This window comes from Rhodoblastus acidophilus, from assembly GCF_900187365.1.
Taxonomy (GTDB): Bacteria; Pseudomonadota; Alphaproteobacteria; order Rhizobiales; family Beijerinckiaceae; genus Rhodoblastus; species Rhodoblastus acidophilus.
Genome location: NZ_FYDG01000007.1, coordinates 1 through 56536, shown reverse-complemented (window position 1 = coordinate 56536; position 56536 = coordinate 1). Strand labels below are relative to the sequence as shown.

Sequence of the window (56536 nt, the reverse complement as noted above, 5' to 3'; positions counted from 1 at the left end):
CACGGCGACGGCGGCAAGGTGGTGGGCCTCAGCTACAAGGACCGCAAGGACGGCGCGGTGCATCGTGTGGATCTGGAAGGCATTTTCGTGCAGATCGGCCTCGTCCCCAACACCGAATGGCTGAAGGGAACGCTCGCCCTCAGCCCGCGCGGGGAGATCGAAGTGGACGCGAAGGGCGCGACCTCGCTGCCCGGCGTGTTCGCGGCGGGCGACTGCACGACCTCGCCCTACAAGCAGATCATCATCGCGATGGGCGACGGCGCCAAGGCCGCGCTTTCGGCCTTCGACCATCTCATCCGTCTCGCGCCGCAGGCCGAAGCGGCCTGATCGTCGCGCCGTTCCGCTACCGAGCCCGCAAACGCCCGTTTGCGGGCTCTTGATCTTTGGCGCGCGCGCCCCATCTGTCGGACGACGGCGCGACGATCGCCGCCTTTCCCGCACATCGAACGCCCCCAGCGAGCGCCAGTGACCAACCGACCGCACTTTCTGATGTGCCCGCCGGACTTTTTCGGCGTGTCCTATGTGATCAACCCCTGGATGGAGGGACAGACCGGCCACACCGACGCCGCAGCGGCGCGGGCGCAATGGACGGCGTTGCGAGACGCCTTGGCGCGCGCGGCCGATGTCAGCCTGATCGCGCCGCACCCCGGACTGCCCGACCTCGTTTTCACCGCCAACGCCGGCCTCGTGATCGGCGCGCGCGCGCTGCTCAGCCGGTTCCGTTGCCCGCAGCGCCGCGGCGAGGAGCCACTTTTCCGCTCCTGGTTCGAAAAGGCCGGGTTTGAGGTGGTCGCGCCGCCGCACGAAACCTGTTTCGAGGGCGCCGGCGACGCCCTGCTCGACGAATCGCGCGACGTCATATGGCTCGGCCACGGCTTCCGCTCCGACGCGGCGGTGGCGCCGCTCGTGGCGCAGGCGTTCGGCCGGGAGACGATCCCGCTGCGCCTGATCGACTCGCGCTTCTATCACCTCGACACCTGCTTCTGCCCGCTGCCCGGGGGCGTCCTGCTGTATTTCCCGGGCGCGTTCGATCAGGATTCGCGCGCGGCGATCGAAGCGCGCGCGGCGCCGGACCAGCGGATCGCGGTGGACGAATCGGATGCGGCGAAATTCTGCTGCAACGCCGTGGCCCTCGGCGACTCGCTGCTGCTCAACGACGCCAGCCCGGTTCTGCGCGAAAAATTGCGCGCGAAAGGCCTGACGCCGGTCGCGCTGCCCTTTGGCGAATTCATCAAGGCGGGAGGCGCGGCCAAATGCCTGACGCTACGGATCTGACCCGCGCAACACGAGGATTTCCGGGCTTGCCCAAGCTGCGCGGGACAACCGCGCGGTCGCTCCGCCACAACCGGGAACGCGAACAAAAAAAGAACTTGTAAATAAGAACAAAGGACGTACATTGAGCCTGCGGCGGTTGCATGAGCCGCGTCAAACATGCCAGAAGGGTCAGGCCGATGTCGCAAGCGAATCTTCGCCTCGTGGAAGGAACCTCCGTGGACAAGACCAAGGCCCTCGACGCCGCTCTCTCCCAGATTGAACGCGCCTTCGGCAAGGGTTCGATCATGCGGCTGGGCAAGAACCAGCCCGTGATGGAGATTGAAACCATTTCCACCGGTTCGCTCGGCCTCGACATCGCCCTGGGCGTCGGCGGCCTGCCGCGCGGCCGCATCGTTGAAATTTACGGACCGGAATCCTCGGGCAAGACCACGCTGGCGCTGCATACGATCGCTGAGGCGCAAAAGAGCGGCGGCGTCTGCGCCTTCGTGGACGCCGAACACGCGCTCGACCCGGTTTATGCGCGTAAACTTGGCGTGCAACTCGACGATCTCCTGATTTCCCAGCCCGACACCGGCGAGCAGGCGCTGGAGATCACCGACACGCTGGTGCGTTCCGGCGCCATTGACGTGCTGGTGATCGATTCCGTCGCCGCGCTGGTTCCCCGGGCGGAAATCGACGGCGAAATGGGCGACGTCCAGCCCGGCCTGCAGGCTCGTCTGATGAGCCAGGCGCTGCGCAAGCTCACCGCCTCGATCTCCAAGTCCCGGACCATGGTGATCTTCATCAACCAGATCCGCATGAAGATCGGCGTGATGTATGGTTCGCCGGAGACCACCACCGGCGGCAACGCGCTGAAATTCTACGCCTCGGTGCGCCTCGACATCCGCCGCATCGGCTCGATCAAGGACCGCGAGGAAGTCACCGGCAACCAGACGCGCGTCAAAGTGGTCAAGAACAAGGTGGCGCCCCCGTTCAAGCAGGTCGAGTTCGACATCATGTATGGCGAGGGCGTTTCCAAGATGGGCGAATTGGTCGACCTCGGCGTCAAGGCCGGCGTGGTCGAGAAATCCGGCGCCTGGTTCTCGTTCGACAGCCAGCGCCTCGGCCAGGGCCGTGAAAACGCCAAGGCGTTTTTGCGCGCGAACCCGGAAGCCGCCGCGCGAATCGAGCAGACGATTCGCGAAAACGCCGGCCTGATCGCCGAGAAGATTCTCGAAAACATCGAACCCTCGTCCGAGGACGAGGAATAGGCCGGCGGCCCGCCGCCTGCCGCCGCCCCCGTTGTTTTGCGGCGTGAACCTGCCGGGACGCGCAGGTTCACGCGTCCTGGGCCAACGATGCGCCGCTCTGCGGCGCAGGGAGATCTCGACTCGGCCGCGCCCCTCCATTAGATAGAGCCGCTTGCCTTGTGAACGCGATGCGCCTAAGCGGCGGCGGAGCAAGGCGACAAGGCATAAGGGCTCGAGTGCATTCCATGAGCGGCGTCAACGAAATCCGGTCCACCTTTTTGGAACATTTCGCGCGGCACGGCCACGCCAAGGTGGAGTCCGCGCCGCTGGTGCCGCGCAACGATCCCACGCTGATGTTCACCAATGCGGGGATGGTGCCGTTCAAGAACGTCTTCACCGGGGCGGAAAAGCGCGATTACGTGCGCGCCACATCGTCGCAGAAATGCGTGCGCGCCGGCGGCAAGCACAACGACCTCGACAATGTCGGCTATACCGCGCGCCATCACACCTTCTTTGAAATGCTCGGCAATTTCTCCTTTGGCGACTATTTCAAGGAGCAGGCCATCTCGCTGGCCTGGGAGCTGATCATCAAGGAGTTCGGCCTCAAGAAGGACCGCCTGCTGGTCACCGTCTATCATGACGACGACGAGGCTTACGGCCTGTGGAAGAAAATCGCGGGCTTTTCCGACGACCGGATCATCCGCATCGCCACCTCCGACAACTTCTGGTCGATGGGCGACACCGGCCCCTGCGGCCCCTGCTCCGAAATCTTCTACGACCAGGGCGAGACGCTGGCCGGCGGCCCTCCCGGCAGCCCTGACGAAGACGGCGACCGATTCCTGGAATTCTGGAATCTGGTGTTCATGCAATATGAACAGGTCGCGCCGGGCCAGCGCATCCCCCTGCCCCGCCCGTCGATCGACACCGGCATGGGCCTGGAGCGCATCGCCGCGCTGATGCAGGGCGTGCATTCCAATTTCGATATCGACCTGTTCCAGGCGCTGATTCGCGCCGTCGCGGACGCCACCGGCGTCGAGCCGAACGGCGAGATGCGCGCCAGCCACCGCATCATCGCCGACCACCTGCGCGCGTCGGCCTTCCTGGTCGCCGATGGCGTCCTGCCGTCCAATGAGGGCCGCGGCTACGTCCTGCGCCGCATCATGCGCCGGGCCATGCGCCACGCGCAATTGCTCGGCGCCCGCGATCCTCTGATGTGGCGCCTCGTCCCCGCCCTGGTGCGCGAAATGGGCGCCGCTTATCCGGAGTTGGTCCGCGCGCAATCTCTTATCGAGGAAACGCTGAAGCTGGAGGAAACCCGCTTCCGCATCACGCTGGCGCGCGGCCTGACCATTCTCGACGACGAGACGCGCGATCTCACCAGCGGTCAGAACCTCTCCGGCGAAGTCGCCTTCAAGCTTTACGACACCTATGGCTTTCCGCTCGACCTGACGCAGGAAGCGCTGCGCGCCCGCAAAATCGGCGTGGACAAGGACGGCTTCGACGCCGCCATGGCGCGCCAGAAGGCGGAAGCGCGCAAGAGCTGGTCCGGCTCGGGCGAGGCGGCGACCGAAACCATCTGGTTCTCTGTCAAGGACCGCGTCGGCGCCACCGAGTTCCTGGGCTATGAGACCGAACGCGCCGAAGGCGTGGTCGTCGCTCTGGTGCGCGACGGCGCGGAACAGCCGAAGCTGACGACGGGCGAAAAAGGCTTTGTCGTCCTCAACCAAACCCCGTTCTATGCGGAATCGGGCGGTCAGGTCGGCGACACCGGCTTGCTGCACGCCTCGGGCGTAAAATTCCGCGTCGACAATGTGCTGAAGAAAGTCGGCGATCTCTTCGTCCATGAGGGCGAAGTGGTCGAGGGCGAATTCGAACTCGGCGCCGCGCTGGAGCTGGACGTCGACGTCGCGCGGCGCGCCGCCATTCGCGCCAACCATTCCGCGACCCATCTGCTGCATGAAGCGCTGCGCCAGGTGCTGGGCGATCATGTCGCGCAAAAGGGCTCGCTGGTGGCCGCGGACCGGCTGCGATTCGACTTCGCCCATCCCAAGCCCGTGACGGATCAGGAACTGGCGGAGGTTGAGGAGATCGCCAACCGCGTGATCCTTGAGAACGGCGCCGTCGAAACCCGGCTGATGGACGTCGATCAGGCGATCGAGTCCGGCGCCCGCGCGCTGTTCGGCGAGAAATACGGCGACGAAGTGCGCGTGGTCTCAATGGGGCATGGCCAGAACCACGCCTTTTCGGTCGAACTGTGCGGCGGCACCCATGTGCGCCGCACCGGCGATATCGGCCTGGTGTCGATCGTCGGCCGCAGCGCCGTGGCCGCTGGCGTGCAGCGCATCGAAGCCAAGACGGCCAACGGCGCCCGCAAGCATCTCAACGCGGAGGCGCGCGTGTTGCACGACCTCTCCAGCCTGTTGCGCGCGCCCGTCGAGGATGCGGCTGACCGGCTCTCGACGTTGCTCGACGAGCGCAAGAAGCTTGAGCGCGAGCTGACCGATGCGCGCAAGCGGCTCGCCATGAGCGGCGGCGGCGCGGCGGAACAGCCGATCAAGGAGATCGCGGGCGTCAAATTTTTCTCGCGCGCCGTCACCGGCGTCGAGATGAAGGACCTCAAGTCGCTGGCCGACGAAGCCAAACAAGCCGTTGGCTCGGGCGTGGTCGCTATTGTCGGCGTGTCCGAGGACGGACGCGCGGGGGTGGTGGTGGCGGTGACGCCCGATCTCACTCAGAAATTCAACGCGGTGGATTTCGTGCGCCTGGCTTCGGAAAAACTCGGCGGCAAGGGCGGCGGCGGCCGCCCCGACATGGCGCAAGCTGGCGGGCCGGACGGCGCCGCCGCCGATGCGGCGCTCGACGCGGTGGCGATCGCGCTGGCGCAACGCGCGGGCGCGTAACGCGCCCCTCTCCAAGCGCGCCGCGAGCTTCCAAGGCGCGCCGCGAGCTTCCAAGGGTGGCCGCGAGCACCTCATCTTCGACGTGCGGAGAGAGGGGCGGCGCGGGCTACCTTTTTTCCCGCCGGTGTAAAAACGCCAGCCGTTCAAACATATGCACGTCCTGCTCATTCTTGAGCAGGGCGCCATGCAACGGCGGAATCAGTTTCGACTGGTCGGACTCACGCAATTGCTCGGGCGTGATGTCCTCCGACAGCAGCAGCTTCAACCAGTCCAGCAATTCCGAGGTGGACGGCTTCTTCTTCAGGCCGGGAACCTCGCGGATCTGAAAGAACAACCGCAGCGCCTCCTCCACCAGATTGTTCTTCAAATCGGGAAAATGCGCCGCGACGATCGCCTCCATCGTCTCGCGGTCCGGAAACTTGATGTAGTGGAAGAAGCAGCGCCGCAGGAACGCGTCGGGCAACTCCTTCTCGTTGTTCGAGGTGATGATGACCAGGGGACGCCGCTTCGCCCGCACGGTCGCGCCGGTTTCGTAGACGTGAAACTCCATGCGGTCGAGTTCGAGCAGCAGGTCGTTGGGAAATTCAATGTCGGCCTTGTCGATCTCGTCGATCAGCAAGACGGAGCGCGCCTCCGAATCGAACGCCTCCCAAAGCTTGCCGCGTTTGATATAGGCGCCGATGTCGGCGACTCGGGGATCGCCGAGTTGCGAATCACGCAGGCGCGACACCGCGTCATATTCGTAAAGGCCCTGCTGGGCCTTGGTGGTGGACTTGATGTGCCAAGTCAGCAACGGCGCGCCCAACGCCGCCGCCACCTCCTCCGCCAGCACCGTTTTTCCGGTGCCCGGTTCGCCCTTCACCAGCAGCGGGCGTTCGAGCGCGAGCGCGGCGTTCACGGCGACCTGCAAGTCGCGGGTGGCGATATAGCTGTCCGATCCAGTAAAGCGCATGGGGCCTTCCGCAGTAAAGATCGGACAATTGTGGCGCCGCAACATGGCGGGAGCAAGCGGACGCCTCGAATCTCCGGCCGTGATTCTTGCGAAAGGCATGAAATACAAGCAAATCTCATCCTAAAGGCGGAGACTGCGGAGCATTGCGCGCCTGAAACGACGCGTAATTGCGGTTCTGGCGCGAACTTTCTGTGACATTTCTACAACGAGCCGTCCCAGAATGGCCCGTTTTGGCCCAATAGCGGTCGGATCGAGGCGGAAACGTCTTCTTTGCGCAAGATGGCTGCACTATTGTGAAGCTCTCGGAAGCACCCGGTAACGCCAAACGGCCAACCTATAGGCGACCGGGCGAAATGATTTGATGTGTCACTGAAGCCCTCGGGAGGGGTATTCAAAATGAAAATCACCGCTAAGTTCGCCGCCGCGGCATTCGGCGCCGTCGCCTTCTCGAGCGCCGCTCTGGCTGGCTCAGTCACCCCGCCCGGCGAACGCGCCGGTCTCGACCTCGCCTCGCCGCTGCCCGAAGGCGTGTACTTCCTCAACATCGGTTCGGTCGGCTCCTGGCGCGGTTCGAACACCGACAACGCCTTCGACTATGACGTTCCGATCCTGGCCTGGTCGACCCCGTGGAGCGTTCTCGGCGGCCGCATCCAGTTGCTCGGCGCCGTTCCGGTGATCTCCGCCTCCTCGCGTGGCGGCATTTACGAGCGCGGCCTCTACAACCCCTTCGTCGCCGGCCAGATTGCCTGGAACCTCGGCAACGGCTTCTCCGTGTCCTACCTCGCCGGCGCCTACATCGGCATCACCGGCACCCACGTTTATGACAACAACGGGGTGATCGCGGTTCGCGACCCGCTGAACCAGACCACGTTCCACCAGCAACTCGCGCTCGCCTGGCACGGCGACGGCTGGAACGCCACCGCGAACCTGATGTACGGCATCGTCGGCGACAACGACACCGCCGGCTATTGGACCAAGCAGAACGCCGACTACTTCAACTATGACCTCGGTCTGACCAAGACCCTGGGCAAGTGGGAAATCGGCATCGTCGGCTACGGGTCGACCGACGTCGGTACGCCGCGCCGCGCTGCTGGCGCCTCCTATGTCCAACTGTCGCAGTTCGCGCTCGGCGGCTTGATCGGCTACAACTTCGGCCCGGTCATCACCCAGGCGACCGTCTCCTCCGACGTGACCACCTCGGGTTACGCCCAGAAGGAAACCCGTGGCGTTCTGCGCACGATCATTCCGCTCTGGAACCCGGAAGCCCCGAAGGCCGTCGTCGCCAAGTACTGAGATTCGTCTCATCCGGTCAGGCCGCGCGCCTGACCGCTTATTCCCGACCGCCGATGGCCCTCCATCGGCGGTTTTGTTTTGCCCTCCTCTTGCGCCGGCGGTTTTCCGCCGGCGCTTTGCTTTTCCGACCTTCGCGCCGCAAGCACGCCGCCTCCCCTTTTCGGCGGCTTCCGCGCTCATTCGGTCTCCAGCTTTTTCGTTCATACCTCGCGTTTTCATGAGCAACAACTCAGGGGATTCTGAAAAATGTCCCGACGTCTCTCAGTCACGCCAACCCCGACCGCCGCAGTGAGACACACAGATACCAACATGCTTATTTTGCTGGATTTTTCTGAATACGGCGATAAACATCTTTGACGTTTCTATGCTTTAGTCCAAGCATCTACGACTTAATTGCATAAGTGTTTTACGCATTTTAATTTGGTTCTGATTGTGCTTTTGGCGCCACTTCTTTGTTTGACAGCAATGAATTAACTTAATGTGCGATGTTCATATCCGTAATGAACACATTTGCATAAACAACTCTCGGCACATTTACGGAATGCGGAGGACATTACGATGAAATTCAACGCGAAATTTGCCGGCGCGCTCATCGGCGCCATTACGGTATCGGGCGCCGCCTTCGCGGGCTACGTCACGCCGCCCGGCGAACGCGCCGGCATCGACCTCGCCACGCCGCTGCCGGAAGGCGTCTATTTCGTCAATCTCGCGGCGGCCGTCGGCAACGACAGACGCTTCGGAGCCGCGGCCGACTTCAATTTCGACGTCCCGGTTCTCGTCTGGTCGACGCCCTGGACCCTCGCCGGCGGCCGTATCGAACTCGGCGTCGCCGCACCCGTCCTTGAACTGGGCTTCTACAATCGCGCGGCCGGCGGCTATCAGTCCGGCTTCTACAACCCGTTCGTGTTCGGCTCGATCAACTGGAGCCTGGGCAACGGCTTCAGCATCGGCTTCCTGCAGGGCGCCTATATCGGCATCAGCGGCGGCTCGTTCGGCGACGCCTTCAATCAGACGACGCTCGACGAAATGCTCGAACTCGCCTGGCATGGCGACGGCTGGAATGCGACCGCCAACATTCATTACAACATCGTCGGCGACAATCAGGCGTCCGGCCTGACCCCCGCCCAGCGCAAAAACTCCGACGCGCTGATCTACGACCTCGGCCTGACCAAGACCATCGACAAGTGGGAAATCGGCGCCGTGGGCTTCGGCTCCAACACGTTCGGCGTCGCCGGCGGCGTCGGAACGGTCCGGCTGGACCAGAGCCAGTTCGCGCTCGGCGGCCTCCTCGGCTACAATTTCGGCCCGATCGTCACCCAGGCGTTCGTGACCACCGACGTCTACAAATCCAATTATCCCACCTACGAAACCCGCGGCTGGCTGCGCACGGTGATTCCGCTGTGGAACCCCGAGGCGCCCAAGACGGTCGCCGCCAAATATTGAACGCGCGCGAACCGCCGGCGGCGCGCGCCGGCGGTTTCGTTTCGCCGGATTCGGGCGCATAATCCGGTCATGCTGATCTCGTTCTTCACCGCCCTGCGCGAGGCCCAGGTCCCGGTTTCCCTGCGCGAATATCTCACTTTGTGCGACGCGCTGGCGCACGATCTCGCGCAGAAGTCGGTCGAGGATTTCTACTTCCTCGCCCGCGCCGCGCTGGTGAAGGACGAGCGCAATCTCGACAAGTTCGACCGCGTGTTCTCGACCGTGTTCAAGGGGCTGGAGCCGGGCGAAGACCTCTCCGCGCACGCCGGCGTCCCCGAGGACTGGCTGCGCAAGCTGGCGGAAAAATTCCTCACCGAGGAGGAAAGACAGCAGATCGAGGCGCTCGGCTGGGACAAGCTGTTTGAAACGCTGAAACAACGTTTGCGGGAGCAGAGGGCGCGCCACCAGGGCGGCAATAAATGGATCGGCACGGCCGGGACGTCGCCGTTCGGCGCCTATGGCTACAATCCCGAGGGCATTCGCATCGGCCAGGACGGCAACCGCAATTTTCGCGCGGTCAAGGTTTGGGACAAGCGCGAATTCAAGGATCTGGATGGCGACGAGGAGCTGGGCCCGCGTAACATGAAGCTGGCGCTGCGCCGCCTGCGCAAGCTGGCGCGCACCGGCGCGGCCGAGGAACTCGACCTCGACAACACCATTTCCGCCACCGCCCGCCAGGGATTTTTAGACCTGAAACTGCGCCCGGAGCGGCGCAATGCGGCCAAGGTGCTGCTGCTGCTCGACATTGGCGGCTCGATGGACTGGCATGTCAGCCTGGTCGAGCAGCTGTTCGCCGCCGCGCGCAGCGAATTCAAGCACATGGAGCACTTTTATTTCCACAATTGCCTTTACGAGGGCGTGTGGAAGTCCAACCAGCGCCGCCATGCCGAGCGGACCTCCACCTGGGACCTGCTCCACACGTTTCCGCACGACTACAAGCTGATCTTCGTCGGCGACGCCGCCATGAGCCCCTATGAGATCGTGATGGAGGGCGGCTCGGTCGAGCATATCAACGAGGAGGCGGGAAAAGTCTGGCTGGAGCGGGCGTTGCAATGCTGGCCGCACGCCGTCTGGCTCAACCCGACGCCGGAATCGCATTGGCCGTATACGCAGTCGATCGGCATGATCCAGCGCATCATGGAAAATCGCATGCACCCGTTGACGCTGGAGGGGCTGGAGGCGGCCATGCGCGAGTTGACGCGGTAGCCCCAAGCGAAGGCGCCGGCGCCTTCTCGCCGCAAGTCGGGCGAGGGAACGGAACTCGCCCTTCCCAATCCGGTCCCGCGCCGCCATATTCACCCCCATGGCCAAGAAACCCTCCTCCCCCCGCAGCCGCGCCTCAAAACCGGACGTCAAGCCGCTCGACCAACATCTCGCGGCCTTGCTCAATCCGGCGCTGGTGTCGCCAGGGCTGGCCGAGGCGGCTTCCCCCTTCGCCGGCGAGCGCCTGAGCGACGAGGAGGCGGCGCGCTACGGCCTCGGCCAGGAGCCGGCGCTGGTGCGCGAAAAGCCGAAAAAGCGCGCCCCCGCCCGCGAAAATTTCGCCACCGCCTCCGGCGCGACGGCGGAACGCCTCGCCGACCTGCTGGAGAAAGGCGATCCCAACCTGCGGGAGGCCAGGCCCTGGGTTCCCCACCGTCCCGCGCGGCCGGAAAAATCCGAGGGCGGCGTCCGGTTCGAACTCGTGTCGGACTACACGCCGCAGGGCGACCAGCCGCGCGCCATTGAGGAGCTGACGGCGGCCCTTACGCAAGGCGAGCGCGACCAGGTGCTGCTCGGCGTCACCGGCTCCGGCAAAACCTTCACCATGGCGCAGGTGATCGCCCGCTCGCAGCGGCCGGCGCTGATCCTCGCGCCCAACAAAACCCTGGCGGCGCAGCTTTACGGCGAGTTCAAAAACTTTTTCCCCAATAACGCCGTCGAATATTTCGTCTCCTATTACGATTATTACCAGCCTGAAGCCTATGTGCCGCGCACCGACACCTATATCGAGAAAGAATCCACCATCAACGAGCAGATCGACCGGATGCGCCACGCCGCCACCCGCTCCCTGCTCGAACGCGACGACGTCATCATTGTCGCGTCCGTGTCCTGCATCTACGGTATCGGCTCGGTCGAAACCTATACGGCGATGACGTTTTCGGTCGCGGTCGGCGAAAAGCTCGACCAGCGGCAATTGTTGCAGGATCTCGTGGCGCTGCAATACAAGCGCACCCCCGATTTTTCGCGCGGCACGTTCCGCGTGCGCGGCGATACGGTGGAAGTGTTTCCGGCCCACTATGAGGACCGCGCCTGGCGCATCTCCTTCTTCGGCGACGAGGTCGAATCCCTCGCCGAATTCGACCCGCTCACCGGCAAGAAACTGCACGAGCTGGAGCAGGTGAAATTCTACGCCAATTCGCACTATGTCACGCCCAGGCCCACCCTGCTACAGGCGGTCGATTCCATAAAAACCGAACTGCGCCAGCGGCTTGACGAGCTGCACGCCTCCGGCCGCTTCCTCGAGGCGCAGCGGCTGGAGCAGCGCACGCTGTTCGATATTGAAATGCTCAACGCCACCGGCTCCTGCGCCGGCATCGAAAACTATTCGCGCTATCTCACGGGCCGCAAACCCGGCGAGCCGCCGCCGACCCTGTTCGAATATCTGCCCGACAACGCCATCGTCTTCGCCGACGAAAGCCATGTCACCGTGCCCCAGATCGGCGCCATGTACAAAGGCGACTTCCGGCGCAAGGCCACGCTGGCGGAATATGGCTTCCGCCTGCCCTCCTGCATGGACAACCGCCCGCTGCGCTTCGAGGAATGGGACGCGATGCGGCCGCAATCGGTGCATGTCTCCGCCACCCCCGGCGACTGGGAGCTGGAGCGCGCCCAGGGCGTGTTCGTCGAGCAGGTGATCCGCCCCACCGGACTGGTCGATCCGCCGGTCGAGGTGCGCAGCGCCCGCACCCAGGTCGACGACGTTTTGGGCGAAATCCGCGACATGGCCGCCCGGGGCTATCGCACCCTCGTCACCGTGCTGACCAAGCGCATGGCGGAGGATCTCACCGAATATCTGCACGAGCATGGCGTGCGCGTCCGTTACATGCACAGCGACATCGACACGATCGAGCGCATCGAGATCATCCGCGACCTCCGCCTCGGCGCCTTCGACGTGCTGGTCGGCATCAACCTTTTGCGCGAAGGTTTGGACATTCCCGAATGCGCGCTGGTGGCGATCTTCGACGCCGACAAGGAAGGGTTTTTGCGCAGCGAGCGTTCCCTTGTCCAAACGATTGGCCGCGCGGCGCGAAATGTGGACGGCAAGGTCATCCTCTACGCCGACAACGTCACCGGCTCGATGGAGCGGGCGATGGGCGAAACCAGGCGCCGCCGCGAAAAGCAGCTCGCCTGGAACGCAGAACACGGCATCACCCCCGCCACGATCAAGCGCGGCATCGCCGACATTCTCGGCTCGGTGGCCGAGCAGGACCACGTCACCGTCGACAAAGGCGTCGCGGCGCCGGCGGCCATCGGCCATAATTTCCAGGCGACGCTGGCCGATCTGGAGAAGCAGATGCGCGCGGCGGCCGCCGATCTCGATTTCGAGACCGCGGCGCGGCTGCGCGACGAGATCAAGCGGCTGCGCGCCGTCGAAATGACCGTGGCCGACGATCCCTTGGCGCGCCAGAGCGATGTCGCGGCCGACGGCGGCGGATTTGGCGCGGGCGCATACGGGCCGGCCGCCAACCTGCCGCCCTCCCGCATCCACAAGCCGACCGACGCCGACATGGGGCCGCACAATTTCGGCGGCGGCGAGGCCAAGCCCCGGCAAGCCGCCGGATGGAAGCCCAAGACCAGAAAACGCTAACGCCGAAACCGAAATCCCCACAGCGCCCGCGCTAAAGCAACGCACCCCTGTTCCGTCGCGCGCGCGGCGCGCTATATAAAGGGGAGTACAATTCGAGGACTTCATGCCCTGGAACAATCAAGGCGGGGACCAGCCCCGCAACAACGACGACAAAGCCAACAGCAGTCCCTGGGGCTCGCCCCCGAAGAACGACAATCCCTGGAACAAGGATTCCAGGAACACCGATCCCAACAATCCCTGGGGGTCCGGGCCAAATCCGGATCTGGAGAGGATCGTGCGCAAGGCGCAGGACCGGCTGCAGAATTTCAAACCCGGCGACCTCACGCCCAGGGTCGGCGCCATGCTGGCGGGCCTGCTCGGCCTGCTATGGCTGGCCAGCGGCTTCTACACCGTCGATCCCAACCAGGTCGGCCTCAATCTCGTGTTCGGCCGCTATGTCGGCAAGACCGCGCCGGGCCTCAACTATAACTGGCCGACGCCCATTGGCGACGTGGTCAAGCTCAACGTCACCGACCGCAATTCCATCGACGTGGGCGCGCGCGGCGTTCCCAGCATTTCCAGCGTCGGCGAGGCGCCGGAGGAAAGCCTGATGCTGACCGGCGACGAGAACATCGCCGATGTGAAATTCCGCGTGATCTGGCAGATCGACCCGACCCGCCCCGAGGATTTCGCCTTCAACATCAAAAACCAGGCCGAGACCATCAAGGCCGTGGCGGAAAGCGCCATGCGCGAAATCGTCGGCCGCACCCAAATCCAGCCGCTGCTCACCGCCGAGCGCAAGGTGATCGAGCCGGCCGCGCAGGCCGCGATGCAGGCCATTCTCGATTCCTATCATTCCGGCGTCACCATCTTGCAGGTGCAATTGCTGTCGGTCGATCCGCCGCCCACCGTCATTTCCGCCTTCCGCGACGTGACCGCCGCGCAGCAGGACCGTTCGCGCTTCGTCAACGAGGCGCAGGCGGAAGCCAACCGCATCGTGCCGCAGGCCCGCGGCGAGGCGTCGCAAATCCAGCGCGCCGCCGAAGCCTATCGCGAGCAGACGGTCGCCGAAGCGCGCGGCCAGACCGCGCGCTATCTGAAAATTTTCAGCGAATACAAGAAGGCGCCTGATGTGACCCGCGAGCGCCTCTATCTCGAAACCATGGAGCGCGTGCTCGCCGCCGGCGACAAGATTGTGCTGGACCGCGCCGGCGCCCTGCCGGTGCTGCCGCTGAATCCGCTTCAGGGCGCCCCCACCAATGCGAAACCGGCGGGAGGCCAGTGATGCGGCGTATTGCTCTTTTTATCGGCGCGCTCGCGCTTGCGCTCGTCTATGCCGCCTTCTTCGAGGTGCGCCAGACCCAGCAGGCCTTGATCCTGCGGTTCGGCGAACCGGCGGGCCTCGTCACCGCGCCGGGCCTGCATGTCAAATGGCCCTGGATCGAATCGGTCGTTTACATCGACAATCGCATCCTCGATCTGGAATCGCCGCAGCAGGAGGTGCTCGCCTCCGACAACCAGCGGCTGGAGGTGGAAGCCTTCGTGCGCTACCGCATCGCTGACGCCCTGCGGTTCTACCAGACCGTCGGCACGGTCGCGGGCGCTGGCAACCAGCTGGCCTCCGTGCTGAATTCCACCGTGCGCCGTGTGCTCGGCGACGCCGACCAGACCCGCATCGTGCGCGACCAGCGCCTTGAACTCACCGCGAAGATCCGCGAACAGGTCGATACGGAGGCGAAAAAATTCGGCCTGACTGTGGTGGACGCCCGCATCCGCCGGGTCGATCTGCCGCGCCAGATTTCCGAAAAGGTGTTTGACCGGATGCGCACCGAGCGCGCCCGCGAGGCGGCGGAATATCGCGCCTTCGGCCAGCAGGAGGCGGCGCAGATCAACGCCAGCGCCCAGCGCGACGCCACCGTGATCGTCGCCGAGGCCCGCCAGAAAGCCGAAACCCTGCGCGGCGACGGCGACGCCGAGCGCGCGAAGATTTTCGCCGACGCTTTCGGGCAGGACGCGGATTTCTTCGCTTTCTACCGCTCGATGCAGTCCTATGAGACCGCGCTGAAGGCGGGCGGGGCGCGCTTCGTGCTGTCGCCGCAGGCGGATTTCTTCCGCTTCTTCAATTCCGCCTCGGGCAAGACCCAAAACAAGTGAGACCCGACATGAAACTGCTCGCCGCCGCGCTCGCCGGCCTGCTCGCCCTCGCCGCGCCGGCTTTCGCGCGCGGCGCCCCGGAGACATTCGCCGATCTCGCCGATCAGGTCACGCCGGCGGTGGTGAACATTTCCGCCACCCAGGTCGAGGAGAAGAAGGCCGAGAAGCTGCCCCCCGGCGGGCAGCTCGACGACATGTTCGAGGAATTCCTCAAGCGCCACCGCCAGCCGAACGGCGGCGGGCCGCGGCGCTCGACCTCGCTCGGCTCGGGCTTCGTGATCGATTCCGCCGGCATCGTCGTCACCAACAATCACGTCATCGCCGACGCCAACGAGATCGAGGTGATCTTCACCGACGGCTCCAAGCTGAAGGCGGAGCTGGTCGGCAAGGACGCCAAGGTGGATGTCGCGGTGCTGCGCGTCAAACCGGCCAAGCCGCTGGCTTCGGTCAAGTTCGGCGACAGCGACAAGGCGCGGGTCGGCGATTGGGTGATGGCGGTGGGCAATCCGTTCGCGCTGGGCGGCACGGTGACGGCGGGCATCATTTCCGCCAAGAACCGCGACATCGACAGCGGCCCCTACGACAGCTTCATCCAGACCGACGCCGCCATCAACAAGGGCAATTCCGGCGGCCCGCTGTTCAACATGGCCGGCGAGGTCGTCGGCATCAACACCGCCATCCTGTCGCCCACCGGCGGCTCGATCGGCATCGGCTTCGCCACGCCCGCCGCCACCGCGCAGCCGGTGATCGAGCAATTGCTGAAATTCGGCGAGACCCGGCGCGGCTGGCTCGGCGTGCGCATCCAGAAGGTGGACGACGGCATCGCCGAAAGCCTCGGGCTGGGAAAACCGCGCGGCGCGCTGATTTCCGGCCTCGACGAAAGAGGCCCCTCGGCCAAGGCCGGCTTCAAGGCCGGCGACGTGATCGTGTCGTTCGACGGCAAGCCGGTGCCGGACGCCCACGAATTGCCGAAAATCGTGGCGCAGACCCCCGTCGGCAAGGATGTGGACATTGTGGTGGTGCGCGAGGGCAAGGAGCTGACGCGAAAAGTCACGCTCGGCCGTCTCGACGAAAGCGCCATCAAACAGGCCAAGGCCGACGATCCCAAGCCGGCCGCGCCGCCCGCCGGCGCCGCCGTCAAGGCGCTCGGCCTGGAGCTTGCGCCGCTCGACGAGTCGATGCGCGCCAAATTCCAGGTCAAGGACGCGGTCAAGGCCGGCGCGCTGATCGTCCGGGTGACGCCCGACAGCCCCGCCGCCGAGCAGAAGCTGGCGCCGGGCGAGATCGTGATCGAGATCAACCGGACTCCGGTGGCGCGGCCCGAGGACGTCGATGCGCAGGTGAAGGCGCTGCGCGCCGAAAAGAAGAAGACCGCGCTGGTGCTGATCGCCAATGGCCAGGGACAGGCGCGGTTCGTGGCGCTGCCGGTGGACTGACGGCCGCCATTTACCGCTGGAGGCCCGGCGCCGCGCTCTCGCGCGGCGTCTATTTGGCGGCTTCCAGCGTTTTCAGATCCGCCGCGGCGCGAAAATATTCGATGAAATTCTTCGGGCAACTCTCCACGGCGCGCTTCAGCCCGAGCGCGGCGTCTTTCGCCGAGCCTTTCATGAACTGGAAATGCGCGACGTAAAACCGCGCTTCGCATTGCTGATCGTCGGTCTTGGCGGCGCCGAAAGCCTCGGCGGCCTCGGCGCGGCCCAGATAAAGCTGCGTCACCGCGAAGGGCCAGTCCTTGTTGGACTTTTCGGCGTAGGCGCTCAATTCGGCGGCGGCGTCGGCGGAGCCGTCGGCCGCGATGAAGCGCCACAGGGCGGCGTAAGTCTGGTGGGGATCGCGCTTGAGCGCCTCGCCAAAAAAGGCCCGCGCGCGCGACGCGTCGCCCTGGCCGATGGCGGCGACGCCGCGGTTCATCCAGGGCTGCGGGTCCTTGGGATTGAGTTCGGCGGCCTTGGCGAAATCCTGCTCGGCCTTGACGTCGTCGCCGACGCCCAGTTCGGCGCTGCCCCGATCCATCCAGGATTCCGCCACGCCGCCGGCGATCGCCACCTCCTGATCGAAATCCTGCAACGCGCCGGCCGCGTCGCCCTCGATCAGGCGCACCAGGCCGCGGCCGCCGAACAGGGCGGCGCTTTTCGCGCCCAGCGCCACCGCCTTGTCGTAATCCTCAAGCGCCTTGGCGCGTTCGTCGCGGGTGCGATGAATTTCGGCGCGCAGCTGATAGGCGCTGGCCAGATCGGGATCCTGATCGATCGCCTCGGAGCAATCGGCCAGCGCGCGATCGATCTGCTTGAGGCGCACGCGAACGGAGCAGCGGTTGGCGTAGGCCCAGGAAATATCCTTGCCGCGCCACTGATGCGAATCGATCAGCTTCGAGCAGGCGGCGTCGCGCTGCTCGGGGCTGGCCTTGCCGTCGACGTTGGCGCAGGCCAGCGCCTCCGGCGATTGCCGGGGCGGCGCGGAAGTCGCGGCGGACTCGGCGGCGGACTCGGCGGCGGGCGCGGCCGAAGCCGGAGCGGCGGCGTTCGCCGGCGCGGCCGGCATGACGTGGGTCGCCCCCTGGCTGAAATCCGGGACGGGCGCGGCGTCCTCGGCGCGCGCCGCTCCAGCGACCAGCAGCGCCCCCGCAACAAAACACACCGCCTGCCTCATTCGCCCACTCCCCGCTCGCCATCCAGCGTTAGCCCATCGCACCCGCGCGCAAAAGCCCAAACTTCGCGGCGATTTTGCGGCGAAAGGCCGCGCCGCGCGCCCGGCCCGCCAAGCCGAATCTTTAGCCGCGGCTTTCGCCAAAGGCCAAGGCGGCGCGCCGGGAAAATTTTCGCGCAGAACCGCGACGCCAACCCGCCGATTCGCCTGCATTTCGCCCCCGGCGACGCAGGGTCGGCCGGCGGCGCGACGCTCTGTCAGGTGACGCGCGCATGTTTCATGCTATCTTCTAAACCATGCGCCTTTACCTGCTCCGTCACGCCGACGCCGTCCAATCCGGCAAGTATCGCGATCACGAACGGCCGCTCACGCCCGCGGGGCGCGAGGCCGCCGGGCGCATCGGCGACGCCCTGGCCGCCCGGGGCGAGCGCATCGATCTGGCCCTGTGCTCGGACGCGTTGCGCGCCCGCGAAACGCTCGACCTCGCGCTCGCGGCCTGCGGCGCCAATCCCGAACTGCGCCTCGCGCCCCGTCTCTACCGGGCCGAGGGCGACGACGTGCTGGATTTGCTGCGCGCCCTGCCGGACGAAGCCGAAACCGTGCTGGCGGTCGGCCACAACCCCGCGTTCGCCGAATTCGCCGTGCTGTTCGCCGGGCGCGGGCCCAGCGCCGACATGGACCGGCTCAAACGCTATTTTCCGCCGGCGGCGCTCGCCGCCTTCGATGTGAAGACGCCATGGAGCGAAATGTCATGGAGCGGCGGCGAATTGCTCGCCTTTCTGGCCTGACCCTGTATAAGTCGCGGCGGGCGCCCATCTGAGCCTCAGCGGATTTCCGAAAAGCGCTGTCGGTTTTCGGATAAAAATCCTGCTAAAACAAAGGAAGCCGCCCCAGCAGACGAGTCGGCGCTTGCGTGGTGAGATCGCCCGGAGACCCTTTTGTCCATTCTCGATACCCTTCTCGCCGAAGCCCGCAACGGCGCCGCAAATCTGTCCGATCTCGTGCGCGGACGCGGCCTGCGGCTCGGCGTCACCGGCCTGTCGCGCGCCGGCAAAACCGTCTTCATCACCGCACTCGCCCGCCATCTCACCCTGCTTGGACGCAACGACAAGAACGCCCTGCCCGCCTTTCGCGTCGCCGAGGAAGGCCGAATCATCGCGGGACGGCTGGAGCCGCAGCCCGACGACAACGTGCCGCGCTTCGCCTATGAGGATCATCTCGCCGCACTGTCCGGCCCGGGGCGCCACTGGCCGCAATCGACCCGGCAGATCTCGCAATTGCGGCTGCGCCTCGATTTCGAGCGCCGCGAGGGACTCATGCCCGGCGGCTCGTCCATGACCATCGACATTGTCGATTATCCCGGCGAATGGCTGCTCGACCTGCCGCTGCTGCAAAAATCCTATCTCGAATGGTCGCGCGAGACGTTCGAGGCCAGCGCCGGCGCGGCGCGCGCCTCGCTCGCGGCCGACTGGCGCGGCTTTGCCGCCACGCTGGAGCCGGGCGCGCCGGAGGACGAGGGCGCGGCGCGGCGGGCGGCGGAAAAATTCACCGCCTATCTGCGGGCCTCGCGCACCGATTCCTACGCCCTGTCGACCCTGCCGCCCGGCCGCTTCCTGATGCCCGGCGATCTCGAAGGCTCGCCGGCGCTGACGTTTGCGCCGCTGCCCCTGCCCGAGGCCTATTATATCGAGCCGGGCTCGCTGGCGGCGATGATGGAGCGGCGCTACGAGGCCTACAAGACCTATGTCGTCAAGCCGTTCTTCCAGAACCATTTCGCCCGGCTCGACCGGCAGATCGTGCTGGTCGACGCGCTGGCCGCGCTCAATTCCGGCGCCGAGGCGGTGCGCGACCTGCAGCGCGGGCTGAACGACGTGCTCGCCGCCTTCCGCTCGGGCAACAACAATTGGTTCAACACGCTGTTCCGGCCGCGCATCGACAAGATTCTGATCGCCGCGACCAAGGCCGACCATCTGCACCACCTCAGCCACGACCGGCTCGAAGCCATTCTGCGCCAGCTTTCGGCGCGCTCGATCGCCCGCGCCGAGGGTTTTGGCGCCGAGGTGGACGTGATCGCGCTGGCCGCCGTGCGCGCCACCCGCGAGGCCCAGATCAAATACGGCCGCGACACGCTGGACGCGATTGTCGGAACGCCGCTCAAGGGCGAGGCGTTGGACGGACACAGGTTCGACGGCGAGACCGAAGCCGCCATTTTCCCGGGCCAGTTGCCGGAAGACCCGCGTCAGGCGTTTCGCGGCGACACGCTGGCCATTCCCGAGCATCAGGCCGACGTCCGGTTCCTGCGGTTCCGGCCGCCGCAAACGCCCAACGGCGCGCCGCCGGCGCAGATCCGCCTCGACCGCGCCTGTCAGTTTCTTTTCGGAGATTGGATGTCATGAGCGAGGCCTACAACCCCCGCCCCGAAAAACCCCGGCCGCGCGCCTTTCTGCTGAACCAGCTCAACGACGAATTCGTCGCCCAGCCCGATTATTACGAGGCCGAGGCGCAAGAGAAGGCCCAGGCGCAGGCCGCCAGAGCCGAGGCGCAAGAGCCGCCGTCCGAGCGCGCCACCGAGGAGGCCCAGCGCGAAGGCTTCCTGCAGCGCAAGAAAGGCTGGAGCTGGGGCGGCGTTCTGCTGTCGGCGCTGGGGGCGCTGTTCTCGATCGGCGTCGGCTTGTGGCTCGAAGAACTGGTGGCGAACCTGTTCGCCAAGAGCATGGCGCTCGGCTGGATTTCGGCGGCGCTGGTCGGGCTGGTCCTGCTGGCGCTGACCGTGCTGGTGAGCCGCGAGATCGCCGTCCTGTTCCGCCAGCAGGCCATCGCCCGGCTGCATCGCGCGCTGGCCATCGCGCATGAGACCGACGACGGCTCCCTGGCCAAGGCCAAGATCGCCGAACTGGCGGCGCTCTACGCCGACAAGCCCGAGGCGGCGACGGCGCTGAAGCGCCTGAAGGAGCTGAAGAAGGAGATCATCGACGGCGCGGCGCGGGTGGAGATCGCCGAAAAGGCGATGATGCCCGGCCTCGACGCCGAGGCCCGCCGCGAGATCGCCAAGGCCGCGCGCAATGTGTCGATGGTGACGACGCTGGCGCCGCGCGCCATCATCGACGTGGTCTTCGTCGCCGCCCAGGCCTTGCGCCTGATCCGGCGCATTTCCGAGATTTACGGCGGCCGTCCCGGCATGCTCGGCGCGTTCCGGCTGGCGCGCGCCGTCACCACCCATCTGGCGCTGACCGGCACCATCGCCATCGGCGATTCGCTGCTGCAGCAGATCGTCGGCCACGGCGTCGCCTCGCGCATTTCCTCAAAACTCGGCGAGGGCGTGCTCAACGGCCTGCTGACCGCGCGCATCGGCCTGTCGGCGATGGCGGTGTGCCGGCCGATGCCGTTCATCGTGGAGAAACAGCCGGGCGTCGGCGATGTCGCGCCGTTCCTGTTCCGGCGCGACAAGGACAAGAAGACCGGCTGATTGGTCCTATCCCTGCGCGCGCGCGGCGGAAAACCGTTCCAGCCGCGCCCCCGCCGCCGCCGCGACCTCCGGGAAATGCGGCGACAGCAAGAACGCCAGTTCGGTCTCGCGCGAGGCGGTGACGGGATCGAGCCGCGCCAGTTCGTCATCGACATGGCCGGGATGGCACATCAGGAGCTGCGACGGCCCGGGCGCCAGCAGGTAGGTGGCGAAATCCGCCGCATAATCCCCCGTGGCGTCGAAGTCGGAAAAGCCGGAAAAGCCGTCGTTCAGCACAAAACCGGCCGCTTTGGCCTTGCGGCGGAATCCGTGCGCCAGCCCGGCCACGGTCAGCGCCTTGCCCCAATGTTTGCCGCGCGAAAAAATGCGTTTGGGACGGTCGGCGGAATCGCGCAGCCAGCATTTGCCCGCCAGCCCACGCGCGGACAATTCGGCCAGCAGGACTTCGGCGATTCCCGGCAGAACCTGCACATGCTGGTGGCCATCGACGAAATCGGGCGGCGCGCCGCGCGCCTGCTCGAAGGCGTCGAGCTGGCGCCGCAATTCGTCGCGGATTTCCTCAAGCGGCAAGGCGCCGCGCCAGGCGGCGGGCACGATGGAATTCATCGCCGGAAACGCGCCGGCGGGCGCGAAACGCGGCATCGCCCCCAGCGGGCCGGCGAGCGTCAGGTTGAAATGCAGGCCGAGATCGGCGTCGGGCGCGAGATCGGCGAAGGCGCGCGCCGCCTCGGGCCAATGCGGCTGCGTGGTCATGGCGCAGGTCGCGGTGAGCCGCCCGGCGCGCAGGGCCTGGAGAATCCCGGCGGTGACGGCGGGCGAGAGCGCGAAATCGTCGGCGCAGAGGGCAAAGGCGAAGGTCATCTGTTTGTCTTCGGGCATGTCGAAAATCCGCCCCTTTCTTGCGCATTTTCGTTTGCGACACTAGACCTTCTGGAACTTAAGCACGCTGGGACGGAGATATGACGATTCAAGCGGACGAGACGCCCGAGCTTTCGGTCATCATTCCCGTCTTCAATGAGGGCGACAATCTGCGGCCGCTGGCGGCGCGGCTGATTCCCGCGCTCGCCTGCGTCGAAAGCTTCGAGATCGTCTTCGTCGACGACGGCTCGCGCGACAATACGATGGAGGTGGCGCGCGAACTCAACGCCTCCGACCCGCGCATCACGGCGGTGTCGTTCTCGCGCAATTTCGGCAAGGAAATAGCCATAGCCGCCGGCGTGGACGCCGCGCGCGGCCGGGGCGCGGTGATCATGGACGCCGACCTGCAGCATCCGCCGGAAGCCATCGCCCTGTTCGTGGAAAAATGGCGCGAGGGCTATCAGAACATTTTCGGCGTGCGCCGCAGCCGCGACACCGATTCGGCCGCGCGCAAATGGCTGACCGCCCATTTCTACCGGCTGTTCCGCACCTTTGGCGAGATCGGCCTGCCCGAAGGCGCGGGCGATTTCCGCCTGCTCGACCGCGTGGCGCTCGACGCGCTGAAAACCTTGCGGGAACAGGCGCGTTTCTCCAAGGGCCTTTACGCCTGGATCGGGTTCAAGAGCATTGGCGTGCCGTTCGACGTCGCCGAGCGCCATGCCGGCGAATCGAAATTCTCCTACCGCAAGCTCACGCGTTTCGCGCTGGACGGCCTGGTGTCGTTCTCGACGGTGCCTTTGAAAGTCTGGACCTATTTCGGCATGGCCATCGCCGCCTTCGCGCTGGCCAACGCGCTCTATTACGTGGTGGAGACGCTGATCTGGGGCGTGTCCGCGCCCGGTTTCGCCACCCTGGTGGTCTCGATCACCTTCTTCGCCGGCGTGCAGTTGATTTCTCTGGGCGTGCTCGGCGAATATATCGGCCGGGTTTTCGCCGAAGTGAAGGGCCGCCCGCTCTATCTGGTGCAGGAGCGCGTCGGCGGCCCGCGCGGCGCGGCCGTTGTCGGCGCGCCCGCCAAAAGCGTGTCCGCCAATACCGTGTCCGCCAATACCGAAAAGGCGAAATTTTAATCAAGCATGATCTAATTGTGTTGACCTGCTCCCCCGCACCGTCCGGCGCCTGATGTACAAGAGTTTCCTTTCGGTCAGCGGCTTCACCCTGCTTTCCCGCGTGACCGGGTTCCTGCGCGACATTATGTTGAGCGGCCTGGTCGGCGCGGGCGCGCTCGGCGACGCGCTGTCGGTCGCCCTGCGCCTGCCCAACCATTTCCGCGCCATTTTCGGCGAAGGCGCCTTCAACGCCGCCTATGTGCCGACCTATCTGCGCGTGCTCGAACAGGACGGCGAGGCGCGCGCCCGGAATTTCGCCAATCAGATCTTCACGCTGCTGTTGATCTCGCAACTGGTGATTCTGGCGCTCGGCTGGCTGTTCATGCCGGCCTTCGTCCATCTGCTGGCGCCGGGATTTTCCGCCGATCCGGACAAATTCGCGCTGGCGGTGACGCTGACCCGCATCACCTTTCCCTATCTGTTTTGCGTCACGCTGGTCACCATGCACACGGCGACGCTCAACGCCCATGGCGTGTTCGCCGTCGGCGCCTTCGCGCCGGTGCTGCTCAATGTCGTCACCATGGGCTTTCTCGCCCTGAGCTACCTGTTCCCCAACGCGGCCTATGCGGCGGCGACGGGCGTGACCGTCTCGGGCGCCGCGCAATTCGTCCTGCTGGCCGTCTCGGCGCGCCGCCATGGCGTGCTCGAGAAAATCGCCCGGCCGGGGTGGGGCGCCGACGTGCGCGACTTCTTCCGCCGGTTCGGGCCGGCGGTGATCGGCTCGTCGGGCCTGCAGATTGCCATGTTCGCCGACACGATCATCGGCTCGCTGCTGGCGACGGGCGGGCTGTCGTCGCTCTATTACGCCGAGCGGCTGTACCAATTGCCGATCGGCCTCGTCGGCGTGGCCGCCGGCACGGTGCTGCTGCCGGAAATGAGCCGCTGCTTCGCCCGCGAGGATTGGGAGGGCGCGTTCACCGCGCAAAACCGCACGCTGGCCCTGAGCGTCGCGCTGACCGCGCCGTTCGTGGTCGCCTTCATGGTGATCCCCGAAGTCATCGTCCGCGCCCTGTTCGAGCACGGCCGCTTCCACATCGAGGATTCGCTGGCGACCGCCGCCGTGCTGCGCGCCTATGGCGCGGGCCTGCTGGCCATGGTCGCGGTCAACGCCCTGCGCTCGGGCTTTCAGGCCATGGGCGACACCAAGACGCCGATGCTGATCTCGCTCGGCGCGCTCGGCGTCAACCTGCTGCTGAAACTCGCTTTGTACCAGCCGCTCGGCGCCGTCGGCATCGCGGTGGCGACCTCCGTCAACGCCTGGATCAATGTCGCGCTGCTCGTCATTCTCGCCCTGCGCCGCTATCTGTTCCAGCCGGACCAGACGTTTGTGTCGGTGCTGCTGGCCTGCGCCACCGCCAGCGTGGTGCTGGCCAATGTCGCGCTGTGGCTGCAAGACCCGTTCCTGACGGCGGCGCGGGCGATCGGCGGCGTGCCCGGCCTGCTCGCCGCCCTCAGCGGCCTTGGCCTGCTCGGCGCGCTGGCCTATGGCGCGGCGCTGATCGCCGGCGCCCGCGCGCTGGGCGTCACGGCGGCGGAAATGGGCCTGTCTCGGCTGCGGCGGAGGAAATAATCCGGTCGAGGCCGGCGCGCATGGTCGCCCGCACCAGATCGGACAGGGAATCGGCGCCGAGCTTGGTCATGACGCTGGCGCGCAGCGCCTCCACGGTGCGCAGGCTCACGCCCATTTCATAGGCGGCCGTCTTGTTGAGCTTGCCCTCGAGCAGACCGCCCAGCACCCGCCGCTCGGAGGCCGACAAGGTCTGGAACTTCCGCTCCATTTCGAGCCGGACGCCGGTTCGCGCCTCGGCGTTGGCCGCCTCGTTCAGCGCGCCGCGCACCGCCGCGATGAACTCGCGCTCCGCATAGGGCTTTTCCAGAAAATCGCTGGCGCCCAGCTTCATCGCCTCGACCGCCAGCGGCACGTCGCCATAGGCGGTGATCATCACCACCGGCAGATGCGGCGCCGTCTGCTTGACCTGCGCCAGCAGATCCATGCCGGACATTTCGCCCATGCGAACGTCCGTCACCACGCATCCGCGCCAGTTTTCCGGGCCGGCGGCGAGGAAGTCCCGCGCGGACGGGAAAGATCGGGCCAGCAGGCCCTCGGTTTCCATCAGAAGAACGAGAGACTCGCGCACCGCAGGGTCGTCATCGACGATATAAACCGCCGGAGCCGAACCGTTCATTCCATTTCTCCCCCGGCCGCGCTCGTCTCGATCAGCGGGAGGCTGAAATTGAACACCGTCCCCTCCGCGCGCGCGACGTCCGGCCAGATCGAGCCGTAATGGGCCTCGACGATCGCCTTGGCCATGGCCAGACCAACACCCATGCCCGAACGCTTGGTCGTCCAGAACAGTTCGAACATATGGCTTTGAACATCTTCCGACAGACCCGATCCGTAATCAATGACTGAGATCACAATATCTTGGTCGTGGTTACGGCTGGCGACGACAATGGTCCGCGGCCCCTCGGGGCGGGCGGCCTGCCGGGCGTTCTGCAGCAGGTTGATCAGCACCGAGGCGATCTGCGTGCGGTCGATCAGCACGGCGTCGCGCGCCGCTTCGAGCCGGATCTCGATCTCGAATCCGGCGAAGCTCGCGTCATCCTCCAGCCCGGCGACGGTTTCCCGCACGATGTCGTGCAGATTGCGGAAGGTCTTGTCGGGTTCGCCGTGGCGCGAGAATTCGCGCACCCGCGAGATGATGCGGCCGGCGCGCAGCAGCTGGTCGGCGGCTTTGTCCTGCGCCTTGGCGGCGGCGTCGAGGTCGGGATCGGCCTCGACGCGCAGGCGCGCCGAGGCGAACCGGCGGCGGGCGACCGCCAGCAGGGTCGCGCCGGCCGCGAGCGCCTGATTGACTTCATGCGCCAGGCTCGCCGCCATTTTCTCCAGCGCCGCGAGCCGCTCGTCCTTGAGCGCGCGCACCCGCGCCTCGCTTTCGGCGAGGGCGCGGGCCGCCGTCTCGCGCTCGGTCACATCGTGGATATAGCCATGCCAGACCATGGCGCCGTCGTCGCGGCGGGCCGGCCGGCTGTCGGCCGACAGCCAGATTTCGCCCCTCGTCGGGTGATTGTAGCGAAAGGTGGCGGCCCAGGGCGTGAGATGCCGATAGGAAACGTCCCGCGCCGTCAGCAGATCGGCGAGATCGTCGGCGGGAATGCGGGCGGAGAGCCGCGCCAGATCGAGCTCGTGGAGGGCGGGGCCGAACCCCAGCAGCGACCGGGCGTTGGGCGACATGTAGGAGAACAGGCGGTCGCCGTTGGCGGCGAGCACATAGGAATAGATCGCCCCGGGAAGGGCCTCGGCCAGCAGGGTCAGGCGCTCCGCCAGCCGCGCCTTCTCCTTGAGCGCGGCCGCCGCCTCGACCTCGTCCGTGACGTCGCGATTGACGCCGCGCACCTGGACGGGAACGCCATCGCGAAACGAGATCAGCCCGCGCGAATCGATCCAGCGCAACGCCCCGTCGCTGGCCCGGCGAATGCGGTGCTGGCAGGCGAAATAGCCGCCCGAGGCCGGATCGCGCGCGGCGGCGTGCGCGGCGCGGCGGCCGGCGCGATCCTCGTCGATCACCAGCGCCTCGACCCGGCGCGCCGTAACCGGAGCGCCCGGAGCGAAGCCCATGATCTCCAGCCATTTGGCGTTGCCGACCGGCTCGCCGTCCGGCAGTTCGGCCTCGAATGTTCCGATCGAGCCGGCCTCCAGCGCCAGTTTGAGGCGCTGCTGCTCCAGCGCCAGCTCCTCGGCCCGCAGCCGCGCCTGTTCGGCCAGCGCCGCCTTTTCCTCCCAAATGGCGGCGGCCTGCTTCTCGTCGGTGATGTCGCGGGTGACGCCGAACGCCCAAACCGGCGCGCCGTCCTCGAACTGGACCTGGCCGCGCGATTCGACCCAGCGGACGGCGCCGTCATTGGCGCGGCGGAGGCGGAAGCGCGCATGAAACTGGTCCGCTCCGCTCAATGCGCGGGCCCGCGCCGCCTGAAGCGCCGCGCGATCCTCATCCACGACCATATCCTCGTCCATGACGCGGACCGGCAAGGGATCGTCGCTGGCCCAGCCGCAGATCTCCCGATGCTTCTCGCTCAGACGCATGTCGCCCTTGACCAGATCGGCCTCGAACGTGCCGATGGCGCCGGCCTGCAGCGCCAGCGCCAGGCGCTGACGCTCGCGCGCCTGCTCCTGCAGCACGGCGGCGGCCTCCATTTCGTCGGTGACGTCGCGCGAGACGCCGAACACGCGCACCGGGACGTCGCCATCGAACTGAACCTCGCCGCGCGTGTCGATCCAGCGCAGGGCGCCGTCATTGGCGCGGCGGATGCGGAAGCGCGCGGCGTAGCGCCCCTGGTCCCGGCGCACGCGGGCCAGCGCCTCCCGCCGCGCCGCGACATCCTCCTCGACCACCAGGGCGTCGAGAACGCCGGGCTGGATCGGCCTGTCGTCCGGCCAGCCCCAGATTTGCCGCAGTTTGTCGCTGGGGCGAATTTCATTGGCGAGCAGATCGGCTTCGAACGTGCCGATGGCGCCGGCCTCCAGCGCCAGCGCCAGGCGCTGCTGCTCGCGGGCCGATTGCTCGGCGCGGACGCGGTCAAGCTCCGCCAGCCCGGCCTGCTGCTCCAGCGCGGCGCGGGCCGCCATCTCGTCGGTGACGTCGCGAGTGATCCCGATCAACCTCACGGCCACGCCGTTCTCGAACTGGATCTTGCCGCGCGAGCACACCCAGCGCGGCGCGCCGTCGCCGCCGTGGCGGATGCGGAAGCGCGCCCGGTACAGCCCGGGCCCGCGCGGATCGAGCGCCAGCGCCAGCGCTTGCGTGCGCGCCGCGCGGTCCTCCTCCAGCACCATGGCGTTGAGGCCGTCGATGGTGGCCGTTTCCCATTCGGCCAGCCCCCAGATGCGGCGCCATTCGGCGCTGAGCGTCACCGCGCCCGACAGGAAATCGATATCGCCGATCCCGACGCCGCAAGCTTCGAGAGCCGACCGCAAGCGAGGGTCGTCGGAGCGGGCGCGCGCCGCATCGGCCCGCGCCCGGCCAAGCCCCAGACAGCGCGCCAACCGGCGCCGCCACCGCGTCCAAAACCCCGCTGGCGCGCCGCTCGCCTCCACGGGATCAGCGCAATTCGACGATGGCGCCGCCGCGCTCCAGGCCGCCGCGCTCCAAGGCGCGGGCCGTTGCGACGGTCGGCAGGTCGAGGCTGGCCCGCCGCGCCGAGGCCGATTTCATCAGCACCTGAATCGACCCCAGCGTTTCCGCGGCCTTGCGCGTCAACTGGTCGGAGCGCCGAACGGCGGCGCTGACGTCGCCGCCGGCCGCCAGCGGGCCGCGCTCGGCGATCAGCGTCCCGCCCGGCAGCGGTTTCAGATCGACCCCGCTATGGGCGAATTGCATGATGTCATGCCAGGTCGCGGCCGGCATCGTGCCGCCGGTCATCTTCTCCATCGACTGGTCGTCGTCGTTGCCATACCAGACCGCGCCGACGAAATTGCCGGTATAGCCGCAGAACCAGGCGTCCTTGTATTCATTGGTGGTGCCGGTCTTGCCGGCGACCTTGACGCCTTCAAGCTTGGCGCGGCCGCCCGTGCCCTGCTCGACCACCTGGGTCATCATCGACACCAGCATTTCGATGAAGCGCGGCTCGATCACCTGCTGCGGCGGCTCGCCGTCGCGGTCGTGGCTGTAGATCTGCTCGCCCCGGCTGTTCAAAATCTCCAGCGCCGCGAACGGCTTGATCCGCTTGCCGCCATTGGCGAACGCGGCGTAGGCGGTGGCCTGATCCATCACGCTGACCTCGTCGGCGCCGAGCGGCAGCGATTGCGTGTCAGGCAAGGGCGCGGTGACGCCGAGGCGCCGCGCGGTGGCGATGATCTTCTGGCGGCCGCGCTTGGCGTCGCCGTCCCCGATCGCCACCGACAGCCGCACCGCCACGGTGTTGAGCGAATGCGCCAGCGCGTTCCACATCGGCATCGCCCCGTTATAGGAGCCGCCGTAATTCTTCGGGCACCAGTTGCCCAGGCAGATCGGCTCGTCGCGCACGATGGTCTGCGGCGTGAATTTCCCCGACATCAGCGCGGTCAGATAGACGTACGGCTTGAACGACGAGCCGGGCTGGCGGCGGGCGTCCACCGCGCGGTTGAACTGGCTGGCGCCATAGTCGCGGCCGCCGACCAGCGCCCGCACCGCGCCGTTCGGCTCCAGCACCACCGTCGCGCCCTGGTGGGCGTTATAGACCTTGCCGTTCTCGCGCAGATTGGCGTCGATGGTGGTTTCCGCCTTCTTCTGCAAGGCGGAATCCAGCGCGAGCCGCACGGTGAACACGCGGTCGGCGCCGAGCTTGCCGGAATCCGCCAGCGCCTTGATTTCGTTGAACGCCCAGTCGAGATACCAGTCGGGCGGCGTCTTCTGGTCGCTGCGCTCGACCGAGGCGGCGGGATTGCGCCGCGCGTCAGCCACCTGATTTTCGTTCATATAGCCGGCGGCGACCAGATTGCTCAGCACGTCGTTGGCGCGGGCGCGGGCGGCCGGCAGATTGACATGGGGCGCGAATTTGGTCGGCGCCTTGAACAGGCCGGCGAGCATGGCGGCCTGCGACAGGGTCACATCCTTGATCGAGCGGCCGAAATAGAATTGCGCCGCCGCCTGGATGCCGAAGGCGCCGCCGCCCATATAGGCGCGGTCGAGGTAAAGCCGCAGGATCTGCCGCTTGGTCATGTGGCTTTCCAGCCAGAACGACAGGAACGCCTCGTTGACCTTGCGGGTGACGGTGCGCTCGTTGGAGAGGAACAGGTTTTTCGCCAATTGCTGCGTGAGGGTCGAGCCGCCCTGCACCACGCCCGACGAACGGGCGTTGACCGTGAGCGCGCGCGCGAGGCCGATGGGATCGACGCCCCAATGGTCGAAGAAGCGCCGGTCCTCGGTCGCCAGCACCGCCTGGATCACGTAGTCGGGATATTGGTCGAGCGCCACGGCGTCGTCGTGGAGAATGCCGCGCCGTCCCACTTCGACGCCGAACCTGTCCTGAAAGGTGACGGCGATGTCGGTCTTCTTCATCCAGTCGTCGACGGCGGTCAGCTTGAACGCGGGCTGCGCCAGCACCACCAGCACCGCCCCGCCGAACACGCTGAGGGTCATCGCCTCGCCGGCGAGTTCGGACGCCACGCGCGTCGCGCCGCGCACGTGAAAATTTTCCATGAAGCCGGAAAAATCCCGCCACAACTCGCCGGCCTCGGTCTGGGCGGAATAGACGAACGAATCGAGCCAGGAATCCGCGGCCAGCAGCGCGTGGCGCATCCGGCGGAACAGCAAGGATTTATCTCGTTCGAAAGGCAAGGCGGACCTCATCGGCGGCGCCGTCCGGGCGCGCGGGCTTCTTAACACTTTTTTAGGGCGCTTGACGAGCGTGACGCGTTTTCCATGCGCTCGACGCGGGCGCCTTTTTTTCGCGGCGCTTGACGAGCGCACCATGGCGGCGCATGTCCCGCGACGCCGCGCGGGGCGGCGCAATACCCGCGCCAGTTGCGGCGCATCATTCTGGGACAGGAGCGAAGGCGTGGCGCGCAAGGGCGGGAAATTCTGGCTCGGCCGGGCCTTGACGGACCTTTCAAAAACGGAATGGGAAAGCCTGTGCGACGGCTGCGGCCGCTGCTGCCTGGTGAAGTTGCAGGACGAAGACACCGGCGAAATCTATTTCACCGACGTCGGCTGCCGCCTGCTCGACCCCGCCAACGCGCGCTGCGCCGATTACGGCCATCGCTCGCGGCGGGTGAAGGATTGCATCAAGCTCGATCCCGACAGCGCCGCAACCCTGGATTGGCTGCCTCCGACCTGCGCCTACCGGCTGATCGCCCGGGGACAGGACCTGCCGGACTGGCATCCGCTGGTGAGCGGGCGGCCGGAAAGCGTGATCGAGGCGGGCGTCTCGGTGATCGGCCGCGTTTACGCCCTGGAAGACGCGCTTTCGATCGACGAACAGGTCGATCGCGTGGTCAGCTGGCCCGGCAAAGTTCCGAAAGCGGCGAAGAAAAAGTGATCGCGCCGGGCGCAATTTGCGCTTGTTCTTTGCACGACATCTTCATGACATCCGTCAATTCAAAGCAAACAAGGCGGAACCCCCGGCGGAACACGGCATTATTTCTTTGAACGGCGCCCCTGCGGCGTTAGAGTCGGCGCTATTGATTTGAGCCGCGGCCGCCACGCGCCAAAGCCGGGAGACGTATAGATGAATGACATTGCCTTGGATCGTTCGGATGCGCCGACGCATCCCTACCCCACCCTGTCCGATCCGGTGCCGGGCAAGCGCGCCGACATCGCCAGCCCGTCCGGCCGCATCGCCCTTTACAGCGCCGGCCCCGCCACGGGCGTCCCGCTGCTGCTGATCCACAGCATCAACGCCACGCCGTCGGCCTATGAGGTCAAGCCGCTGTTCGAGCATTACGCGGGCGCGCGCCCGGTCTATGCGCTCGACCTTCCGGGTTTCGGCCAGTCCGACCGCAGCGATCGCGCCTATAGCGTCAAGATCATGGTCGACGCGATTCACGCCGCGGTCGCCGAGATCGCCCGCGCCCATCCCGGCGCGGTCGACGCCCTGGCTCTGTCGCTGTCCTGCGAGTTTCTCGCCCGCGCCGCGCTGGAGCGGCCCGACGCGTTTCGCACGCTGGCCTTCGTCAGCCCGACCGGCTTCGAAAAGGTGGCGCGCGACGACCCGCAGGGCGGCAATCGCGGCATGCCCTGGCTGCGCGCGGCGCTCAATGTCCCGCTGTGGAGCCGCGGCGTGTTCAACCTGCTGACCAGCCGATCCAGCATCCGCTACTTTCTCGAAAAGACGTTCGGCTCGAAGACGATCGACCAAGGGCTGTGGGACTACGCCTATCTCACCACCCACCAGCCCGGCGCGCGCCACGCGCCCTACTATTTCGTCTCCGGCTATCTGTTCAGCAAGGACGCGCTGCTGCTGTACCATCGCCTGTCCCATCCGGTGTGGATGATCCATGGCGTGCGCGGCGATTTCGTCGATTACCGCCACAAGAGCCTGGTCGAACGCCACGCCAACTGGAGCATCGACGTGTTCCAGTCCGGCGCCTTCCCGCATTTCGAAATGCCGGACGCCTTCACCCGCGCCTATGACGGTTTTTTGGCGCGTCACGCCGATCCGGCCGGCGCGGCTGCTCCCACGGTGGAATGACCGCTGGGTGATCCCTCGCCCGCGCCTTCGGGCCGGGCGAGTCCCGTCATCTCCTCGCTGATGCGCCACAGGCGGCGGTTCGCCTGCGGATCTTGCGCCTGGGCGGGCGCGGGAATCGTCTTGCGGTCGCCGAAATACTGGCCGCTGACGTCCGCCAGTTCAGGAGCCGTCGCCACATGCAGCACGCGCCGCGCCGCGCGCGCGGCCGAGGGAATCGCCCAGCCCAGCAGCCGGGCCACCAGTTTAAAGAACAGGTTTTGCGCGCCGTCGGTCCCGCCCAGGTTGGAATTGAACACGCCGGGAAACACGCAATTGACGGTCACGCCGCTTCCTTGCAGCCGCCGCGCCAGCTCGAAGGTGAAATGCAGGTTGCCGAGCTTGGACTGGCCGTAAGCCTGCATCATGCGGTAGGGCCGCCGCTTCCAGTCGAGATCGTCGAAATCCATCGCCGTGTCGATGCGCGTGCCGACATTGACGATCCGCGCTGGCGCGCTGGCCTTGAGCCGGTCGAGCAAGAGATGGGTCAGCAGAAACGGGGCGAGGTGGTTGACCGCCAGCGCGCGCTCGACGCCGTCGGCGGTCAGGCGACGCTCGGGGAAAGCGGTCCCGGCGTTGTTCACCAGCAGATGCAGCCGCGCGAAACGGTCCAGCACATCCTGCGCCAGCGCGCGGATCGCCGCCTGGTCGGCGAGGTCGGCGACGAAAAGATGCAGATCGTCATTGCCCGAGGCGGCGCGAATCTCTTCAAGCGCGCGTTCGCCCCGCGCCCGGTCGCGCGCCACGAGGCCGACGCGCATCCCCTGCGTCGCCAAGTCCGTGGCGACGGCCTGGCCCAGCCCCGAACTGGCTCCGGTGACCAGGGCGGTCCTCTTCTCGGCGGTTGCGCTCATGATTCCATCCTTTGGCCGTCGCCTTTGCCGTCGAATATGGGGCGCGCCGCCCACGCCGCCAAATGCGGCGGTCGATTTTTTTTTGCGGAAGGTGGAACCACAGGCTTGGCTGGAGGTTTCTAATACAGGAGCAAATAAAGACGGCATCTAAATTGTCGTCTGGCTCTTGAATATCTTCACATAACGTTGCGCTCGCGCGGCGTATGCAACAATCCACAAGGGAGTAAATCATGTCTTCTGTCAGCGACAAAGTGACTGGCGTGGCCAATGAAATCGCCGGCAAGGCCAAGCAGGCCGCCGGCATGGCGATCGACGACACCGAGCTGCGCGCCAAGGGCGCCGCCCAGGAGGCCAAGGGCCGGGCGCAGCAGGCCGCGGGCGAGGCCAAGGACGCCGTGAAGAAAATCGTCGACAAGGCCTGACCGGACGAATCAGCGAGCGGCCCGCGCGGCCGCTCGCTCCATCGACGAAGCGACGCGATCCAGCGGCCGCATATCTTGAACGGCCGTGGAATTCCTCGGCCAGATCCAGCACATCAACGGGCGGGACGCGCCGTCGGCACAAGACCGGCGACCGTGAGCCCGGAAGGAAAAAAACCATGTCGAATAAACTGATTGTCGCCGCGCTCGCCGCCTCCCTGACCCTCTTGGGCGGCTCCGCCTACGCCGGCAGGCTGACCGATGGCGCGCTGGGCGCGGGCGCGGGCGCGCTGGTGGGCGGCCCGGTCGGCGCCGTGGCCGGCGGCGTGATCGGCTATTCCGCGGGTCCCGCGATATCCTGCGGCATGCGCGGCGGCTGTCGCCACCATCATCGGAATCATCGGCATGTCCGCCACTATCGCTGAGGCCCCCGCGCCGTCCCCGGACGTCCGGATGAAAAACAGGGCGGACGCAACGGATAAAACGGAGGACGCGCATGAGTGACGCCGCCAATCCGCCGCCGGGCGCGGACTTGACCCAAGCCGACCAGGACTGGTTTGCGGCGCATCATTGGGACGCCGCGGCCATCCCGCCGGCCAATGCCGACAACGCCGATGATTATCGGCGACGCGAGGCGGCGCTCAACGCCGCCATCGCGCATCTCAGCGTCACCGAACGCGGAGAATCCCGCGAGGGCCGGCTGGCCGCCGCCCTTGGCGCGCGCCTCGCCGATCTGCGCGATCCCGAAGACGACTGACGGCGGTCCGGGGCGACGGACGCGGGACGGCCCTCGCAACAGATTGCGCCGTCCCGCCGGGTCGAGCGGAACAACACGGCCGCGGCTCCGTTCACGTTTCAAAACAATCGCCGGCTTCGACGGAGGATGAATCGATGCTATCTTGGACTCTTGTGTTTCTCATTCTGGCGCTGGTCGCGGGCGGGCTCGGTTTCGGCGGCCTCGCCGCGACATCGGCCCAAATCGCCCGCGTGCTGTTCGGATTGTTCCTGATCCTTTTCCTGGCGACCACGCTGCTCCATCTGTTCGACGCCGCCGCCTGACCTCCGCGCCCCGCCGCCGCCCGACCTTGCGTAGCGTCGGCGCGTGGTTGAAACTGTGGGCGGGCGTCCGTTCCGACCGCGCCCTCCCCCTCTGGCGACGGCTGCCGATGCACCAAACCCGCAAGAAAATCTGGAGCCTCACCACCGCGCTGGCGGCGGTCGGCGCGCTGGCGCTGATCGGCATCATCTATGGCGCGTCGCTGGTGTCCGGCCGCACCGAACAGCTGGCGACCTCGGTCGCCGACGTCGGGCTCGCGGAGCTGAAGATGAACCGCGCCTTCACCCTGGTGCTGGAGGCGGAATCGAGCCAGCGCGGCTATCTGCTCGCGAATGACGCCGGCTATCTCGATCCGTTTCGCGCGACGCGGCCGCGCGCCGAGCGCAATCTCGCCGAAGCCGAAGCCATCCTGCAACGGCTCGGCCCGGGCGCCGATTTAGCCAGCCTGACCGCCGTTCGCGAAAAGATCGCCGAAAAATTCTCGGAACTGGAGCGGACGGTGACGCTGGCGCAATCGGGCCGGCGCGACGAAGCGATGACCATCATGCGCGGCAATCTCGGGCGCGATCTGATGACGCAAGTCCGCGATCTCGTCGCGCAGGAGCAGACCGCGCTCGGCGCGCTGCGCAACCTGCGTCTGGTCGAGCTGCGCGACAGCGCCGCGACGCTGTCGCAACTCAGCGCGCTGGGCGTCGCCGCCGTTCTGGTGCTCGCGCTGTTCGCCGTGTCGCAACTGGCGCGGCAGGCGCGCTCGCTCGCGCTGGCGCAGCAGCAGCTCGCCAGCGCCAACGATGCGCTGGAGCACCGGGTGACGGAGCGCACCCGCGACCTCAGGCGCGCCAATGAGGAGCTGCAACGCTACGCCTATATCGTCAGCCACGATCTGCGCGCGCCGCTCGTCAACATCATCGGTTTTACACGCGAGCTGGAGACGGCGGCGCAATGCGTCGCGCCCGTCTTCGAGCGGCTGGCGGACGCGAGCGAGGAGGCCGATGTCGCCGAGGCGCGCCGCGCCTTGCGCGAGGACATTCCCGAGGCGCTGAAATTCATCCAGTCCTCGACCGGGCGCATGGACGGGCTGATCGCCGCCATCTTGCAACTCTCGCGTCTGGGCGCGGTCGCGCTGCATCCCGAGCCCCTCGACCTCACGGCGCTGGCGCGGGAATGCATCGCCTCGGTGCAGCACCGCCTCAACGACGCCGACGCCAGCGCGGTGATCGACGGCGATCTTCCCGCTCTGGTGGGCGACCGCGCGGCGCTGTCGCAAATCCTCGGCAACCTGCTCGACAACGCCGCCAAATATCTGTCCGACTCCCGCCCCGGCCGCATCATCCTGCGCGGACGCGCCAGCGGATCGCGTGTAAGAATCGAAGTCGAGGACAACGGGCGCGGCGTGGCGCCGCGCGATCACCAGCGGATCTTCGAATTGTTTCGCCGCTCCGGCAAACAGGACAAGCCGGGCGACGGCATCGGCCTCGCCCATGTCCGCACGCTGGCGCGGCGCATGGGCGGGGATATCGAGGTGCGCTCGGACGGCGTCTCCGGCAGCGTGTTCGTTGTGACGCTGCCTGCCGACCTGCGTGGCGTTCTCTCAGCGGAGACAAGGAATGAATGAGCGTATCAAGGCCGTGTCCATCGTCATGATCGAGGACGATGAGGGCCATGCCCGGCTGATCGAGAAAAACATCCGCCGCGCCGGCGTCCACAACGAGATCATCACGTTCGGCAACGGCGCCGACGCGCTGGCCTATCTGCTGGACGCGGACAAGACGCGGCGCGGGCCGCTGCTGATCCTGCTCGACCTCAACCTGCCCGACATGACCGGAATTGACATTCTCGCCCGGATCAAGTCCGATGAGGTCGTCAAGCGTTCGCCCGTGATCGTGCTGACCACCACCGACGACCGGCGCGAAATTCAAAAATGCTATGACATCGGCGCCAACGTCTACATCACCAAGCCGGTGGATTACGACAGCTTCGCCAACGCCATTCGCCAATTAGGACTGTTCTTGTCAGTCATTCAGGTGCCGGAGATCGCATGACCTTGCCTTGTGAGGCCGAAGGCCGAACCGATCTCAACATTTTATTCGTGGACGACGACGAGACCTTCGCAACTCTGGTGCGCAAGCGGCTGGCGCTGCGCGGACATACGGTCGAGACCGTGGCCAATGGCGACGCGGCGCTGGCGCGGATCGCCGGCGGCGGCGTCGATGTCGTGGCGCTCGACCACAGCCTGCGCGGCGAGACCGGATTCGACATCATGGAGCGGATGGGCCCGCGCGGCCCGCGCCCGCCCATCGTATACGTCACCGCCGATTCGGACGCGCGCACGGCGGTGGCCGCGCTGCGGGGCGGCGCCGACGAATATGTGGTGAAGGAGGGACGCGACGAATTCTTCGACCTGTTGAGCGCGGCGATCGAGCATGTCTATGAGCGCTGGCGGCTGAAAATCCTGAACGACGAGCAGGAACAGGCGGTGCGCGAAGCCCGCGACCGCGCGGAAATGCTGCTGCACGAGGTCAACCACCGCGTCGCCAACAGCCTCGGCCTGATCGCCGCGATGGTGCGGATGCAGGCCAATCTGGTCACCGACCCCGCCGCCGCGCAGGCGCTGCAGGAGACCCAGGCGCGCATCACGGCGGTCGGCGGCGTGCATCGCCGTCTCTACATGCACAATCGCGTGGGGCTGGTGGCGCTCGACGATTATCTGGGGGCGCTGGCGACGGAATTGCCGGCGTCGCTGGCCGAGGGCGACGCGGCGCCGACGGTCAGGACCGAGTTCGCGCCGATCACCGTCTGCACCGACAAGGCGGTCTCGATCGGCATGATCGTCGGCGAACTCGTCACCAACGCCATCAAATACGCCTATCCCGACAGGGCGGGCGGCGAAATCCGCATCACCCTTCAGCGCGAAGCCGACGACGGCGCGGCGCTGCGGGTGGCCGACGACGGCGTCGGCTTCGATCCCGACGACGCCGCGCACGGCACCGGCCTGGGATCGAAAATCCTGAAGGCGCTGTCGCAAAATCTGCAAGGCGAGATCGTCAACGAACCGGTGGCGCGCGGCGCCTGCGTCTGCCTGCGCTTCAAGCTCGACACCCGCGATTCCGTCGACGCGGCTTGACCTTGGACGCACGGCCTCAGCCGTGTTCGCCACGCGACAATTGCGCGAGGAGAAAGCCGGCGCCGGCGGCCAGCGCAAGCGCCGCCAGCGGATTGGACGCCACCGATTTCGACAGGATGGAAGCGCCCTGGTCGGCATAGGTTTTCGCGTCGTCGGCGAGGTCGTCGAACCGGTCGAAAGCGCGCGCGCCGGCGCGCCTGACGGCCTCGGCGGCGTCCTCCTTGCGGTCGGAGGCGGCCGAGGCGACCTCCGCCAGCGCCGCGCGCAAGGCGTTCACCGCCTCGTCGACGCTGGTCTGAAATTCGTCGCGTTCGGATTTGATGTTGAAAGCCATGATGTTCACCTTTCGTCGGACAGGCGTTTGCAACGGTCGTTGAGGCAACGTCGCGCGCGAAATCCGGTTCCGTAAAGCTCAGGCCAATTCGAGCGGCGCGGACGCGCCGTTGACGGCGAGATAGTCGCCGCCGAACTCACTGGCGCTGTCCACCCCGAGCAGCGCCAGCAGACGCTTGCGGGCGCGATTGACCCGGCTTTTGATGGTGCCGACGGCGCAGCCGCACACCTGCGCGGCCTCCTCGTAGGACACGCCGGCGGCGCCGACGAGCAGCAGCGCCTCGCGCTGATCCTCCGGCAAAGTCGCCAGCGCCGCCTTGAGGTCGCCGAGATCGAGATGGCCGTTCTGCTCGGGATTGGAGAACAGCCGGGCGGCCTCCTCGCCGTCGGTGTCCGGAACCTCGCGCCGCCTCTTGCGATACTCGGAATAAAACACGTTGCGCAAAATGGTGAACAGCCAGGCGCGCAGCGAGGTGCCCGGCGTGAAGCGGTCCTGGGCGGCCCAGGCCTTGATCAGGGCCTCCTGCACCAGATCGTCGGCGCGATCCTGCTGTCCCGCGAGCGACAAGGCGAAAAACCGCAGCTTGGGAATTTCCTTCAGCAAGGCGGATTTGAAATCGGACGGCGCGGCGGCGTCGGACGTCATCGGCCAGCCTCCGCCATCGCGGCGCTCTCCAGACGCTCCGGCGCCGGGGGCGATGCGGACGCGCGCTCAGCCTGTTCGAGCTGGTCGAGCAGGTCGGTCAATCGCGCGGGAATGGGTTCGTCGGCGGTCGCATTGAACAGTCGCCGGAGCTGAACGCCGAGATGGGCGCTGGCGCCTGGGGACAGAGAAGCCTGATCCTGTTCTTGTCGGGACATGGGAAAAACCTGTGTAGAAGCGCGCGGACGCGAAAAGCGGGACGAAAATTGGCTTGGCCTTGTCCATGAATGCGCCGGCGAAAAAATTGTTCCCGAATTTTGTCGGGAACTTTGGAAGTGTTCGCGCGTATCTGAAAATAGCAAAGCCCAAGACGTCGACCTTTCAAGACGCCGATCCCTCCAGCCCCATTCCGCAATAGCCAGAAATGATGGAGCCGCTTATGTCCCTTTCCGCCCTGATCGCACCGCAACTTCCGTTCCTGCGCCGCTACGCCCGCGCGCTCAGCGGCGCGCAGACCAGCGGCGACGTCTATGTGGCGGCGATGCTCGAAGCGCTGATCGAGGATCCCGCGCTGTTCGACCGCGATTGCGAAAACCGCGTGGCGATCTACCGCGCCTTCTCGCGCATCTGGAACGCCATGCCGATCAACGGCAAAGCGGAAAGCCACGAAGCCGGCGCCGCCGAACGGCGTCTGGCGGAAATCACCCCGCTGCCGCGACAGGCGTTTCTGCTGACCGCGGTCGAGGGCTTCACGCCCGATCAGGCCGCGCAGGTGCTGGAATGTTCGCCCGCCGAACTGTCGTCGCTGATCGAAACCGCCGGGCGCGAGATCGGCGAGCAGGTGGCGACCGACGTGCTGATCATCGAGGACGAGCCGGTGATCGCCATGGATCTGGAAAATCTGGTGCAGGGCCTCGGCCATAAGGTGGCGGGCAACGCCCGCACCCGCGCCGAGGCGGTCGAGATGGCGCTGCGGCTGCGCCCCGGCCTGGTGCTGGCCGACATTCATCTCGCCGACGGCAGCTCCGGCCTCGACGCCGTGCACGACATTCTCGGCGCGTTCTCGGCGCCGGTGATCTTCATCACCGCCTATCCGGAATCGCTGCTGACGGGCGAGCGCCCCGAGCCGACCTTCCTGATCGCCAAGCCGTTCGAGGAGGACATGGTGCGCGCGGTGGTCAGCCAGGCGCTGTTCTTCGACGCCAAGGCGGCGCGCCGGGCCGCGACCGCCGCCTGAACCCAAACGCGGGCCGGCCGGGTCTTGCCAGCCCGGCCGGGAGCCGGTAGCGCTGAAGCTCAACCTTCAGCGCCGGTCCCGCTTCATGAAAATCCCGCGCCGTCTCGGCCTCGTCCTGCTCGCGCTTCTCGCCGCCGCCGCCCTGGCGGCGCTGGCTTATGCGGCCTGGCTGTGGCGGTTCGCGCTGATCCACGGCGCCGACGACGTCCATCGTTTCGACGCGCCCCGGCCCGCCATAACCACGGCCGCTTCCATCGACTACGCCCGCGACGTCAAGCCGATCTTCGAGAAACGCTGCGTGGTCTGCCACGCCTGCTACGACGCGCCCTGCCAGTTGAAGCTCGGAAGTTTTGAAGGGATCGCGCGCGGCTTGAGCGCCGCGCCGGTCTATGACGGCCAGCGCCTCGCCGCCGCCGCCCCCAGCCGCCTCTACATCGACGCCGATACGGCGTCGCAATGGCGCGAACAAGGGTTCTCGCCGGTGCTCAACGAATATCGCACGCGGCCCGGCGACAATCGCGCCCTCAGCCTGATCTCGCGCCTGATGGCGTTGAAGCGGGCGCATCCGCAGCCCGCCTCCGGCTTGTCGGACAAAAATCTCGACTACGGCATCAACCGCGCGCAATCCTGCCCGAAGATCCAGGATTTCAAGCTTTACGAAAAGACCCATCCCGAAGCCGGCATGCCGTTCGGCCTGCCCGGCCTGAGCGCGGCGGAGGAGGCGACGATCAACCGCTGGCTCGACGCCGGCGCCCCCGCGGCCGAGCCGCCCGCCCCGCCGGCGGAGATCCAGCAAATGGCGCGGGACTGGGAGAGCTTCCTCAACGGCGACAGTTTGAAGGAGCGGCTGATGAGCCGCTACCTCTACGAGCACCTGTTCCTGGCCCATCTCTATCTCGACGGCGCGCAGACCGGCCCGGCCTATCGGCTGGTGCGCAGCGCCTCCCCGCCCGGCGCGCCGGTCGCGCAAATCGCCACGCGCCGCCCGTTCGACGATCCCGGCGTCGCCCGCGTCTATTATCGGCTGCAGCCCGACCGCGAGCCGATTGTCGCCAAGACCCACATGCCCTATCGGTTCGACCGAACCCGGATGGCCCGCTATCGCGCGCTGTTCCTGACGCCGGATTACCCGGTGGCCGCCCTGCCCGACTACGACCCCGACACCGCCTCCAACGGTCTGGCGAGTTTCGCCGACATGCCCGAGAGCGCGCGCTATCGTTTCATGCTCGACGACGCGCAATATTTCATCATGACCTTCATCAAGGGGCCGGTGTGTCGCGGACAAGTGGCGCTCAACGTGATCGAGGACCGCTTCTTCGTGTTCTTCCTCGCGCCGCAGACCGAGATCGCGCGCGAGCCCGACGACGTCGCCCGCCGCGCGCTGGAGCGGATGTCGCTGCCCGCCGCCGACGGCAGCGACAGCGCCGCCGTGCTGACCGACTGGCGCAATCTGGCGGCGCAGGAGCAGTCCTATCTCGCCGCCCGCGCCGAAAGCCTGAAGCGCTTCGCCAAGACCCTCGGCGGCCCGCGCCTCGACATGATCTGGGACGGCGACGGCGACAATCCCAATGCGGCGCTCACCGTCCTGCGCCATTTCGACAATGCGACCATCGTGCGCGGGCTGGTCGGCGCCCCGGCCAAGACCGCCTGGGTGATCGACTACGGTTTGTTCGAGCGCATCTATTACCTGCTGGCGGCCGGCTATGACGTGTTCGGCAATCTCACCCACAATCTCAACAGCCGGCTCTACATGGATTTCCTGCGCATGGAGGGCGAGGCCAATTTCATTTCCTTCCTGCCCGCCGGCGCGCGCGCGGCGCAGATCCACTATTGGTATCGCGACGCCTCGCGCGAGACGCTCGAGCATATGCGCGCGCTGGCGCTGACGCCGGACGCTGCGACCGACATCGCCTTCGACGACGGCGACGCCAAGCTGGCGCTCTACGCCATGATCGAACGCCGCCTCGCGCCCGCGCTCGACCGCCGCCTGTCGCTGGCGCGGACGGCGCCGGAGCTGCGCGCCCCGATGGAGGCGCTGGCGGCTTTGCGCGGCCCGGCGCTGTCGTTGATGCCCGAGCTCGCGCATATGGCGGTCGCCGACGCGCGTGGCGAAGTCAGCTATTTCACGCTGGTCAAGGACGCCGGCCATTTCAACGTGACGCGCCTGCTGCTGGAGCGCAACGAACTAGCGCCCGAGGAAAACGCGCTGACGGTGGTTCCCGGCCTGATCGGCGCCTATCCCAACGCTTTGTTCCGGCTCCAGGCTTCGGAGCTGCCGGCGCTGGCGGAGGCCATCGCCGGTCTGCGCACGGAGCAGGATTACGCGGCCCTGAGCGCGCGTTTCGCGGTGCGCCGCACCGATCCGGGTTTTTGGGAGTTCAGCGACGCGCTGCAGGCGGCGGAGGCGCGCATGGATCAGGCCGACCGCGGCCTGCTCGACTACAACCGGCTGGAAAACCGCTGAGGGCGGGCGCGGCTCAGGCCGCGGCGGCGTTGCTCTCGTCGGTGGAGACGCGGTTGCGTCCGCTGCTCTTGGACAGATAAAGCGCCTGGTCGGCGCGCTTGAACAGGGCTTCCGGCGGCTCGCCGCCATGCGATTCCGCCAGCCCGATGGAAACGGTGATCGGCAGCGTCTCCGCGCCGCCCCGGATCGGGAACGGCGTCCCCGCCACCGCCGCGCGCACCCGCTCGGCGATGCGCTTGGCGATATCGCGGCGGGTTTCCGGCATCACGATCACGAATTCCTCGCCGCCGAACCGGCACACCAGATCGGCGCTGCGCACCACGCGCTTCATCCGGCTGGCGAAGCCTTGCAAGATTTCGTCGCCGACATCGTGGCCGTGATCGTCGTTGACCCTTTTGAAAAAATCGATGTCGAGCACCATGGCCGACAGCGGCCGGCCCTTCTGCCCGCATTGCTCCATCAGCGTCGCCAGATGGCTTTGCAGGTAGCGGCGGTTGTTGAGGCCGGTCAGCGGGTCCACCACCGCCATTTCCATCGCCGCCTGCACGTTGGAGCGCAGCGAATCCGCATAGCGTTTGCGGCGCACCTGGGTGCGCACCCGCGCGATGATCTCGTTGGCGTCGACGGGGCGGACCAGATAGTCGTTGACGCCGAGATCGAGGCCGCGCAGCACGCGGGCGCGGTCTTCGATATCGGCCAGCATCAGCGTCGGCGTGTGCCGGGTGCGCTCGACCGAGCGCAACTGGCTGCACAGCCGCAAGCCGTCATAATCGGCCAGGCCCAGGCTGACGATCACCAGTTCGTAAGGCGTGTCGGAGGCCCGGAACAGCGCCTCCTGCGCATCGGTCTCGACATCGACCTGATAGAGGTCGCGCAGCGCGATGGCGATCTTTTCGCTGGAATTGACGCGGTCGTCCACCAGCAGAATCCGGCCGCCCAGCCCGTCGTCGAGCTGGTGGGCCACCGCGCCGGTGACGCCGAGCGTGGCCGAGGTTTCGGCGCGGGCGCGCAATTCGTCCACGCTGGCCTTCAGCCGCGCCAGCGAGCGCACCCGGGCCAGCAGCGCGATCTCGTCGATCGGCTTGGTGAGGAAGTCGTCGGCGCCGGCGTCGAGGCCCCTGACGCGGTCGGAGGTCTGGTCGAGCGCGGTGACCATCACCACCGGCAGATGCAGCGTGTCGGGATTGGCCTTGAGCTTGCGGCAGACCTCGAACCCGTCCATGCCCGGCATCATCACGTCGAGCAGCACGAGGTCGCAATCGCCGCGCTCGCAGATGGCCAAAGCCTCGAACCCGTTGGTGGCGGTGACCACGTCGAAATATTCCGCCGTCAGCCGCGCTTCCAGCAGCTTGACGTTGGGGATGAGGTCGTCGACGACAAGAACGCGCGCGGTCATGGCGCGTCCCCGAGGAACCGGCGCACGGTTTCGAGGAACTTGACGACCGAAATCGGCTTGGACAGATAGGCTTCGCAGCCGCCCTGCAGGATTTTCTCCTCGTCGCCCTTCATCGCGAAGGCGGTGATGGCGACCACGGGAATTTCCGCCAGCGTCGGGTCGTCCTTCAGCCATTGCGTGACCTGCAATCCCGAGACTTCCGGCAACTGGATGTCCATCAGGATCAGGTCGGGGCGGTGCGACCGCGCAAGCGACACCGCCTCCACCCCGTTTTTCGTTTGCAGGGTGGCGTAGCCATGGGCTTCCAACAGATCGTTGAAGAGCTTCATGTTGAGTTCGTTGTCTTCGACGATCAGAACTTTTTTAGCCATGGGGTTCCGTTCGGGCGCGCCCGAGCCTCAGGATTTTCACAATCAGGCTAACGAAGAGAAATTGACGAATTGAAAATGTGCGCGATCCCGCGCTAGGAAAAAGATTGGATTTGACCGATTGACAGGGAATTTCAATTTGGCGCCGTCGAACGCATCAAGAATGAGCCGCGAAATCGCCGAAGATATGGCGACTTCGGCCTTGATTTTCCTGGCGGGGGACGATGAGCTGCTGTCGCGGTTCCTCGCGCTGTCCGGGGTCGATCCCGCGCATTTGCGCGCCGCCGCCGCCGAGCCGGGCTTCCTGCCGGGCGTGATGGCCCATCTGGCCTCCGACGAGGCCCTGCTGCTGCGTTTCGCCGCCGAAACCGGCCGCAAGCCCGAGGAGGTGGCCGCCGCCTGCGCCCTGCTGGCCGGCCCCACGGAATTTTAGCGATCCGGCCTCGTCCAACTGGCGAAGTCGCGAAAACCCGCCTACAACAGCGTAAATTTTAGGCGCCAGATCGGAAGGCACGCATGGTCAAGGTCATTTTCATCAAGGCGAATGGCGAAAAGCGCGAACTGGAAGGACAGCCGGGCCAGACGGCGATGGAGATCGCGCGCAACGCCGGGGTGGATGAAATCTACGCCGAATGCGGCGGCGCCTGCGCCTGCGCGACCTGCCACGTCTATGTGGACAAGGCCTGGGCCGACAAGCTGCCGGCGCCCGAGCCGATGGAAAGCGACATGCTGGATTTCGCCGTCGATCCGCGCCCGACCTCGCGCCTGTCGTGCCAGATCAAGCTGACGGAGCAACTGGACGGGCTGACGCTGGAATTGCCGGTTTCGCAGGGTTGACGCCGGCCAGGGATTTTCGCGCGGCGCGGATGTGTTGAATTGGCGAGAGTTGCAATCTAGAGTTGCTCGCGGTGCGCGGGAGTGCGTTCGGAGCCCCAATCGTTCGCATGGTCATTCAGATCAGACAGCTTGATTCGCCTCAGTGTCGCCCCCGGCGCGGGCGGCCGCCCCCTTCGCCGCAGCCGCTTCCCCTCGCGGGGCGGCGGCGATGAATCCCCGTCTTTCCCACGCCGATCTGGCGCGTGTCCGGGCCGCCGCGCAGACCGGCCCGGACGACGACGTCGCCGAGACAGGCCCCGCCAGCCTGCCGCTCCGGCTTTTGCTGTCGTTTTCCAATCGCGACGACGAGCAAAAGTTCAGCAAGTTCTACAACGCCTTCTATTACCGTTACGCGCAGGCGAGCCTTGTCGTCGGCGCCCTGATGATCATTGGCGACGTCATCGCCGATTCGCTCGCCTATCCGGGCAATCCGACAAACACCCTGCGGCTGACGTCGTGCCTGCCGATCCTCGCCGCCGGCCTGGCTTTCTCGTTCACGCAATACGCGCGCCGGCGCTGGCAGCGGGTGATGGCCGCGTTCATCGTGCTGGTGGGCGCCAGCCTGTTCGCGGTCCTGCTCGAAATCGACCGCCAGGGCGGCATGGGCTTGAAGTCCTGGGTCGGCATCCTGAATTTCGTTTTCTTGCAGATCTACTGCTTTCTCATTCTCGGCATTCAATTCAATTTCGCGCTGGCGGCGGGCTGCGGCCTGCTGGCGATCTTTGAAGCCATCATCGTCGCCGGCGCGACCGCGACCGGGCCGAATGTGCTGTATCTCTCCTATCATGTGGTCACGCTGTTCCTGCTGGCGGCGACCATCGGCTGGTGGCGCGAATATGTGCTGCGCAAGGAGTTTTTGGCGAAAAACCGCCTCAAGGCGGCCCAGCTCGCGCTCAGCGGCCAGAATGCGAAGCTTGAAGGCGAAGTGCGCAAGCGCACCGGCGAATTGGCGATGAGCCAGGACGCGGCGATCCTGACCCTGGCGTCGCTGGTGGAGACGCGCGACAACGAAACCGGCAATCATGTCCGCCGCACCCAGCACTATGTGCGGGAACTGGCCCGCGAACTCCGCAACCACCCCAAATTCGCGGCCGCCCTCAGCGAAAAGCAGATCGAGACGATGTTCAAATCCGCGCCCTTGCATGACATCGGCAAGGTGGGGATTCCCGATCATATCCTGCGCAAGCCCGGACGGCTTGAGCCGGACGAATTCGAGATCATGAAGACGCATACGACGATCGGCCATCAGGCGATCGAGACGGCGCAGCGCGAGCTGGGAATCAAGCTGGATTTTCTCGATTGCGTGCAGGAAATCGCGCTCAACCATCATGAGAAATGGGATGGGAGCGGCTATCCGCGCGGGCTGTCGGGCGACGCCATCCCGGTGTCGGCGCGGCTGATGGCGGTGGCCGACGTCTATGACGCCCTGATCAGCGAGCGGGTTTACAAGAAGGCGCTCAGCCACGACGAAGCCGCCGCGGTCATAAGGGAGGGCCGCGGGCGCCATTTCGATCCGGATGTAGTCGACGCCTTTTTCGCCATCGGCGACAAGATCACGGCGATCGCCCACCGCTTCAGGGATTGAGGTCCGGCGGGCGCGCCGTGACATTCGCGCCGGCATGGCGTAGGCGTCGCCGATCCTCCTTCCACGATTTGGACGAGCGGCGCCATGAACACAGAAGCCAGGCCCATTGTTTCGACCACGGCGGAGTTGCGCCGGTCGAAATGCGACCGCGCCAGCTTCGCCGCCCAACCGCGCCTGCCGATTCGCGTGGTGCTCGACCGGGTGACGCAGGCGTATAACATCGGCGCGATGTTTCGGCTGTGCGACGCGATGCTCGCCGAGCGGCTGGTGGTCACCGGCGTCGCGGTCGATTTGACCAAGCGCAATCTGGGCCAGGCCGCGTGCGGAACCCAGCATTGGACGCCCTGGTCGCAAGCGCCCTCGGCTGTCGAGGCCGTCCTCCAGGCCAAGGCTGAGGGATACCAGATCGCCGTCGTCGAGTTGGCGTCGAACAGCATTGCGCCGGAGGCGTTCGCGCCGAAATTTCCCCTGTGCCTCGTGCTGGGCGGCGAGTTCGACGGCGTCTCCCAGGAGGTCGTCGATCTCGCCGACGCCGCGATTGAAATTCCGATGCGCGGCATGGCCAATTCGCTCAACATTTCCACGGCCGCCGCCATTGTTCTCTACCAGATGTCGCGCCGCGCCGAACCCGCCGGCGCCTGATTCATTCCGGCGACAAGCTCGCCGGGCGCGTCTTTACATTTTCCTTATGACCGCCGGCCGCCTTCCGAATGGAAGCCTTACGCGGCCTTGCGGCAATCTTCGCTCCATAGACCCCGCAACGGAGCGAAATTCATGTCGGACGTCATTTTCATCTCGTTGGGCCTCGCCCTGATCGGCCTGACGGCGCTCTACGCGCGCGCCCTGACCCACGCGTGACGGAGGCGATCATGTTCGATTCGATCGCCGGTCTTCTCGTCGCCCTCGCCCTTGGCGCGTACCTCGTGGTCGCGCTGCTCAAGCCCGAACGCTTCTGACGCAGGAGCAATCCCATGACACTCAATGGATGGCTGCAAATCGGCCTCGTCCTCGGCCTCGTGCTCGTCGCGGTCCGGCCGCTCGGCCTCTACATGGCCGCCGTGTTCGAGGGACGCCGCACGCCGGCCTCGCTCGCGCTCGGGCCGGTGGAGCGCGGTTTTTATCGGCTCGCCGGCGTCGCGCCCGACAAGGAACAGGGCTGGCTCGCCTACACCCTGGCCATGCTGACCTTTTCGGCGCTCGGCTTCGTCTCGCTCTACGCGATCCTGCGGCTGCAAGCTTATCTGCCGCTCAACCCGCAGGGGTTCGACGGCGTGGCGCCGGACCTCGCCTTCAACACCGCGATCAGCTTCCTGACCAACACCAACTGGCAGGCCTATGGCGGCGAAACCACCATGAGCGCCTTCTCGCAAATGGCCGGCCTCGCCGTGCACAACTTCCTGTCGGCCGCGACCGGCATCGCGCTGGCGCTCGCCGTCACCCGCGCCTTCGCGCGCGGCGGGGCGACGACCATCGGCAATTTCTGGGTCGATCTCACCCGCGCCACCCTCTATGTCCTGCTGCCGCTTTCGATCGTCGTCGCGCTCGGCTTCGTCGCCGCCGGCGCGCCGCAAACGCTGGCGGGTTCGGTGGACGCCACCACGCTCGAAGGCGCGAAACAGACCCTCGCGCTGGGGCCGGTCGCCAGCCAGGAGGCGATCAAGCAACTGGGCACCAACGGCGGCGGCTTCTTCAACGTCAACGCCGCGCACCCGTTTGAAAATCCCAACGCCTTCGCCAACATCCTGCAAATCTGGTCGATGCTCACCGTCTCCGCCGCTCTGCTGATCATGTTCGGCGAGATGGTCGGGTCCGAGCGCCAGGGCTGGGCGCTGTTCGGCGCCGTCGGCGCCCTCCTGCTGTGTGGCGTGGCGCTGGTCTATGCGTCGGAAACCGCGGGCGATCCGCTGCTGACCGCGCTCGGCCTCGATCCGGCGCAGGGCAATCTCGAAGGCAAGGAGATCCGCTTCGGCCAGGCGCTCACCGCCCTCTATGTCGCGGTCACCACGGGCCTGTCCTGCGGCGCCGTCAACGCCATGCACGATTCCCTCACCCCCCTCGGCGGCCTGGTTCCGCTGTTCCTGATCCAGCTTGGCGAGGTGCTGCCGGGCGGCGTCGGATCGGGCCTCTATGGCCTTCTGGCGTTCGCCGTGCTCAGCGTGTTCATCGCCGGGCTGATGGTCGGGCGCACGCCGGAATTTCTGGGCAAGAAGATCGAGGCGCGCGAGATCAAGCTGGCCATGCTGGCGGTGCTGATCCTGCCGCTGGCGATCCTCGGCTTCACCTCGGTCGCGGCCGTGCTGCCGGCGGGGCTGGCGAGTCTGGCCAATTCCGGCCCGCACGGCCTGTCGGAAATGCTCTACGCCTACACCTCGGCGGCCGGCAACAACGGCTCCGCCTTCGCCGGGCTCAGCGCCAACACGCCGTGGTGGAACACCACCACCGCCATCGCCATGGTCCTCGGCCGCTTCGGCTATGCGGTCCCGGTGATGGCCATGGCCGGCTCGCTCGCCGCCAAGAAGAAGGGCGCCCCGAGCGCAGGCACGTTCCCGACCGACGGCCTGCTGTTCGTCGGCCTGCTGATCGGAATCATCCTCATCGTCGGCGGCCTGCAATTCTTCCCCGCGCTCGCCCTCGGCCCGATCGTCGAGCACGTCCTGATGCTCGCCGGCAAGACTTTCTAAGCGTCACGCATTTTCTTCACGCGAACCGGAATCCACTTCGCTCGAAAATGCTCTGCAAGGAGCCTCCGATGTCTATGAAATCCGAAGCCCGCGCGCGCGCCCTGCTCGATCCCGCCTTGATCATCGAGGCGGCCGGCGTGGCCGTGAAAAAGCTGAATCCCGCGCAACTCATGCGCAATCCCGTCATCTTCGTCACCGAAGTCGTCGCCGCGCTGGTCACCATACTGGCGCTGCGCGACAGCCTGTGGGGCGGCGCCGGCCCGTCGTTCTTTTCGGGCCAGATCGCCGCATGGCTGTGGTTCACCGTGCTGTTCGCCACTTTCGCCGAAGCGCTCGCCGAAGGACGCGGCAAGGCGCAGGCGGCGAGCCTGCGCGCCACCCGCAGCGACACGATGGCGAAGCGGCTGATCGACCCGCAGGGCCGCGACCATCTCGACGGCGTGGTGGAAATCGTCAGCGCGCTCAGCCTGCGTCCCGGCGACGTCGTGCTGGTGGAGGCCGGCGACGTCATTCCCTCCGACGGCGAGATCGTCGAGGGCATGGCCTCGGTCAACGAAAGCGCCATCACCGGCGAATCCGCCCCGGTGATCCGCGAGGCCGGCGGCGACCGCTCGGCGGTGACCGGCGGCACCACCGTCCTGTCCGACTGGATCAAGCTGCGCGTCACCGCGCAGCCCGGCGAAACTTTCGTCGATCGCATGATCGCTTTGGTCGAGGGCGCGGAGCGGCAGAAGACGCCGAACGAACTGGCGCTGTCGGTGCTGCTGGCGGGCCTGACGCTGATCTTCCTGATCGCCGTGGTCACGCTCTACGGCCTCGCGACCTATTCCGGCGCCGTTCCCTCCGTGGTGGTGCTGGTGGCGCTGCTGGTCACGCTGATCCCCACCACCATCGGCGGCCTGCTCTCCGCCATTGGCATCGCCGGGATGAACCGCCTCGTGCGCTTCAACGTGCTGGCGACCTCCGGCCGCGCCGTCGAGGCGGCGGGCGACGTCGATACGCTGCTGCTCGACAAGACCGGCACCATCACGTTCGGCAACCGCATGGCGGCGGAATTCATCGCCCTGCCCGGCGTCGATCCCCGGCGCCTGGCGGAAGCGGCGCTGCTCGCCAGCCTGTCCGACGAGACGCCGGAGGGCCGCTCCATCGTCGCTCTGGCCAAGGCGAACTTCGGCCTCGCCGACCCCGACCTGTCCGGCGACGCGCCGGACATCGTGCCCTTCGCCGCCCACACCCGCCTGTCCGGCGTGGATTTTTCCAGCCGCCGCCTGCGCAAGGGCGCGGTGGATTCGGCGCTCAAATTCGCCCGCCTCGCGCCCGACGAGGCGCCGCCGGAATTCCGCGCCGCCGTCGACCGCATCAGCCGCGCCGGCGGCACGCCGCTGGCGGTGGTCGAAACCCGCGCGTTGCAGACCCGCGCCGCCGGCGCCGACGCCGTCGCGATGCACGCAAGCGAATTGCTCGGCCTGATCCACCTCAAGGACGTGGTCAAGCCCGGCATCAAGGCGCGTTTCGCCGAATTGCGCGCCATGGGCATCAAGACGGTGATGATCACCGGCGACAACCCGCTCACCGCCGCCGCCATCGCCACCGAAGCCGGCGTCGACGATTTCCTCGCCGAAGCCACGCCCGAGGACAAGCTGAAGTTCATCAGAAAGGAGCAATCCGGCGGCCGCCTCGTCGCCATGTGCGGCGACGGCACCAATGACGCGCCCGCCCTCGCCCAGGCCGATGTCGGCGTCGCCATGCAGACGGGGACGCAGGCCGCGCGCGAGGCCGGCAACATGGTCGATCTCGACAGCGACCCGACCAAGCTGATCGAGGTGGTGGAGATCGGCAAACAGCTTTTGATGACGCGGGGATCGCTCACCACCTTCTCCATCGCCAACGACGTCGCCAAATATTTCGCCATCCTGCCGGCTTTGTTCGTCACGGCCTATCCGAGCCTGAGCGCGCTCAACGTGATGCATCTGGCCTCGCCGCAATCGGCCATCCTGTCGGCGGTGATCTTCAACGCCGTGATCATCGTCGCGCTGATCCCGCTGGCGCTGAAGGGCGTGACCTATCGCGCGGTCGGCGCGGCGGCGCTGCTGCGGCGCAATCTGCTGGTCTATGGCCTCGGCGGCCTGCTCGCGCCGTTCGTCGGCATCAAATTGATCGACGTCGCCGTGGCGGCGCTGCATCTGGCTTGAGGAGACTCTCCATGTCGCATCTCCGTCCCGCTCTGGTCCTGCTGCTGCTGTTCACGGCGCTGACCGGGATCGTCTATCCGCTGGCGCTGACCGGCGTCGCCGCCGCGATCTTTCCGCAACAGGCCGGCGGCAGCCTGATCGTCCAAGACGGCAAAATCGTCGGCTCCCGGCTGATCGGCCAGAACTTCGCCTCCGACGTCTATTTCCACCCGCGCCCCTCGGCGACGACCGCGCCCGACCCGAACGATGCCGGCAAGACGGTCGACGCGCCCTATAACGCCGCCAACTCAGCCGGCTCCAATCTCGGCCCGACCTCGAAAACTCTTGTCGAGCGGGTCAAGGCGGCGGCGGAGGCCAAGACCGCCGAAGGCTGGACCTCGCCCCTGCCCGCCGACGCGCTGACGACGTCGGCTTCGGGCCTCGACCCCGACATCTCGCCCGCATACGCGCTGGCGCAGATTCCGCGCGTCGCCGAGGCGCGGGGCCTGGACGCGGCCAAACTGCGCGCGCTGGTCACGGCGCAGACCAAGCGCCGCTGGCTCGGCCTGATCGGCGAACCGCGCGTCAATGTGCTCGCGCTCAACATCGCCCTCGACGCGTTTCATGCGCGACAGTAACGCATGAGCGAAAACGCAAGCGACCGCCGCCCCGACCCCGACGCGCTGCTGGCGCTGGCGGATGAGGGGCGGCGGGGGCGCCTAAAAGTGTTTCTGGGCGCCGCGCCGGGCGTCGGCAAGACCTATGCGATGTTGCAGAACGCCCGCCGCCTCAAGGCGGAGGGCGTCGACGTTCTGATCGGCCTCGTCGAAACCCATGGCCGCGCGGAGACGGCGGCGCTGGTCGAAGGGCTCGACGTTCTGCCCCGCCGCGAGATCGCCTATCGCGGGCGCACGATCGAGGAATTCGATCTCGATTCCGCGCTGGCGCGCCGGCCGAAACTGATCGTGGTCGACGAGCTCGCCCACAGCAACGCGCCCGACAGCCGTCATCCCAAACGCTGGCAGGATGTCGAGGATTTGCTCGACGCCGGCATCGACGTCTGGACTGCGCTCAACATCCAGCATCTCGAAAGCCTCGCCGACGTCGTCAGCCGCGTCACCGGCGTCACCGTGCGCGAAACCGTGCCCGACGGCGTGCTGCAAAAGGCGCAGGATGTGGTGCTGGTGGACATCACCCCCGCGGAGCTGATCGAGCGTCTGCGCGAAGGCAAGGTCTATCTGCCGGAGACGGCCAAGCGCGCGACGCAAAAGTTTTTCACCCCCGGCAATCTCACCGCGCTGCGCGAACTGGCGCTGCGCCGCACGGCCGACCGGGTGGACGACCAGATGGTCGATTACCTGCGCCAGAACGCCATCGAAGGCCCTTGGGAAACATCGGATTACCTGCTGGTGTGCCTCGACGCCGACGCCGGCGCCGAAAAGCTGGTCCGCGCCGCAAGCCGGCTGGCGACGCGGCTCAACGCCGCCTGGATCGTCGTCCACGCCGAACGCCCCGGCCATCAGGAAAGCGACCCTGTTCGCCTGAAACGGCTCGATTCCGCGCTGCATCTGGCGGAGCGGCTCGGCGCGGAAACGCGGCGGCTGACGGCCGCCGACCGCATCGGCGAAATCCTGCGGCTGGCCCGACGCGAGAACGTCACGCAGATCGTGGTCGGCCGCCCGCGCGAAACCCTGTGGCGGCGGCTGACCGGCTCCGGTTTCGTCGCCACGCTGGCGGCGCAGGCGCCGGACATCGCGCTTTACACGCTGGGCGCGCCCGAACCGCCGCCGAGGAAACGCGTCGTCAGGATCGCGCGCCCGGCGCGGCTTTGGACCGGTTTCGCCGCCGCTATCGGCGCTGTCGCCGCAGCGGTGGGCGTGGGCCATGCGCTGACGCTGGCGCTCGATCTGCCCAATCTCTCCATGGTGTTTCTGCTGGCGGTGCTCGGCTGCGCCGCGACTTATGGCCCTTGGTCGGCGGTCGCCGCCTCGTTCCTGTCGTTCCTGGCCTATAATTTCTTTTTCATTCCGCCGATCCACACGTTTACTGTCGCCGAGCCGCAGGAGGTGCTGTCGCTGCTGGTGTTCCTGATCGTCGCGGTGGCGACGGGATCGCTGGCGGGCCGCGTCCACGATCAGGCGACGGCGGCGAGCCGGCGCGCCGAGGCCATCGCCGCGCTTTACGCGTTTTCCCGCAAGCTGGCCGGCGCCGCGCGGCTCGACGACGTGCTCTGGGCTTCCGCCACTCATCTGCACCGGACGCAGGGCGGGTCGATCGTGCTGCTGCTGCCGCAGGACGGCGAACTCCAGTTGCGCACGGCCTGGCCCCCGGACCGCGAACTGTCGGCCGGCGAAGTCGGCGCCGCGCAATGGGCGTTCGACAAGCAGGAGGCTTCGGGCTGGCGCACCAACACGCTGCCCAATCTCGCCATGCAGTTCAGGCCTCTGCTCAGTCCGCGCGGGGCGGTCGGCGTCTGCGGCTTCACGCCGCTCGCCGCGGACGCGCCGCTGGCGCCGGAACAGGAACGGGAACTCACGGCGCTGCTGGAACAGACGGCGCTGGCCATCGACCGCTCGCTGCTGATCGGCGAGGCCGTGCGCGCCGCCGCGCTGGAGGACAACGAAAAGCTGCGCACGACGCTGCTGTCGTCGCTGTCGCACGACCTGCGCACGCCGCTGTCCTCGATCACCGGCGCGGTGACCACGCTGCGCCAGTTCGGCGCGCAAATGCCCGAAGAAGACCGCGAAGATCTGCTGGCCTCCATTGAGGAGGAGGCCGCGCGCCTGTCGCGCTTCGTCGCCAATCTGCTGGACATGTCGCGGATTGAATCGGGCGCGCTAAAACTGCGGCGCGACATGATCGAGACGTCGGAATGTGTGCGCGCCGCCGCCGAGCGCAGCCGACGCGTGTTCCCGCAGTTCAGGATCGAGACCAGCGTGGCGCGCGACCTGCCCTTCATCCAGGGCGACGCCCAGATGCTGGAGCAGGTGCTGTTCAACCTGCTCGACAACGCCCACAAATATGGCGGCGAACGCGGCGCCGTGATTCACGCGCGCCAGCAGGGCGACAAGGTGGTGATCAGCGTCACCGACGACGGTCCCGGCGTGAAGCCGGCCGATCTCGTCCGCATCTTCGAAAAGTTCTTCCGCGGCGGCCGCTCCGACGGCCGCAAGGCCGGAACCGGGCTCGGCCTGTCGATCTGCAAGGGGCTGGTGGAGGCGATGGGCGGAACGATCGAGGCGCAAAGCCCGGCGGCGCGCCGGCGCGGAACCCGCATCCTCCTACGCTTTCCCGCCGCGCGGATGAAAATGCAGCCCGAGACATGAGCGGCCGGCGGCAGGTTGCGAAGGCCGCGCGAAATCCCTCCTGTCATGACGAAGGCAGGCGCCTGCGCTTTTCAAGACCCGTCATACTTCTTGATGACGAATTAGAATTACACATTCTCATGCGTCAATAACTTCACGCGCCTCTTTTTCAACGGCGTTTTTTGCTAAATGTTCTGAAATCGCTTTAATCTTATATTCATAAGAAGTTGATGAAATACACCTGTTTATTTTGAGGCGCCATCCATGAAGCGTACACAGCGTGCGAAGCCAGGTGTTTTCCTTGGCGACGACTTGACTATACGGAGCATCGGTGACGCAAGAGCCGACCTGGCCGGCTCCGCCGACCGGCGCGCCAGATGCGCCGACATCAGCCTCGTCCGCCTTCCCAAATTTTGAAACCCGGTCACACCTCCATCGCATCATGAGCACGCCCATGCGCATCACCATCAAGCTCAAACTCGTCTTGGCCTTCGCCTTCCTCATCGCGCTGATCGGCGGCATGGGAATGTTGGCCATCTCCAATCTCGCGGGCTTGCAGAGCGCGATCGCGCAGCTGGTTCAAGGCCCGGCGGCCGACCTCAACAATGCGCGCGGCCTGAGCACGGCGTTTCTCAACAGCGTGCGCTTTGAAAAAAACATCATCTTGAGCACCGACCAGGAGGAGATCGCCCGCTTCCAGAAGCAGGAGTCCAAGGCTAGCGAGGAGGCGGCCGGATATTCCGGCAAGCTGAAGGCCTCCGGCGACCCCGAAATCGTCAAGGGCGCGCAGGAGTTCGAGCCGCTGTTGGAGCAATTGCGTCCGCTGCGCAAGAAGATCGTGGATCTCGGCATCGAGAACACCTCCGAATCCAACGCCAAGGCCGCCGACCTGAGCATTCATCAGGGCGCCGAGATCAACGGCAAGATCATCGGCGTCATCAACAAACTCTCGGACCGGACCATCGCCAATATGGCGACCACCGCCGAGGCGACCCACCAGCAATACGAAACCTCCCGCGTGGTGCTGCTGTCCTTCATCGCCGCCGCCGGACTGTTCGCGATTGTCGTGGCGATCTGGATGTCGCTCAACATCGGGCGCGGCCTGCGTCGCGGCATCGAAACCGCCGAAGCCGTGGCGATCGGCGATCTGGAGACGAATATCAGCTACAAGGCCAATGACGAGATCGGCGATCTCATGACCGCGCTCGGCCGCATGACCGCCAATCTGCGCGAAACCGCGAGCGTCGCCGCCAAAATCGCCGACGGCGACCTGCTGGTTTCGCCCAAGGCGCTGTCCGACAAGGATACGCTGGGCCATGCGCTGACGCGGATGGTCGAGCGCCTGCGCGCCGTCGTCACCGACGCCATCGGCGCTTCGGGCAACGTCTCCTCCGGCAGCCAGCAACTCTCCGCCGCCGCCGAGCAGATCGCCCAGGGCGCGACCGAACAGGCCTCCGCCGCCGAGGAAGCCTCCTCGGCGATGGAGGAAATGGCCGCCAACATCAAGCAGAACGCCGACAACGCCGCCCAGACCGAGAAGATCGCGCGCCAGTCGGCCAAGGACGC

Annotated in this window: 50 protein-coding genes (1 of these 50 cut by a window edge); 37 read left to right on the top strand and 13 right to left on the bottom strand. The window is 66.6% G+C overall.

Annotated elements, in window-relative coordinates:
* The 4 genes from ahpF to alaS all read left to right on the top strand — a co-directional run.
* Nucleotides 1-327, top strand: the final stretch of a protein-coding gene (gene ahpF / locus CFB24_RS14155) for an alkyl hydroperoxide reductase subunit F (protein WP_088521288.1). 1245 nt of this gene lie to the left of the window's left edge; 327 of the gene's 1572 nt are visible here — the last part of the coding sequence; its start codon lies beyond the left edge, outside the window; the stop codon is at nt 325-327.
* A gap of 138 nt (nt 328-465) precedes the next feature.
* Nucleotides 466-1275: a dimethylarginine dimethylaminohydrolase family protein gene (locus CFB24_RS14150; protein WP_088521287.1), complete on the top strand. Its 810-nt coding sequence runs from the start codon at nt 466-468 to the stop codon at nt 1273-1275.
* A gap of 176 nt (nt 1276-1451) precedes the next feature.
* Entirely contained in the window at nt 1452-2525 is a 1074-nt protein-coding gene (gene recA, locus CFB24_RS14145; protein WP_088521286.1) for a recombinase RecA, read from the top strand.
* Nucleotides 2526-2749: 224 nt separating this feature from the next.
* Entirely contained in the window at nt 2750-5404 is a 2655-nt protein-coding gene (alaS, locus tag CFB24_RS14140; RefSeq protein ID WP_088521285.1) for an alanine--tRNA ligase, read from the top strand.
* A gap of 106 nt (nt 5405-5510) precedes the next feature.
* On the opposite strand, the gene CFB24_RS14135 is transcribed toward alaS, so the two are convergent.
* Entirely contained in the window at nt 5511-6356 is an 846-nt protein-coding gene (locus CFB24_RS14135; protein WP_088521284.1) for an AAA family ATPase, read from the bottom strand.
* 396 nt (nt 6357-6752) lie between these two features.
* Here CFB24_RS14135 and CFB24_RS14130 point away from each other — a divergent pair, with 396 nt between their 5' ends.
* The 7 genes from CFB24_RS14130 to CFB24_RS14100 all read left to right on the top strand — a co-directional run bounded on the left by CFB24_RS14130 (nt 6753) and on the right by CFB24_RS14100 (nt 16550).
* On the top strand, nt 6753-7649 hold the full coding sequence (locus tag CFB24_RS14130) for a transporter (RefSeq protein WP_088521283.1): 897 nt from the start codon (nt 6753-6755) through the stop codon (nt 7647-7649).
* A gap of 558 nt (nt 7650-8207) precedes the next feature.
* Complete coding sequence (locus CFB24_RS14125) at nt 8208-9092, top strand: transporter (protein ID WP_088521282.1); 885 nt, start codon at nt 8208-8210, stop codon at nt 9090-9092.
* 69 nt (nt 9093-9161) lie between these two features.
* Nucleotides 9162-10337, top strand: coding sequence for a vWA domain-containing protein (locus tag CFB24_RS14120; RefSeq protein WP_088521281.1), 1176 nt, complete (start codon nt 9162-9164; stop codon nt 10335-10337).
* Nucleotides 10338-10434: 97 nt separating this feature from the next.
* Nucleotides 10435-12981, top strand: a complete 2547-nt coding sequence (uvrB, locus tag CFB24_RS14115) for an excinuclease ABC subunit UvrB (RefSeq protein ID WP_088521280.1) — start codon at nt 10435-10437, stop codon at nt 12979-12981.
* 103 nt (nt 12982-13084) lie between these two features.
* Nucleotides 13085-14245 carry an FtsH protease activity modulator HflK gene (gene hflK, locus CFB24_RS14110; protein WP_088521279.1) on the top strand — a complete coding sequence of 387 codons (1161 nt, stop codon included), beginning with the start codon at nt 13085-13087 and terminating at the stop codon, nt 14243-14245.
* Entirely contained in the window at nt 14245-15114 is an 870-nt protein-coding gene (gene hflC, locus CFB24_RS14105; protein ID WP_088521278.1) for a protease modulator HflC, read from the top strand. The genes hflK and hflC overlap by 1 nt, the downstream gene beginning before the upstream one ends.
* 8 nt (nt 15115-15122) lie before the next feature.
* Nucleotides 15123-16550, top strand: a complete 1428-nt coding sequence (locus tag CFB24_RS14100; RefSeq protein WP_088521277.1) for a Do family serine endopeptidase — start codon at nt 15123-15125, stop codon at nt 16548-16550.
* Between the two features lie 49 nt (nt 16551-16599).
* On the opposite strand, the gene CFB24_RS14095 is transcribed toward CFB24_RS14100, so the two are convergent.
* Nucleotides 16600-17763: a tetratricopeptide repeat protein gene (locus CFB24_RS14095; RefSeq protein ID WP_088521276.1), complete on the bottom strand. Its 1164-nt coding sequence runs from the start codon at nt 17761-17763 to the stop codon at nt 16600-16602.
* A gap of 293 nt (nt 17764-18056) precedes the next feature.
* On the opposite strand from CFB24_RS14095, the gene CFB24_RS14090 reads away from it, so the two are divergent.
* The 3 genes from CFB24_RS14090 (at nt 18057) to CFB24_RS14080 (ending at nt 21226) form a co-directional block, all read left to right on the top strand.
* Nucleotides 18057-18548 carry a SixA phosphatase family protein gene (locus CFB24_RS14090; RefSeq protein WP_088521275.1) on the top strand — a complete coding sequence of 164 codons (492 nt, stop codon included), beginning with the start codon at nt 18057-18059 and terminating at the stop codon, nt 18546-18548.
* A 150-nt stretch (nt 18549-18698) separates the two neighbouring features.
* Entirely contained in the window at nt 18699-20156 is a 1458-nt protein-coding gene (locus CFB24_RS14085) for a YcjX family GTP-binding protein (protein WP_088521274.1), read from the top strand.
* A complete protein-coding gene (locus CFB24_RS14080; protein WP_088521273.1) occupies nt 20153-21226 on the top strand; it encodes a YcjF family protein in 1074 nt (357 codons plus the stop codon). Before CFB24_RS14085 ends, CFB24_RS14080 begins: the two co-directional genes overlap by 4 nt.
* Before the next feature lie 6 nt (nt 21227-21232).
* On the opposite strand, the gene CFB24_RS14075 is transcribed toward CFB24_RS14080, so the two are convergent.
* Nucleotides 21233-22105 (bottom strand): ChbG/HpnK family deacetylase, encoded by an 873-nt coding sequence (locus CFB24_RS14075; protein ID WP_244593099.1) that lies wholly within the window; start codon nt 22103-22105, stop codon nt 21233-21235.
* 80 nt (nt 22106-22185) lie between these two features.
* On the opposite strand from CFB24_RS14075, the gene CFB24_RS14070 reads away from it, so the two are divergent.
* Nucleotides 22186-23214, top strand: a complete 1029-nt coding sequence (locus CFB24_RS14070) for a glycosyltransferase family 2 protein (RefSeq protein ID WP_088521272.1) — start codon at nt 22186-22188, stop codon at nt 23212-23214.
* A gap of 52 nt (nt 23215-23266) precedes the next feature.
* Nucleotides 23267-24823: a murein biosynthesis integral membrane protein MurJ gene (gene murJ, locus CFB24_RS14065; RefSeq protein ID WP_088521271.1), complete on the top strand. Its 1557-nt coding sequence runs from the start codon at nt 23267-23269 to the stop codon at nt 24821-24823.
* Here the strand turns inward: murJ and CFB24_RS14060 are convergent.
* From CFB24_RS14060 to CFB24_RS14050, 3 genes are read right to left on the bottom strand one after another with little or no spacing between them, the layout of a single operon-like run.
* Complete coding sequence (locus tag CFB24_RS14060; RefSeq protein WP_088521270.1) at nt 24777-25439, bottom strand: response regulator transcription factor; 663 nt, start codon at nt 25437-25439, stop codon at nt 24777-24779. The two genes, murJ and CFB24_RS14060, sit on opposite strands and share 47 nt — an antisense overlap.
* Nucleotides 25436-28297, bottom strand: coding sequence for a PAS domain-containing protein (locus tag CFB24_RS14055; protein WP_158255135.1), 2862 nt, complete (start codon nt 28295-28297; stop codon nt 25436-25438). Before CFB24_RS14055 ends, CFB24_RS14060 begins: the two co-directional genes overlap by 4 nt.
* 55 nt (nt 28298-28352) lie before the next feature.
* Nucleotides 28353-30530, bottom strand: a complete 2178-nt coding sequence (locus CFB24_RS14050) for a transglycosylase domain-containing protein (RefSeq protein ID WP_244593105.1) — start codon at nt 30528-30530, stop codon at nt 28353-28355.
* 172 nt (nt 30531-30702) lie between these two features.
* Here CFB24_RS14050 and CFB24_RS14045 point away from each other — a divergent pair, with 172 nt between their 5' ends.
* Entirely contained in the window at nt 30703-31269 is a 567-nt protein-coding gene (locus CFB24_RS14045; RefSeq protein ID WP_088521386.1) for a YcgN family cysteine cluster protein, read from the top strand.
* A gap of 189 nt (nt 31270-31458) precedes the next feature.
* The gene (locus CFB24_RS14040; protein ID WP_088521267.1) at nt 31459-32421 is read left to right on the top strand and encodes an alpha/beta fold hydrolase; all 963 of its coding nucleotides are present in this window, start codon (nt 31459-31461) and stop codon (nt 32419-32421) included.
* Here the strand turns inward: CFB24_RS14040 and CFB24_RS14035 are convergent.
* Nucleotides 32379-33311: an SDR family oxidoreductase gene (locus CFB24_RS14035; protein WP_088521266.1), complete on the bottom strand. Its 933-nt coding sequence runs from the start codon at nt 33309-33311 to the stop codon at nt 32379-32381. The two genes, CFB24_RS14040 and CFB24_RS14035, sit on opposite strands and share 43 nt — an antisense overlap.
* Nucleotides 33312-33541: 230 nt before the next feature.
* On the opposite strand from CFB24_RS14035, the gene CFB24_RS14030 reads away from it, so the two are divergent.
* The 7 genes from CFB24_RS14030 (at nt 33542) to CFB24_RS14000 (ending at nt 37911) form a co-directional block, all read left to right on the top strand.
* A complete protein-coding gene (locus CFB24_RS14030; protein WP_088521265.1) occupies nt 33542-33733 on the top strand; it encodes a CsbD family protein in 192 nt (63 codons plus the stop codon).
* Nucleotides 33734-33909: 176 nt separating this feature from the next.
* On the top strand, nt 33910-34155 hold the full coding sequence (locus CFB24_RS14025) for a hypothetical protein (protein ID WP_088521264.1): 246 nt from the start codon (nt 33910-33912) through the stop codon (nt 34153-34155).
* A gap of 71 nt (nt 34156-34226) precedes the next feature.
* On the top strand, nt 34227-34487 hold the full coding sequence (locus tag CFB24_RS14020) for a hypothetical protein (protein ID WP_088521263.1): 261 nt from the start codon (nt 34227-34229) through the stop codon (nt 34485-34487).
* A gap of 134 nt (nt 34488-34621) precedes the next feature.
* Nucleotides 34622-34789, top strand: a complete 168-nt coding sequence (locus CFB24_RS14015; RefSeq protein ID WP_088521262.1) for a DUF1328 family protein — start codon at nt 34622-34624, stop codon at nt 34787-34789.
* A gap of 107 nt (nt 34790-34896) precedes the next feature.
* Nucleotides 34897-36402 carry a sensor histidine kinase gene (locus CFB24_RS14010; protein WP_088521261.1) on the top strand — a complete coding sequence of 502 codons (1506 nt, stop codon included), beginning with the start codon at nt 34897-34899 and terminating at the stop codon, nt 36400-36402.
* A complete protein-coding gene (locus tag CFB24_RS14005; protein ID WP_088521260.1) occupies nt 36395-36829 on the top strand; it encodes a response regulator in 435 nt (144 codons plus the stop codon). The genes CFB24_RS14010 and CFB24_RS14005 overlap by 8 nt, the downstream gene beginning before the upstream one ends.
* The gene (locus tag CFB24_RS14000; RefSeq protein WP_088521259.1) at nt 36826-37911 is read left to right on the top strand and encodes a sensor histidine kinase; all 1086 of its coding nucleotides are present in this window, start codon (nt 36826-36828) and stop codon (nt 37909-37911) included. Before CFB24_RS14005 ends, CFB24_RS14000 begins: the two co-directional genes overlap by 4 nt.
* Nucleotides 37912-37927: 16 nt before the next feature.
* On the opposite strand, the gene CFB24_RS13995 is transcribed toward CFB24_RS14000, so the two are convergent.
* From CFB24_RS13995 to CFB24_RS13985, 3 genes are all read right to left on the bottom strand, one after another.
* Entirely contained in the window at nt 37928-38245 is a 318-nt protein-coding gene (locus CFB24_RS13995) for a hypothetical protein (protein WP_088521258.1), read from the bottom strand.
* 78 nt (nt 38246-38323) lie between these two features.
* Complete coding sequence (locus CFB24_RS13990) at nt 38324-38890, bottom strand: sigma-70 family RNA polymerase sigma factor (protein WP_088521257.1); 567 nt, start codon at nt 38888-38890, stop codon at nt 38324-38326.
* Nucleotides 38887-39105 carry a NepR family anti-sigma factor gene (locus CFB24_RS13985; protein WP_088521256.1) on the bottom strand — a complete coding sequence of 73 codons (219 nt, stop codon included), beginning with the start codon at nt 39103-39105 and terminating at the stop codon, nt 38887-38889. Before CFB24_RS13985 ends, CFB24_RS13990 begins: the two co-directional genes overlap by 4 nt.
* Before the next feature lie 221 nt (nt 39106-39326).
* Here CFB24_RS13985 and CFB24_RS13980 point away from each other — a divergent pair, with 221 nt between their 5' ends.
* Both CFB24_RS13980 and CFB24_RS13975 read left to right on the top strand, forming a co-directional pair.
* Nucleotides 39327-40124, top strand: a complete 798-nt coding sequence (locus tag CFB24_RS13980) for a response regulator (RefSeq protein ID WP_088521385.1) — start codon at nt 39327-39329, stop codon at nt 40122-40124.
* Between the two features lie 85 nt (nt 40125-40209).
* Nucleotides 40210-42588 (top strand): fatty acid cis/trans isomerase, encoded by a 2379-nt coding sequence (locus CFB24_RS13975; protein WP_088521255.1) that lies wholly within the window; start codon nt 40210-40212, stop codon nt 42586-42588.
* Between the two features lie 13 nt (nt 42589-42601).
* Here the strand turns inward: CFB24_RS13975 and CFB24_RS13970 are convergent, their stop codons facing one another.
* A complete protein-coding gene (locus tag CFB24_RS13970) occupies nt 42602-43984 on the bottom strand; it encodes a PleD family two-component system response regulator (RefSeq protein WP_088521254.1) in 1383 nt (460 codons plus the stop codon).
* Nucleotides 43981-44355, bottom strand: coding sequence for a response regulator (locus CFB24_RS13965; protein ID WP_088521253.1), 375 nt, complete (start codon nt 44353-44355; stop codon nt 43981-43983). The genes CFB24_RS13970 and CFB24_RS13965 overlap by 4 nt, the downstream gene beginning before the upstream one ends.
* A gap of 160 nt (nt 44356-44515) precedes the next feature.
* Between CFB24_RS13965 and CFB24_RS13960 the strand changes: the two genes are divergently transcribed.
* The 9 genes from CFB24_RS13960 (at nt 44516) to CFB24_RS13920 (ending at nt 54991) form a co-directional block, all read left to right on the top strand.
* Nucleotides 44516-44785 carry a DUF3572 domain-containing protein gene (locus tag CFB24_RS13960; RefSeq protein ID WP_088521252.1) on the top strand — a complete coding sequence of 90 codons (270 nt, stop codon included), beginning with the start codon at nt 44516-44518 and terminating at the stop codon, nt 44783-44785.
* A gap of 83 nt (nt 44786-44868) precedes the next feature.
* Entirely contained in the window at nt 44869-45189 is a 321-nt protein-coding gene (locus CFB24_RS13955; protein ID WP_088521251.1) for a 2Fe-2S iron-sulfur cluster-binding protein, read from the top strand.
* Between the two features lie 208 nt (nt 45190-45397).
* Nucleotides 45398-46813: an HD-GYP domain-containing protein gene (locus CFB24_RS13950; protein WP_206605441.1), complete on the top strand. Its 1416-nt coding sequence runs from the start codon at nt 45398-45400 to the stop codon at nt 46811-46813.
* An 84-nt stretch (nt 46814-46897) separates the two neighbouring features.
* Nucleotides 46898-47455 (top strand): TrmH family RNA methyltransferase, encoded by a 558-nt coding sequence (locus tag CFB24_RS13945; RefSeq protein WP_088521250.1) that lies wholly within the window; start codon nt 46898-46900, stop codon nt 47453-47455.
* A gap of 212 nt (nt 47456-47667) precedes the next feature.
* Nucleotides 47668-47769 (top strand): K(+)-transporting ATPase subunit F, encoded by a 102-nt coding sequence (kdpF, locus tag CFB24_RS13940; RefSeq protein WP_088521249.1) that lies wholly within the window; start codon nt 47668-47670, stop codon nt 47767-47769.
* A 15-nt stretch (nt 47770-47784) separates the two neighbouring features.
* Complete coding sequence (gene kdpA / locus CFB24_RS13935; protein WP_088521248.1) at nt 47785-49494, top strand: potassium-transporting ATPase subunit KdpA; 1710 nt, start codon at nt 47785-47787, stop codon at nt 49492-49494.
* A 74-nt stretch (nt 49495-49568) separates the two neighbouring features.
* Nucleotides 49569-51686, top strand: a complete 2118-nt coding sequence (gene kdpB / locus CFB24_RS13930; RefSeq protein WP_088521247.1) for a potassium-transporting ATPase subunit KdpB — start codon at nt 49569-49571, stop codon at nt 51684-51686.
* Between the two features lie 11 nt (nt 51687-51697).
* Nucleotides 51698-52303, top strand: coding sequence for a potassium-transporting ATPase subunit KdpC (kdpC, locus tag CFB24_RS13925; protein ID WP_088521246.1), 606 nt, complete (start codon nt 51698-51700; stop codon nt 52301-52303).
* A gap of 3 nt (nt 52304-52306) precedes the next feature.
* On the top strand, nt 52307-54991 hold the full coding sequence (locus CFB24_RS13920; protein ID WP_088521245.1) for a sensor histidine kinase: 2685 nt from the start codon (nt 52307-52309) through the stop codon (nt 54989-54991).
* Between the two features lie 117 nt (nt 54992-55108).
* Here the strand turns inward: CFB24_RS13920 and CFB24_RS22590 are convergent, their stop codons facing one another.
* Nucleotides 55109-55426, bottom strand: coding sequence for a hypothetical protein (locus CFB24_RS22590; RefSeq protein ID WP_141098449.1), 318 nt, complete (start codon nt 55424-55426; stop codon nt 55109-55111).
* Here CFB24_RS22590 and CFB24_RS13915 point away from each other — a divergent pair.
* Nucleotides 55425-56536 (top strand): HAMP domain-containing protein (locus CFB24_RS13915; RefSeq protein ID WP_176440446.1); only part of this gene is annotated, 1112 nt, incomplete at its 3' end. The genes CFB24_RS22590 and CFB24_RS13915 overlap by 2 nt on opposite strands.

What these genes read in the sequence shown, in the direction of transcription:
- murJ (WP_088521271.1), top strand. Translation starts at nt 23,267, where the DNA reads ATGTACAAGAGTTTCCTTTCGGTCAGCGGCTTCACCCTGCTTTCCCGC.
- CFB24_RS13965 (WP_088521253.1), bottom strand. Translation starts at nt 44,355, where the DNA reads ATGGCTAAAAAAGTTCTGATCGTCGAAGACAACGAACTCAACATGAAG.
- recA (WP_088521286.1), top strand. Translation starts at nt 1,452, where the DNA reads ATGTCGCAAGCGAATCTTCGCCTCGTGGAAGGAACCTCCGTGGACAAG.
- kdpC (WP_088521246.1), top strand. Translation starts at nt 51,698, where the DNA reads ATGTCGCATCTCCGTCCCGCTCTGGTCCTGCTGCTGCTGTTCACGGCG.
- CFB24_RS14025 (WP_088521264.1), top strand. Translation starts at nt 33,910, where the DNA reads ATGTCGAATAAACTGATTGTCGCCGCGCTCGCCGCCTCCCTGACCCTC.
- CFB24_RS22590 (WP_141098449.1), bottom strand. Translation starts at nt 55,426, where the DNA reads ATGGGCGTGCTCATGATGCGATGGAGGTGTGACCGGGTTTCAAAATTT.
- CFB24_RS13975 (WP_088521255.1), top strand. Translation starts at nt 40,210, where the DNA reads ATGAAAATCCCGCGCCGTCTCGGCCTCGTCCTGCTCGCGCTTCTCGCC.
- CFB24_RS13950 (WP_206605441.1), top strand. Translation starts at nt 45,398, where the DNA reads ATGAATCCCCGTCTTTCCCACGCCGATCTGGCGCGTGTCCGGGCCGCC.
- CFB24_RS14100 (WP_088521277.1), top strand. Translation starts at nt 15,123, where the DNA reads ATGAAACTGCTCGCCGCCGCGCTCGCCGGCCTGCTCGCCCTCGCCGCG.
- CFB24_RS14130 (WP_088521283.1), top strand. Translation starts at nt 6,753, where the DNA reads ATGAAAATCACCGCTAAGTTCGCCGCCGCGGCATTCGGCGCCGTCGCC.
- CFB24_RS14045 (WP_088521386.1), top strand. Translation starts at nt 30,703, where the DNA reads ATGGCGGCGCATGTCCCGCGACGCCGCGCGGGGCGGCGCAATACCCGC.
- hflK (WP_088521279.1), top strand. Translation starts at nt 13,085, where the DNA reads ATGCCCTGGAACAATCAAGGCGGGGACCAGCCCCGCAACAACGACGAC.
- CFB24_RS14080 (WP_088521273.1), top strand. Translation starts at nt 20,153, where the DNA reads ATGAGCGAGGCCTACAACCCCCGCCCCGAAAAACCCCGGCCGCGCGCC.
- CFB24_RS14090 (WP_088521275.1), top strand. Translation starts at nt 18,057, where the DNA reads ATGCGCCTTTACCTGCTCCGTCACGCCGACGCCGTCCAATCCGGCAAG.
- CFB24_RS13920 (WP_088521245.1), top strand. Translation starts at nt 52,307, where the DNA reads ATGAGCGAAAACGCAAGCGACCGCCGCCCCGACCCCGACGCGCTGCTG.
- CFB24_RS14135 (WP_088521284.1), bottom strand. Translation starts at nt 6,356, where the DNA reads ATGCGCTTTACTGGATCGGACAGCTATATCGCCACCCGCGACTTGCAG.
- kdpA (WP_088521248.1), top strand. Translation starts at nt 47,785, where the DNA reads ATGACACTCAATGGATGGCTGCAAATCGGCCTCGTCCTCGGCCTCGTG.
- hflC (WP_088521278.1), top strand. Translation starts at nt 14,245, where the DNA reads ATGCGGCGTATTGCTCTTTTTATCGGCGCGCTCGCGCTTGCGCTCGTC.
- CFB24_RS13960 (WP_088521252.1), top strand. Translation starts at nt 44,516, where the DNA reads ATGAGCCGCGAAATCGCCGAAGATATGGCGACTTCGGCCTTGATTTTC.
- CFB24_RS13985 (WP_088521256.1), bottom strand. Translation starts at nt 39,105, where the DNA reads ATGTCCCGACAAGAACAGGATCAGGCTTCTCTGTCCCCAGGCGCCAGC.
- kdpB (WP_088521247.1), top strand. Translation starts at nt 49,569, where the DNA reads ATGAAATCCGAAGCCCGCGCGCGCGCCCTGCTCGATCCCGCCTTGATC.
- CFB24_RS14060 (WP_088521270.1), bottom strand. Translation starts at nt 25,439, where the DNA reads ATGAACGGTTCGGCTCCGGCGGTTTATATCGTCGATGACGACCCTGCG.
- CFB24_RS14000 (WP_088521259.1), top strand. Translation starts at nt 36,826, where the DNA reads ATGACCTTGCCTTGTGAGGCCGAAGGCCGAACCGATCTCAACATTTTA.
- CFB24_RS14120 (WP_088521281.1), top strand. Translation starts at nt 9,162, where the DNA reads ATGCTGATCTCGTTCTTCACCGCCCTGCGCGAGGCCCAGGTCCCGGTT.
- CFB24_RS14005 (WP_088521260.1), top strand. Translation starts at nt 36,395, where the DNA reads ATGAATGAGCGTATCAAGGCCGTGTCCATCGTCATGATCGAGGACGAT.
- CFB24_RS14095 (WP_088521276.1), bottom strand. Translation starts at nt 17,763, where the DNA reads ATGAGGCAGGCGGTGTGTTTTGTTGCGGGGGCGCTGCTGGTCGCTGGA.
- CFB24_RS13995 (WP_088521258.1), bottom strand. Translation starts at nt 38,245, where the DNA reads ATGGCTTTCAACATCAAATCCGAACGCGACGAATTTCAGACCAGCGTC.
- uvrB (WP_088521280.1), top strand. Translation starts at nt 10,435, where the DNA reads ATGGCCAAGAAACCCTCCTCCCCCCGCAGCCGCGCCTCAAAACCGGAC.
- CFB24_RS13945 (WP_088521250.1), top strand. Translation starts at nt 46,898, where the DNA reads ATGAACACAGAAGCCAGGCCCATTGTTTCGACCACGGCGGAGTTGCGC.
- CFB24_RS14030 (WP_088521265.1), top strand. Translation starts at nt 33,542, where the DNA reads ATGTCTTCTGTCAGCGACAAAGTGACTGGCGTGGCCAATGAAATCGCC.
- CFB24_RS13980 (WP_088521385.1), top strand. Translation starts at nt 39,327, where the DNA reads ATGTCCCTTTCCGCCCTGATCGCACCGCAACTTCCGTTCCTGCGCCGC.
- CFB24_RS14015 (WP_088521262.1), top strand. Translation starts at nt 34,622, where the DNA reads ATGCTATCTTGGACTCTTGTGTTTCTCATTCTGGCGCTGGTCGCGGGC.
- CFB24_RS14050 (WP_244593105.1), bottom strand. Translation starts at nt 30,530, where the DNA reads ATGCGCCACGCGCTGCTGGCCGCGGATTCCTGGCTCGATTCGTTCGTC.
- CFB24_RS13955 (WP_088521251.1), top strand. Translation starts at nt 44,869, where the DNA reads ATGGTCAAGGTCATTTTCATCAAGGCGAATGGCGAAAAGCGCGAACTG.
- CFB24_RS14035 (WP_088521266.1), bottom strand. Translation starts at nt 33,311, where the DNA reads ATGAGCGCAACCGCCGAGAAGAGGACCGCCCTGGTCACCGGAGCCAGT.
- CFB24_RS14040 (WP_088521267.1), top strand. Translation starts at nt 31,459, where the DNA reads ATGAATGACATTGCCTTGGATCGTTCGGATGCGCCGACGCATCCCTAC.
- CFB24_RS14010 (WP_088521261.1), top strand. Translation starts at nt 34,897, where the DNA reads ATGCACCAAACCCGCAAGAAAATCTGGAGCCTCACCACCGCGCTGGCG.
- alaS (WP_088521285.1), top strand. Translation starts at nt 2,750, where the DNA reads ATGAGCGGCGTCAACGAAATCCGGTCCACCTTTTTGGAACATTTCGCG.
- CFB24_RS14020 (WP_088521263.1), top strand. Translation starts at nt 34,227, where the DNA reads ATGAGTGACGCCGCCAATCCGCCGCCGGGCGCGGACTTGACCCAAGCC.
- CFB24_RS13990 (WP_088521257.1), bottom strand. Translation starts at nt 38,890, where the DNA reads ATGACGTCCGACGCCGCCGCGCCGTCCGATTTCAAATCCGCCTTGCTG.
- CFB24_RS14125 (WP_088521282.1), top strand. Translation starts at nt 8,208, where the DNA reads ATGAAATTCAACGCGAAATTTGCCGGCGCGCTCATCGGCGCCATTACG.
- CFB24_RS14075 (WP_244593099.1), bottom strand. Translation starts at nt 22,105, where the DNA reads ATGCCCGAAGACAAACAGATGACCTTCGCCTTTGCCCTCTGCGCCGAC.
- CFB24_RS14070 (WP_088521272.1), top strand. Translation starts at nt 22,186, where the DNA reads ATGACGATTCAAGCGGACGAGACGCCCGAGCTTTCGGTCATCATTCCC.
- CFB24_RS13970 (WP_088521254.1), bottom strand. Translation starts at nt 43,984, where the DNA reads ATGACCGCGCGCGTTCTTGTCGTCGACGACCTCATCCCCAACGTCAAG.